Below are 57671 nucleotides of genomic sequence, written 5' to 3' on the forward strand. Positions count from 1 at the left end.
CTATATAATTTATTGAACGTGACAGAGAGAAACCTATGACTATAGAGCGTTGGGATGATGAGAGGCTAGACCGTTTGGCAAGCTTGATAGAAAACGCGGCTCGTATGTCAGAGAACGCTGTTCGTGTGTCAGAGAATGCTGCTCGTGTGGCAGAAAGTAACTCTCGTGCGATCGAGAGCCACGAACAAATTTTAGAACGTCAGGAGCAAATTTTAGAACGTCATGAGCAAAGTTTAGAACGTCACGATCGCCTCATAGAAAGTAATAGTCGTGTCATTCAAGCTCTAGCTAATGTAGCAGCAGAGGGAAGAGAAGAACGGCAGCAGTTATTTCAATCAATGGCCCAACAGCAGGAAAGGATGGATCGACACCAGGAAATAATTGCTCAACAACAGGCAGAAATTCGCGGAATGCAAGCTGAGAATCGCCGCATTCTCGATATTCTTCTCAACGATCGCGATCGCGGGGATAATTCTATATAATTTATTGAAAGTGAAACAGAGAAACCGATGAGTACAGAGCGTTGGGATGATGAGAGGCTAGACCGTTTGGCCACCAAGATAGACAGTTTGGCAAGTACGGCAGAAATTCACTCTCGTGCGATCGAGAGCCACGAACAAATTTTAGAACGTCACGATCGCCTCATAGAAAGTAATAGTCGTGTCATTCAAGCTCTAGCTAATGTAGCAACAGAAGCAAGAGAAGAACGACAGCAGTTATTCCAATCAATGGCCCAACAGCAAGAAATTATTGCTCAACAACAGACAGAAATTCGCGGAATGCAAGCTGAGAATCGCCGCATTCTCGATATTCTTCTCAACGATCGCGATCGCGATCGCGGGGATAATCCTAGTAATTAAGCTGACGATCGGGTAATATAACTAAAATAGTATATTATAACTTAAAATCACTACTCCGGCACAATCAAACCCTTAAGTTTACATCCCCTTTCCTCCTCACTCAAACCCTTAGACTGCACTAAAACCCCAAAACCCCCCAACCCCATCGGATCGATCAATTGATGTAACGCCTCTCGCCGCCGCAAAAATGCTGCTAAATCTAACACCTGTGCATCATTTGAAGAAAGAGCCGCAATGCGATCCCCCAAACCCAAAGCCATTAAAAACAATCCCTGCTGAGTCAATCCCACTAACTCCAATCCGCACAATTCTCCCTGTTTTTCCAAGGCCGTAAAATCAACATGAGCTGTTAAATCTTGCTTCCCTACATATATATAAGGATTATTGTGATGTTGATGATGGTAATAGCATTGTAGCGTCCCTTCTCGCCGATTTTGATTATAATAGCGGTGAGCTGGATAGCCGTAATCAATGGTTAATAAATATCCTCGTTGCAATTTTTCAGCAACAGTAGTAATCCAATCCAAAGCTGCCAAATTAACCTCGGTGCGATAGCCATCAGTGTATCCACTTGCAGATAAATTTATTCCTACTAAATTAAAATATTCGCTAATTTTAGGTGTAGAAACTTCACCGATAACTTCAGCAAACTTTCTGGCTGTTTTTCCATCTTCTTGCACCTGACTTTCAGCAGTAACATAAACTTCCTTAATTTGACCTTTGTCAATAATGATTTGATGGAGAGGTAACGCATCCACTAATTCATTAGAAAAGAAGCAACCAGCAATCGAATTAGGAGGTATTTCATCCCAATTGCACCACCTGACAGATTTTATAGTGGTTAATCGTTGCTGCTGTTCTGCTTTGAGTACCGCTGATTTCTCAATTATCACATATTCTAATATTTGGGAAAAATCTAGATACTGTAGTTGCAAATATGCTAAAATATCAGCAGCTAAAATCCCTTGCCCCGCCCCCATTTCTACAATAATAAAAGAGTTGGGTTTGCCTAAAATATCCCACATTTGGACAAATTGCTCTGCCAATACTTCGCCAAAGTCAGCACCCAAGTGAGGGGAGGTAAAAAAATCGCCATGTTTGCCGATATTGACTTCATTAGTAGTGTAGTAACCGTGCTGCGGATGATATAGTGCTAAATCCATATATTCAGCAAAGGTAATTTGCTGCTGCGAACTTGTGGCAATTCGCTGAAAAATCAGGTCGCACAGTTCCAGGTTAGAGTCGTTAATATCTAATTGCTGAACAGTCATAAGTCTCAAAATTAAAGTAGATGCGATCGCATTATAGCAGCCTGAATCGGGTGAAAAAAATTTACTATGGGTAATGGTAATGGGTAATGGGTAATGGGTAATGGGTAATGGGTAATTGGTAATGGGTAATTGGTAATGGGTAATTGGTAATGGGTAATGGGTAATTAGGAATTAGGAATTGGTAATTGGGAATTTAAAGAAGTACCTACGCAATTGAAAACTGGTCGATCTCATGGCGAAAAGCAGCAGTTTGGTACTGCTGCCGATCGAGGAGAATTAAAGTAAATATCACAATTCACAGGTCAAAACCGGAAGTTAAAAACTCAAAAATAGGATCGGAGAATTGAAATTTGAGCAAGTGAATAGAAATACCAAGCGGATATTAATTGTAGGTGTGAGATTTAGATTATGAGCTGGCTGAAGAATTGGTAGTGGTAGAGAATTATCCCCAGCAAAACTTAATCTAAAACCCATAACCTAAAATCTAAAAATGTAACTGCGGCCCGGCCCAGGCATTGCTAACTTGACTGCGGAAAACTTGAGGTCGATCGTGGTTGGCGGCAACAGTCCTACCCCCCAAATCGACTGCCCAAACTGGCCAAGAGCGATCGCCCAGATTGCCAGCACGGAAAAGCACTTCATCAGGATAAGATTCGCTCCAACCCAAGAGTACGGCATGAGTGTACAAACTGCCCGCAGGGGCAATTGTATGGGTGCGATTCTGGTTACTGTCCCAGACTACCGCGTAGTCCGACATATCCGACGCGCTAAAGATGGCCTCAAATTCCCGTGCTAAAATGCGATCGCCAGTTTTGTTCCAAGAAACAGGAATCAAAATCGCCATCGCCCCCGGCAGATCGGACTCTTCAGGAGCGGAAAACCGATGATCTGCCAACGGTGAAGAAGGCATCACCGTTTGTAATTCCCCCGTCCGCAGGTTTTCTACAAACATGGCAGTGCTAGCGCGACAGCGGTAGAACTCTCGCTGCACTTGCATTTGAATCCGGCTGTATGCTGCGTACTCACCATTGGTAGAAATCAGTGAGGGGCTGCGGTAGTAGCGTACACCAGAGCCCACAGTTGAGCTAATTTCAGCGTGGGTAGCCACAATCCATTCCCAAGGGATGGGATGGGGGCTATTTAAAGGGTCGATCTGCACCGTTGGTTCAATCATGGTAGGTTCACCGAGAAAATGTTTGTTAACACTTGGAGCCGATGCTAAACGTGGGGGGGTAGGCGCTCGTAGATGTTGTATCGGCAAAAGCGTAAGAGTAACAGGGTGGCAATTTTGACCGCAACTACCTAAAGTAGTAAGTCGAAATCGACCTAGTTAAAGGCTCAACTGTTCTAAGCAGGGGAGTTCTGCGAAAATTGAGCTATTCAGTTGTGAGACAGCACATTTAACTGTGAGGCTCCCTAGCGTTCAATTCATTATCCTTATGTATATAGCAGATTGAAATCATAGGTGGACGGAATCTCCAGTAATCTCATCAGAGTAGTCTCAGGATTAGTTCAAGTACGCGATCGCAACGACCAAGGCGAAATCGCTTTACCTAGCTTGCGTCTAACTTGTTGAGGCGGCTCGCAGCAACTTGAAAACCTTGTGCTTAAAAGGTTTTAAGCTGAGAACTCTCAAAAAGAATTCGGCTGGCGTGGGTCACTGTGCCTCCGGCATCGCCACTTTTTCGGGTAAAAAGCAGGTGGAATGAGGAGTGGGGGCGATCGCAAGCAATTGGAGAGACACAATAATCTACAAAAAAGACGCTGACAGTTACGTATAGCAGCAGACAGGAGGCAGGATGTAGGAGGCAGGAGGCAGGAGGCAGGAGGAAAATGCAATATAGGACTTACGCAGGTCGTCCCAGAAACCGGGTTTTTGAGAAAATCTGTCGGTCATAACAAAGTATTTTCGTCAAAAAACCCGGTTTCTTTGGTTGGGTGCGTAAGTCCTATTAGTTTGAGTTCGGCTTTCAAGCTTGCCTTTAAAAATCGTATTTAGGCAATGATGAAGTGTATTAATGTCAATACTTCGGACAGTTTTTAAATAGGGAAGCGATACCTACGGCAAGCTTAACTAACGCAACCCAGCACAGAAGCCAAGAAAGTGAGTGGAATCTGAGCCCAAATAAAAGAGAAAAAAGGCACTCTTTTAGGTTAAGCTAAAAAAACACCAGCTTAACAGACTGCATACATGAATATTATTGAATCAATCTTACAACAAATGCCAGGGATTAGTCAACCCCAAAAAAAGTTTTTAGTAACTTTATTTTCAACTATTTTACTCATCTATGGCAAGGTCAACTTCACGAATCTTAGCCGTTATAGTTCTTTAAGTGAAAAAACCTATCGTAGTCACTTTCTCAAACCCTTTAACTTCCCACAATTTAATCAATATTTTCTCCAACAGGCCTTGAATCCTGAGCAGACAATTATTGCCGTCATGGATTGTTCTTTCTTAAGAAAAAGTGGTAAAAAAACTGAGGGTAAAGCTTATTTTTATAATGGTATTGCAGGCACAGGGCTGAACAGGGATTGGAAATTTCGGTGATTTCTATTTTCCAAGTTGAGACGCATTTGTCCTATAGTTTAAGTGTGCAACAAACTCCCTCACGTCCTCAAATAGAAACACCGAACCCCCCAGAAAAGTTACCCAGAAAAGCCGCCAAAAAAACAGCGAAAAAAACAGGTGCCATTCAGCTCAAATCCTGATATAACAAGAGTTGACGACTATGCTAAACATTTAAAAAACACTCGTTCTTTCTTCCCAAATTCTGTTCGTTATTTGGTGGCTGATGGCTATTATTACCGCTCTAAATTCTGGGAGACTGTGCGGGAGTTAAATTTAGATTTTATTGGCAAATTAAGAGTTGATGCTAACCTCCGTTATCTTTATACAGGTGAACAAAAGAAACGGGGCGCACCTCGTAAATATGATGGTAAATTTGACGGCCAAGATTTGAGTCGCCTGAATTTTGTTAAAGAAATAAAACCGGGCGTTTCACTCTCTACGTTAGTTGTGTGGAGTTGTTGTTTAAATTGCCCAGTTTGTTTAGTTTGTATTTCTGAGGTTCAAGCCAACGGTAAAATCAAAAATGCCTTATTATTTAGTACTGATATTAATCTCTCTCCCGAACAAATTATTGAATATTATCAGGCTCGTTTTCAGATAGAATTTGTGTTTCGTGATGCCAAACAATTTACGGGCTTATCGGATTGTCAATCTCCTCATCTCCAACGGCTTGATTTTCATTTTAATGCCAGTTTAACTTCTCTTAACTTAGCCAAATATCAGGCTTATAATTGTCACTTATCAAGTGAGGCATTTGTCTTTTCGATGGCTTCTTATAAACGTCTACAACTCAATCGGCATCTGCTTTCCACCTTTATTGATAAGTTAGATTTAGACCCAAATTTGATTTTAAATCACCCTAACTTTCCTTCACTCCTGTCCTATGGTACTTTGGCTGCTTAAAAACTGTCCGAAGTATTGGTACAAGCTCAAGTTGAACTAGAAGTTAAGCAGTTACAAATTCAATCAACTTACTAGAAATCCCTAACTAGAGGAAAACGAATTACTACATAAAATTGAATTTATCGAGTAGGCGATCGCCCTTTCACAGAAAAAAGCGATCGCACAGCCACTTTAACGGCACATAATCAGACTTTGGGCAGATACAAACCCGGCAAACGGGGATGTAATCTCTACCCAATTGCGGTTTTGCCCGCTTTTATCCAAAACTAGCTTGTAGTCTGGGGCCAGAGTCACCTTACCGTTAGCAGGTACTCCCCCTCTGTAACCCGACGCAGCAGAAGCATCTGCGCGGACAGCTAAACCGCGCGGCGCGACGCGGGGTTCCACTTGGCGACAAAGACTAGCGTTAGGAGTTCCATTACCAGCAGGGGGATTTTGAGGAGGATTGTTCGCTATCCCCGAACATATTCCCAGATTGCTCTCCCGGTTAGCATAGCCGTTAGAAATATACCCCCTGACTGGAGATGAAATTTCTACCCAGAGGCGACCATCCGATGCCTGAAGCACGTTTGCCGCTTCCACGAGGGTGATTTGACTATTTACGGGTGCGCTTCCTACTTGGCGCGATGTGAGCGAGGGTTTCTCGCGGATGACTAAACCCTGGGATGCAGTAACTCTGCGACAGAGACTTACTGTAGCTTGGGCTATTTCAGAGGTACTTGACTGTGGATTTTGACTGAGATTTGATGTTGCGGTTGCGCCTTGGGCGATCGCAGATATCTGCAAAGTGCCGATCGCGATCGCGAACAAGCTTAGGACTCCTGCGGATTGATTCCAGTGACTCATCTTTTTCATACGTTCAACTCCTCATCTAAATCAAAACAATAGTTTGAATTTGATGATGTAGTTATAGCAAAAAACGGTTTTGACTAGATGTATGGTCGAAGAAGAAGGAAGAAGGAAGAAGTAAGAAGGAAGAAGTAAGAAGCAATCAAAGCAAGGGTTTCAGCATTTAAACATTCTAACCGTCTTGGCGGTTTCTATAATACTGAGATTTCCAGAATTGAGCAAATTTGAGATCGAAGCCACTGTACCCTTGGGGAATTTTGCTTGTAACACTTACGCATTACTAAAGTAACGCCACCATCTCACCGCCATGATCGAGTGCGTGGAAAGCAGCGTTACAAACAGTTTTCTGTAAATCAGATTAAAATTGCCGCAGAAAGCGTAAATCGCTGGTATAAACGCGGCGGATATCATCAATTTTATGCAGAACTTGAGCAAAGCGTTCTACACCAAAACCAGCGGCAAATCCCGTATATTTTTCTGGGTCATAACCAACTGCTTTGAGAACATTAGGATCGACTACACCACAGCCCAAAACTTCTAGCCAACGCCCTTGCCATTGCAAATCAACTTCTGCTGAAGGTTCAGTAAAAGGGAAATAGCTGGCACGGAAGCGAATCGGTAAATCTTGCCCGAACATTTGCCGTAAAAATTCTTTAATTGTGCCTTTTAGATCGGTAAATGTTAGCCCTTCATCGACAGCTAAAAGTTCAATTTGATGGAAGACAGCCGCATGAGTAGCATCGACTGTATCCCGGCGGTAAACACGACCCGGTGCAACAATTCGGATCGGCGGTTCGTGGTTTTCCATGTAGCGAATTTGGACGCTAGATGTATGAGTCCGCAGCAATTTTGCATCGGGTAAATAGAAGGTATCTTGCATATCCCGTGCGGGATGATCGGGCGGCGTATTCAGAGCCTCGAAGTTGTAGTAATCTGATTCTATTTCTGGGCCAGTGGCGACGGTGTAGCCAAGACCAACGAAGATATCTAAAGCTCGGTCAATAACGCCGTTTAAGGGGTGAATTCGACCTTGGGGACGGTAAACCCCTGGCATGGTAACATCTATGGTTTCTGCTTCAAGTTTGGCTTGGATTTGAGCCGATTGCAGGGTGATGCGTTTGTTGTCTAATTCTGTTGCGATCGCTTCTTTGATCACGTTGGCGATCGCGCCTATTTTTGGCCGCTGATCCGCAGCCAATTTGCCCATGCTGCCTAAAATTTGCGACAGTTGGCCTTTCTTGCCGAAGTACCCGATCCGCAACTGTTCGAGTTGTTCTAGGGTATTGGAAGTTGCGATCGCATTTTCGGCTTCTTGGCGGAGGGTTTCTAGTTGGGCTTCTAGGTCATTTAGCTGAGTAGTCATCTGGCGAATTGTCTGTTAAATTTTGCAGCCATGATGATTTTAGCGCAATTTGTCCCTGACTTAGGAATAGGAAGTTAATAGTATTAAATTTGTGGCAGTCGATATCTAGCAACCTTCTCAGCGTTTAGAACGTTATTAATTGCGGAAAACCAGTTTTATTATAACTTTTCTTTTCCTTTCTCCGTATATAGGCAGAATTTTGGTTGATATTTTTGCCAAAGGTAAGTCATAATTTTATTTCGTTTCCTATCAAAGAATTAGTTACTATTCGCATCACACCGATATCCACTAATTTTACCACATCTTCCCGGCTGTCTACCGTCCAAGCCACAACATCTACTCCCCGATTTCGGCTATTTTCAACCAGTGAGGGGTGATCTAGTAAAACGCGATATTGACTGCTGATTAAACGATCCTCAGCGGCTAAAGCTTTCGCCAACTGAGCTTTATAATCTGATTCATTCGCGACAATGCGACCAATTAGCAAATCTTGGGAAACTTCGCGGACTTGTTCAAGAAATTGAGCGTTAAAAGATGTAATTACGCTTTTATTATTCACCCCTTCAACCAGCAAGGTATTAACAAAGTTCTTTACTTCTGAACTTGACCATTCGCAATCAGGCTTGACATCAAAATATAGAAATTTTTCAACATTTTTGAGGATAGTTAAAGCTGATTTCAATGTGGGAATTTTTTCTCCAGAAAACCGCCGATCGAACCACGCACCAGCATCCAGCGAGTTCAATTCTTCTAAGGTTTTATCTCGGACTTTGCCCGAAGTTCGAGTAATTCTATCCAGTGTGGTATCGTGAAAAATAACTGGCACGCCTTCTGCGGACAATTGGACATCGAATTCGATAGAATTAGCACCATATTTGATAGCGAGATCGAAAGCGGCTAAGGTATTTTCAGGGGCGATCGCAGAAAAACCCCGATGAGCAATAATTTCTATCATGGATTTAAGGGATTTTACGGATTGAAAGAATTTCGGAAGTGGCATAATTAGTAAGATACGCCATCAGCCCAAACTCTGATTTGATTAATACTACAACTTCATCTGAGTCACCATACAAGTTAATTTAAGTGTGACAGTTGCCGAAGTCCTGTCAAACAGACAATGTAAATAATTGTAACAAAAAATCGTTATTTGCATAAAACTAGCAAATTGCTCACAATAGAGAAATAGAGGTTTCCAAAAGCCTTCACTACTGGGGCTAGCCTGAGTCTGGGTGCATCTAAACTATCGGGGGTTCTGCAAAGGTGCGATCGCTCCTACCTCAACCAAATCCAGTAAAATCTACATTTGGAAGCAAATAACAATGGCACTACAATCTAACATTGAAAACGGCATATCTCGCTTGCTCGGCGATAACACTTCGGAAGATATTATCTTGTCTGCTGGAGAACTAACAAATTTTCCTGGTGGTGCGTTTGTTCTGGGCGGAAATGATACAGTTCAAGGTGCTGCTGATAGTGAACTGATCGGAGGCAATAACGGTGAAGATAGCCTTTTAGGTGGGTCAGGAAGTGATACTTTAATGGGTGGAAAAGATAGCGATTTTGTAGATGGAGAAAGTGGCAACGATCTAGTTCGAGGAGATTTAGATGCAGATATTGTCAGAGGTGGAGAAGGTAACGACAGTTTATATGGTGGTAGAGGTAACGATCTGCTTTTTGGGGATGCTGGGGATGATTTTCTCTCAGGCGATCGCGATACTGATACACTAACTGGTGGTGCAGGAAAAGATACTTTTGCACTAGCAACTGGTGGAGGGATCGATATTATCAATGACTTTGAAAATGGTGTAGATTTAATCCGGCTACCTGACGGTGTAAATAGTGTTAGCCTGCAAACTAGCGGCGCTAATACTCTGATTGCTGATAGCATCACAGGCGAGATTTTTGCTCAACTAAATAATGTGTTAGCTTCTAGTCTTACCAGTGCTAGTTTTTTGGGTGGAAGTCCAATTCCAGATAATGGAAATACTACACCTGAAAACCAAGAATTTATCAATCGGGTTGTAGAACTTACTAATTTAGAACGCAGTAAAGCGGGATTGCCCCCACTGAAAGCAAATATTCAGTTGAGTAATGCGGCGGAGAATCATACCAAAAATATGGCAAATCAAGACTTTTTTAGCCACACTGGAAAAGATGGTTCTTCTCCAACTAATCGGGTGCAATCTGTAGGTTATCCCGGAGTCGCTGGGGAAAACATTGCCGCTGGTTCTTCGACACCAGAGGATGTCTTTGCACAGTGGATGAATAGCTCAGGGCATCGCGCTAATATTCTGAATGCTGATTATCAGGAAATTGGCGTGGGTTATTACTTTTTAGCCAATGATACTGGGAGTGTTAATTATAACACCTATTGGACGCAGGTTTTTGGTATTCCTACTGGCATTTAAGAGTTTCGGTTAATCAATGGGAAGAGTGAGGTATTCCCATTTGCCATCGGACTTACCAATAATCGTAATGCTGCCGTCCCTGCGGTTAAAATACTATGGGGATGGCGGCCGTACTGTCAACCTAAGTTCTGCTTGCCCAAACTATGCGATCGCTCTTTTGGTTATTAATGATGCTACACTCGTTGAATGGTTAGAGTAACTTGCTAATTACCATTTCTAAAATCTCTTATGTTAAGTCGCGTCGCTGATTCCATCTATTGGCTCAACCGCTATGTCGAACGAGCCGAAAACATCGCCCGCTTTGCCGATGTCAATTTCAACTTAATTCTTGACTCTCCCACAGGCGTTACCCAACAGTGGGAACCATTAGTAAAAATAACGGGCGATTTGGAATTATTTCAAGAACGTTACGGCGAAGCAACCGCAGAAAATGTGATTCAATTCCTCAGTTTCGATACTGACTATCCTAACTCAATTATCTCTTGCTTGCGAGCCGCCCGCGAAAATGCTCGCTCTATCCAAGAAATTATTTCTTCGGAAATGTGGCAGCAAGTTAATGAGTTTTATATGATGGTGCAACAAGCAGCTAATGAACAAACTATGTCTCAACTGCTAGAGTTTTTTGCAGAAGTAAAAATGGCAGGACATTTGTTTGCTGGGGTGATGGATGCGACGATGACGCATAATGAAGGGTGGCATTTTGGTCAAATGGGACGTTTTTTAGAACGAGCAGATAAGACTTCTCGCATCCTTGATGTTAAGTATTTTATTCTGTTGCCTTCTGTTCAATATGTAGGCACTGCACTTGATGAAATTCAGTGGATGGCACTGTTAAAATCTGCTAGTGCTTATGAGATGTATCGGAAACGCAAGCAACATCGAATTACACCCACAGGAGTTGCGGAGTTTCTGATAATGGATCGAGAGTTTCCCCGTTCAATTCACTTTTGTTTGTTGCAAGCTGAGCGGTCTCTTCACGAAATCACTGGGACTCCTTCTAATACTTGGAAAAATCCTGTAGAACGTGCTTTAGGTCGTTCCCGTGCCGAATTAGATTATCTGACGATTGACGAAATCATTAAGATGGGTTTGCATGAATTTATGGATGATTTACAGCAGCAAATTAATGATGTTGGTCATAAAATTTTTGAGAATTTCTTTGCTTTGGAAGCAATTAGTTAGTGGTTAATAGTTGATTTAGGATTAATATCCGTAACGCCGCCCTCTGGGCGGTAAAAATACCGCCTAGAGGGCGGCGTTACTTAACTTATAATTCCTAATTAGGAAATCTCTCCTTCAAAGCTAACACCACAGGACTTGCCTTTTGCTCCTGCAAATTCTCTAAATTATTCCAAGTAAAAGGAGCCTTTTTTTCCGCCGCCATCCATAGTAAACGCTTCGCTCGCGTCATCGCCACATACAACAACCGAAACTCTTCTGACATCTTCAAATATCCCGCTAACTCCCAAGCAGTAGCGATATCTGGTAAAGGAAACTGCTGATGTAAACTAGCACGAATTTGAGCTCGCGCTACTTCCGCTAATGTAAAATCTCCTAAAAACCGAGATTGGGGAAATACCCGCAAACCTCCCGGAATAGTAGTTTCCTGCAAAAATGGTAGGAAAACATAATCCCAATCTAAACCCTTAGCTTTGTGCATAGTAATAATAGTAACTTGGCGCTTTCGTACATAAGGATGTTCTCTATCTTGCTCTGTTTCTAGAGGTATTTCTACAGGTTCAAACCGCTCAGAACCAACAATTTCAATCAGTGCATCTAAAATCGCACTCATAGAATTATTACCAGCAGTTTGTTTGAAAATTCTTTCTCCCAATTTGTCAGCAGTCGCTAACTCTGCCTGGTTATATTGCAGCGATAAAGCTAGAAAAGAAATCAACTGATAAATTGGTAATTCTAACTTAGCATGAAGCAAACTACAACAGAAATACCGACATTTACGAACCCGATCGGACTGCGGCGGATCGAGCGGGCCGGGGTAAAGAAACTGCTCTGATTGTATAGCGAGAGCATTATAATCTTGCTTAGGGATAAGTTCGCGATCGCTCAAGACTTTTAAAGCAGCTTTGAGATAATCGGGGGAATGGGGACGATCGATAAATTGGAGCAATGCTAAAATTTCAGAGGGAACTTGGGAATAGCGTTCTCTTTCAGATACATCCTCAACTCTAATTCCATACTTACTCAGATCGAACTTCATGTTGTATTTGAGAGGATTTTCCAATACCTCTCTAACAAATCGACCCTGTTTATTTTCCCTTACTAATATTGCAGCCGAACTCTTATTTTCCAAGTCTGCAAACACCTTTAAAACCCTGTCAGCAATTAGCCTTATAGAGTCATAAATATCAATAGGTTGACATATTTCTAAACCCCCACCTTCGGGAGCTGGATTAGCGTTAGCTTGGGGATCGTTATTACCTACAGCCAGAATACTTTGATTGCGGAAAGGTTTTTCTTGTCCAGTTAATTTAGAACTGTTCACCCACTCTACAACAAAATTAGCAGCATCAATAATAATCTTCGTACTGCGGCCAGCTTGGTTCATTGTCGCTAAATTACCTTCAACTTGGCAAGCTTCGCAGAATTGACGAAAATAAATCGGATCGGCAGGAGTAAAAGTAGAATTAATTGCTTGATTGGGATCTCCAACTCGGATAAAATTAGGAGGTAGATGAGGATGAGCAGCATCAGTAGCTAATATTTCTAATAACTTAGTTTGCAAAGGCGTAGAATCTTGAGCTTCATCTTCAAAAACTGCGAATACTTGCTTTTGCTCCATCGCTAAAGCGGCGGGATTTTCTAGCACCCGGATTGCTGCTAAAATCATTTCATCGTAATCGATTAAATTCTGCGATCGCAACAAGGCTTGATACTTCTTATACAACCCAGCCGATACCGCTAAAACCTGATAATTGTCATCAGCAAAATTACTACCTATCTCCTCTAAATTTTCAGGTGACAAACCAGAAGATTTTGCCTCGTGAACCACCGTATTAGCTAATTGTGGCAAAATTTCAGTCCGCAAAACCGACTGGCGACGCATTCTTTCCGTTTCCTCGCCATCAAATTGATTACCTTCGAGTAAAATTTGATAGCGTCGCGGATTTTCTGCTATCCATTGTTCTACACAAATCCGAATCAATCGATGACTTTTGTTCGGAGTTATCAAAGTAGAATTTTCCAAATCTAAACCAGATAAATCAGGGTGACGGAGAGCAATATTTAGAGCCAAACCGTGCAGGGTATTCACGGTAAAAGCACCTTCTGATAAAGATAATGCTTGTAAGTTCTTGCGGATTTTAGCTTTAATACTTGCTGCTGCGGAACGGGTAAAAGTGACAACTATTAACTGACGGCGACTGTGAAGTTGAAAGTTTGCGATCGCCAAAGCTGCCGCCGCCGCCATCCCAGTAGACTTACCCGCACCCGGAACCGCCGAAACCGCCAGTCTGCCGCCTTGCCATACACCCATTCGATCTTGTCCCGGCCGGAGAGTCTTGAGAAGTTGATGGCAAGCTTCCTGGCGCGAAATTGGTGCGATCGCGAAGTCAAGCACCGCAGTTTTCTTTGCTGTACCTGAGTCTGACTGCGGCGATGCCATATCAAGCATTTCAACAGTTGAGTCTGTAAAATTAGCATCAAAATCATCTGTCATAGCAATTACAAATTAGAGCTGTCAGCAGGAAGTTGCATAGTCTAGGCCGTTTCAATTTTTGTATCAGCTAAGCTAACACTATCTACTTGAGATTAAGTTAAATCAAGTACAAAACTCAATCCCCTAAAGTTTTTTATAGGAAAAAGCATCAATGAAAACTCACTCCTCAGTAAAATTTCTGCCACAATTCCCTAAGCAAAACCAGACTCAAGCCAATAAGCGCACCAGACAAACGATCGCGATCGTCGCCTTAATTGCGTCATCTGCGGTGGGAATGGCTAGTTGTGGTAGCAGCAGCCAAATGAATCGAGCAAGGCAAAATGAAGCAAATATGCCAACAGCAGGGGCTCCAATGGCATCGCCAGCAGCACCACAGGCAGCAATGGATGCAGCTTCACCTTCGGAGACACAAGCAACAGCAGAAAAACCCAAATCACGTCCCCAACTAATTAAAAAAGCAGAAATAACTCTTGTTGTCAAATCCATTGATGAGAGTACGCGAACAGTTTCTAATCTTGTCCAAAAACAGCAAGGCGACATCTTAGGTTTTCAAAACCAAAAACCACCAGATAGCAGTATTCGGCATACTGCCTCAATGCAAATCAGGGTTCCTGAAGAAAAGTTAGAAACCACATTAAACGCTCTCGCCAAACTAGGAAATGTACAGAACCGTTCTCTTACAGCCGAGGATGTTACCGATCGATTAGTTGATAGTGAAGCCAGACTGCGAAATCTGCGTAAATCAGAAGAAATGGTCTTAAAAATTATGGACAGATCCGGCTCTATTAGCGACGTACTCAAAGCTTCTCAAGAATTGAGTAATATCCGGGAGTCAATTGAACGCATTGACGCTCAGTTAAAAAGCTTACGAAATCAAGTAGCTTACTCCACTATTAATCTTAATTTAGAAGCAGCAGTTTCTGCCACACAAACCCCCGAACCTTCTCTAGGTTTGCGCGTACAAGAATCATGGGGAAAGGCGACTCATTCTGTGAGTGAATTTACTCTGAGTTTGTTTGCTTTAAGTCTTTGGTTATTAGCCTATAGCCCTTATTTGCTGCTAATTACTGCTGCGGCTTACGGCTTGAATCGATTTCGGAAACAGCAGACTATCCCTCCTGTTAAAGATCGAAATCCGCCCGCTTCTAATTAAATCAATACTTACGCATAGAGTCCTAGAAACCGGGTTTTTGAGAGAATCTGTAGGTAAAAACGAAGTATTTTTGTCAAAAAACCCGGTTTCTTTGGTTGGGTGCGTAAATCCTGTTATTATTTAGCGCGACTGCGTAGATGTACCACCAGCAAACCAATCATGGACATAACGCAGAAATTTTTCCACAAAAATAACCACCAAGGATGCCACCAAGCTCCTGTTTGCACTTCCATAATATCTGACAACCCGAATAAGAAAAAAGTAAAAGTTGCAATTAGGCGGTGAATCCGCATTTTTCCAGTTTCTTTAGCTGCTGATATTGAAAATCCTATAGCAAATAATCCCCAAATCGCCGCTTCTATATAATTACCATATTCGTAAATAGCCTGTAACAATTTTACCTGAGCCTGCGCCGCTTCTGGCGAACTGGGATCGGAGATAGCATTCCACCCCCAAACGCCAAAACCAGCCAATATAATCGACAAAATCGACAGCCTCACTCGTGCAGCCGATGAAACACTGAAAAAGTGTTTTCGTTTGCTTAGTTTCGCCATAAAATTTGTATTTATTTATATCTAATGGTAGATGTGTAGTGTAAATTTAGCAACTATGCTCCGATATAAATTTACAGAATGAAAAATCTGTCACATTATTTAGCTTTGTTGGGGATAATCGTTCTCGGAACGGCGCTGCGGTTTTGGCATTTGGACTTGAAACCTCTGTGGATGGATGAAGTCATTACTACTTTGTTTAGTTTGGGGAAAAACTACAATGACATTCCCTTAGATTTAGTATTCCCCCTCAATTATTTGGAGTCAATCTTTACCCTCAAACCGGGAGTAACTTGTTCTCAAATTGCCTATACAGTTGCCACTCAGTCTACCCATCCACCACTATTTTTTTGCTTAATGTACCAGTGGCTAAATTTTTTTCATTTTGAGTCATTGCATTCGCTTACATGGAAACTACGAGCTTTACCAGCATTAGCAGGAGTTGTCACAATTGCAGCTATTTATTACCTCAATCGCGTTGGATTTTCTCCCGCCGCAGGTCTTGCCGGAGCAGCGATTATGGCCGTTTCTCCTTTTGCCATTTACCTTTCGCAAGAAGCCCGCCACTATACTTTACCAATGCTACTAATTACTTTGGCACTTCTGGGATTTATCCAAATACAGCAACATTTATCTCGTCAAGAACAACCCAGTTATTTTCTTTGGTTTTTCTGGATAGTAATTAACAGTATTGGTTTCTATGTTCACTACTTTTCAATCATTGCTTTTTGCGCTCAAGTGATAATTTTAATAAGTAATAAGGAAGAAGTAAAAAATAATTCAAGACCAGGAATAAATAGCGCCGAAAAAACAATAGAATTGAATCCAGTAGATAGGAATACGAAGCCAGAAAACAAACCGCCTATATCCCTCCTCTCCACTTCTTCCTATCCTACCTTTTCTTTGTCTCCTAGTCTTCCTCTCTTACTATTACCTTTTGCTTTTTTGATACCTGGAATAATGACACTAATTGGCTATTCTAGGCAAGGTGAAACTGACTGGCTAAAACTTGTTAATCCGATTGCTCCGCTCTACCAAACTCTGGCTGGATGGGCGGTTTTTTACATTTCCTTACCTGTAGAAAAGCAACCTCTCTGGGTTCAAGTCCCAGCCGCTATTTTAATGATTATATTCGTAGGCTGGTTGGGGTGGAACCTCTGGTTAAATGTTAAACAAATTGGCTCTTGTTGTCAAACAAAGATGGCGACAAAGATGCTAGTAGATTTTATTGTTGTTGTATTAATATTTTTTATTGTTATCGTCTATATCTTTGACAAAGATATTACTCTAGCTCCCCGCTACAATTACGTTTATTTCCCAGCATTATGCGCTCTTTTAGGAGCAACCTGTATTCGCGATCGCAAAATCAAACTTGAAGAGCGTAAATTTACTTACTCATTTTTTATTATTTTATTAGTTGGCATTCTGAGTTCAGTATTTGTCACCTCAAATTTTGCCTTTCAAAAACCTTACCACCCTCATAAAGCTGTAAAAGATATGAGCATAAATTCAGCTATTCCCCTTTTGGTGGCAGTAGGATATAATAATTTTCAGGACGTGGCTTTAGGACTGAGCTTTGCCCTAGAACTCCGCAAAGTCTCTCCCCCTAGTACGCCTGATGTCTACCTCGCTTTTTTGCAGCGAAATAGTCTTGATATTGCACCTCCTATTAGCGGGTATCAAAGTGTATGGCAAAGTCTCTCTAGGTTGCAAAACTTGCCAGCAGGACAGCTCAATTTGTGGGTTGTTGGTGCTGGATTAGGGCGACAAGACTATCCGCTTCATTTGTCACTTTCTGGCAAGTCGTCTGAAAGTTATGGAGTGGAAAGGATCTGTAATATTGACCTTAATCATTACCACACTGTGGGTGTATCCTATCAACTCTACCGCTGTTATTGATCGAAAATAATTGATATTTACTTCTTTCTTTTCCCTTCTTCCTTCTTCTTTCTGCTATAATTTAGCAAGTTTAAAGGTTTGACAGCTTAGCCATCGATTAAAATAGATATAAATAACATCTATATGGGCAACCTAATAGATAGAGCTCAGCCGCACTCCCCACTAGGCGAATGCGCTCAAATTATTGCCATCTACCGTGAGGCGAAAAGCCATGAACACCCTCCCACCCACAGCCAAACCCCGCTCCCGCTATCAGGCAATTAGAGAACTAGGTCGCCATCCAGAAGCAGGTCGAATTACCTATCTTGCCAAGGATAATTTAACCCAAAATCCAGTCACTATCAAGCAATTTATCTTTGGAAAACTAGGTTCCGAATGGGCTGGATTCAAAGCATACCAAAACGAAATTGAAACCATTCAAAAACTCTCTCATCCCGGTATACCCTGCTGTCTTAATTCCTTTGAAATTCCCAATGGTTTAGCTTTGGTATGGGAATATAAAGAAGCAAAATCATTAGGGGAAACACGCATTTGGAACCCGGAAGAAATCAAGCAGCTAACGATTGATCTATTGGAAATCCTCATCTATCTGCAAACTCAGACTCCCCCAGTAATTCATGGAAACATCAAGCCAGAAAATATCTTAATAGACGAGGATTTCAAAGTTTATTTAGTTGACTTTAGTTTGCCAAATATTCATGGTAAACAAGCTGTTATCGATAATAGTACCGCCGGAACAGTGGGTTTCATGCCCCACGAACAACTCCGCAATAACGAACTCACAGAAGCCACAGACCTCTATAGTATAGGAGCAACCCTAGCTTGCTTATTGTCTCAGAAACCATCCAGCCAAATTAAAACCTTATTTGATACCCAAGGTCGGATTAATTTTCAAAATTTAGTTTCCAAACAGATTAGCTTCCCTTTTATTCAATGGTTAGAAAAAATGATGGAAGCTTATGCTGTCCAACGCTATCCCAGTGCTACCGCTGCCCTAGAAGCCCTTAATAAAATTGAGATCGAACGTTTACCAGAAGTTAGAATTAGTCACGAGCGACTGGAATTTAAACCAATAAAATATGGTGAAATTATCGCTCAAAGTATTACAGTTAGCAACTCGATTCCTGACACTATCTTAAAAGGGGGTTGGGAAGTTGCTTATCATCCGAAAGAACCCAATCGCCGCAGTGGTTACAAGCCTTGGATTACTTTTGAACCCAAACAATTTGAAGGCAACCGCGTTAAATGCGAAGTTATAGTTGATACCAGTCAATTGCTGGCAGATAAAACTTATGAACGCCAGATTGTATTGAATGCCATCGCCTCATCACCAACTCACTCTATAAATATTAAGGTTAAAACTCCTAAACTCGCTCCCAATTTATTGCCTAAGCCGTCTTTAGCTGTGTTATTTATCGTGGCTTTAGCTGTGGGATTCCTAGAAAGTTTGATAGTAGGACAGCAGCCGCAAAATTTAATAGGACTTATGGCTTGGATAGGTATAACTTTAGGAACTGGAACTGGGTTTATAGGTGGATTAGCAGGAGCATTTGGCTCTATCCCTATACTGGGGAGTACGGTGAGTACTACAGTAGTTTATCAATATCGATTTGGCTATAAATCTTCTCTTGGGTTCGTACTTGGCTTTGTAATTGGAGCGGCGACAGGGTATATTATCAGGCATAAGTTGGGGAGGTCGCTATCAGGAAATTTATCTGGTTTTCGGACAGGAATATATTCAACAGGTGGACTGATTTCCTGTTTAATTGCAGCTTTCGGCTTTACTATGGGAATTGCAATCCAAGCTGGCTTTGTGAATTTATTTGCCGTGATTGCATTAGCATTAACAGGGCTGCCATTAGCCTATTTGATTTTTACTCAATATCAAATCCTTGCTAACTATCGTCAGGCGGTCAAACATCTAATTAAGCCATGATTACTGTTAACAATTCAGGAATTAGGCGAAAATATCCCTAACGCCGCCATCTTGGAGGTGATATATGTCCGGCAAATTACTTACGATGCTGTCATTGTTCGCTGTGCTCCGCAATCGCCTAGTCTCTGCGATTGCGGAGCACAGCGAACAATGACAAGTATTTAATCTTCCCCTTCTTTCCCTTCTTTCCCTAGCCCCTAGCCCCTAATCGCTGAAAGCGGTTGCTATATTTTCCATAATTTACCGTTGAATTAACAGTGCCAAACTCTGTAAAAAACCAATTATTACACCCAAAATTCCCCCTAAATTCACAATTCCTTGTAACTCACTTTTAACAATTCCTTGAATCGCCAGTTCAAGTTCTTCAGGAGAGGTGTTCTTAACTCGGTCAATAATTACCTGATCGATATTTAAAATTGGGATAGCTTGAGCTACAATTTTCTCTAAATCTCGCTCTAGATAGCGCTCTAAAACTAAAGCCAATTCTTTGCTGACTATTTCTAGAGAAGCATTCATCACTGATGAATTTTGTAATCTGTCGAGAATTAAGGCTGACATATTTTCCCAGTCTATAGATTTGCTCAATCCTTGAATTAAATCAACTCCTTTTTCTTGTAGGTAACTGCGAACGCTATCTCGCATCGTTTTTCGCAACTGCCGCACTGTCGCCACTGGTAAATTTTGCATTGACAGATTTTGCAGCCATTCCTGAATTCTGCCTCGCAATCCGAGAGAAACAATTAATTCAGCCAATCTTTGATTTGTTACTTCTTTTTCATCTAAACAAAAAGTCCGTAGCCGAGTTAAAGTATTACGCAAACCGAATAAATTAGCTACTACCCAATAAGTGCCGCTAGTCTTTTCTCGAAAGCCTTCATCAATAATTGAAATGTTGCGGTCAGTGAGGAAATCAATCAATACTTGCCGCAGCACGTCTGGGGGTAATACTGCCTGCAATAACCACTCTGCCAATTGAGCAGATTGAGCTTCAGTTAACTGTAATTCTAGTAAAACTTGGTCAAAAATTTGATTGAGTTGGACTTCTAAAAAATCTTCGCGTTGTGATAAAATATTCAGAATTTTGGGTAGCGATTCTCCTAGTAAATCCCGGAGAATATTCGCCAGAATTTTAGCAGTTTTCAGTTCTGTATCTGCTTTTACTTGATCCATTGCCAGTTGCAGTAACCAGAGAATTCCTACTTGCATTCGCTCAGTTTGTAGCAGGCGACGTGCCAAGTTTTCCAATTCTGTTGGTGTTAGCAATGAACCCATGATCGTGTCAGCAATTCGCTTAGCTAAACGCTCTTGGTTACGGGGAATCAAGCCCGGAGTAAAGGGCATCTGCCGACCGTTAATGTAGATAGGACGATAGGGACGAAATAACATTTTGATGGCTATATCATTAGTGAAATAACCGATAATTCCGCCCACGACAGGAGGAGCGATAAGAAGCCAAAGGTCAGACAAGTTCATCACCATTAAAATTTAAAATAACAAACGCAGATTAAGCAGTTTTCACTTGCATGAGAACAGTTTAAGTGCTAATTGTTAATTGCTAATTGCTAATTGCTAACAGTTAACAAAGTGGTAATTGATAATTAAAAGCAGTACCTATCAATTGCAAACTGCTATAAATAATTTAATGTAAGGTGGGCAATGCCTACTCTACAATTACTTTGTAATTACCAATACTCCCATCATAGCCCCGGCAATGGGGTAGTGTGTGGCGCTAGCAAATCCGGTTTGGCGAGATAAAGCTATTTGCTCTACTCCTGTCGGGAATTTTTCTAAGCTGGAATTGATGTAAGCATATTCTTGGGTCATGCCGAATTGGTTCGCCGCTGGTACTACAAGGGTTTCTAAATACCACTGTTGAAAGCTCCGCATGAGGGGACTGCTAGGGCGGTGGAGGTCGAGGATCGCGGCTTTGGCACCTGGTTTAAGGACGCGGTACAATTCTTGCAAACTCCGGGGGATATCTGTGACGTTGCGGAGGCCATAACCCATTGTGGCGCAGTCGAAGTGGTTGTCGGCAAAAGGTAAATTTAAGGCGTTTCCTTCTACCCAGGTGATGGGGCTCGAAGGGGAAAGGATGGGTGGAGCTCGGCGGCTGGCTTGAGCCAATAATTCGGCTGAAAAATCAAGAGCAAAGACATGACCCGCAGCACCGACCTGCTTTGCTAAAAGTAGAGCTAAGTCACCGCTACCGCAGCACAAGTCTAGGCAAGTATCGCCAGGGTGAGCATCGCTCCAGTTTACGGTCATTTGCTTCCAGATGCGGTGCTGCCCTAAGCTGAGCCAATCGTTTAACTGGTCGTAAACTGGGGCAATGCGGTTAAATATGGCTTGAATTTGTGCTGGGTCGTTTGTCATCTGTTCAATGAATCCCCAGAAGTCTAATTGTGTAATCTCAACAATAATCTAAATGGGCGATCGCGACAATCAACACGACAATCAACGCGATAATCAACGCGATAATCAAAGCGATCGCTTACCTAAATAGAACTAGCGATCGCCCTCACTCAGATTTACACCCGTTTGACCAATTTTTAAAGGAGAACGGCAATCTTAAACGGGAAACGAAACAGAACAATACCTGTTTTGGTAAAATCTACATTGGCTATTATGGGGGTGCTGCTACGGAACGCCTGACGCGATCGCCAGACAGCACCCTGTTCTGATATATTCAGTTGTCAGGTAAAAAGTGGCTTTTCCCTGCCATGCTTTCCTCCCCATCCAAACCGGATCTGTTCTCCAGCGAAAATTAATATTGATAATGAATTCCGATCATCTAACTCAAATGCTGCAAAAAGGATTCCGCGTGACATTGGGCGCAACTTCCTTTGTGATTGAAACTTTGCAAGACTCCCAAAAACGAGATGAGAATCTCAGCAAACTCAAATCAGAAAATTTCAGCCAACTCACCGAGGAGTGGGCCCAACAAGGAGAAATGACGGAAAGGGAAGCCCGCAATTTTGTTGATACTATTTTGGCTCAACAAAACACCCAGGATAGCGCTCAGACTGGAGTCACTTCTGATTCTCCCGTCAGCACTCCTACTGAACCTGCACCCGACTCCGATCCACGGCCAGAAATTCAAGAATTAACTGCACAAGTAGCCGCCCTCAGAGCTGAGTTGGAAAATCTTCGCGCCGATAACCAATCTCAGGGCTAAAGAATGTTTACCCTTGATTGTTTAACAGTCTTAGGGTTGCTCAATAGAACTTATCCGTATTTGACTGCAATCAACCAAGTATTTGCTTCCTGCTATTAAAGCAGGCAGCAGATTCTAGTTAATCGGGGCAACTTCAGGTTGAGCCAACCTTAATTTTTTCTTGTTTTGCTCCACAATTAGCTAAATGCTGCGCTAATCAAGATTAGCACGGCGTGTTTTGGCATCAGGCAACTTCGTGTCTTGTTTCGACTTAGCTGACTGAACGCTGCAAGTCAATGTTAGCGTCTACCACACTCCGCTGAGAGTCTCTGAAGACTATTTAGAGTGGAGTAGAGCTTTAGTCATTATCCCAGTTTTCAGCACCGATCAGGTCGCCAATTCGGTCTCTGAGTAAAAAGTCGCATTTTTCTAATTCGCCCTCTACGCAAGACCATTCACGAGCTGGAATGTATTGGCAGAGTGTATAAATGGGCTGTTGACGGCTGACGACACCCTCGTGCACCAGTTGACGTGCTTCATCTTGGATGACATCTAAGGAGTATTGGATTGTAGTGTGAATCATAAGCCCTCGTGGGGTTGCCTAAGAAATTTACCGCACTTGTAATACTATAGTGCATATCGAGTGGAGTGAACACAAATTTTGTCCGTATCGTCTGATACAAATTTCTTATTCTTGTTGCAGAAATCTCATAAAACTATGAGCGGTCACTATTGTGTTTGCTTAATATTTCATAATTAAAAACTGTAAGATTTAATTTTTAATTTTTAATTTTTAATTAATCGGAGGGGAGGTGGCAGGGCGGTTTCATTCTCGGAAAAACCGCGATTTTGTAGGGGTAGTGCCCCCGTGCCTACCCCCCCTCACCAACCATCAAATTAGGGTTTCAGACCTCTGGGCGGGCAGCCAATCGGCACCGCCCCTACCGAGAATGAAACAGCCCTGGGGGGGCGGGGGAGCATCGTAGTCCCTCTTTTCCCCCTTTTCCCTTCTTTCCCTAGCCCCTAGCCCCTAGCCCCTAGCCCCTAACTACCAAACAGTGCTTGAAGAGCGATCTCTTGGGCTACTGGCATTTGCCCGTAAGAAAAAACGTAAGGGATTGAAGGCGGTAACGCTGGCAAAAATTGCTCAAGGATATAGGGGCTACCGTAAATAACGACTGCTTGGAGTTCGCCTGTGTTTAACAAACTTTTAAACAAGTCTCCTGCTGCTTGGGTTAAACCTGCACTACCTCGAAAACAGTTACCGCGAATGAAGACTTGTAGCAATGTAGGCACAAATTCCCCTTCTGGAGAGTGAGGCGGAGTATTCTTAGAAATTATGAATTGCTCTTCCTTGTGTCTTTCGGTGCGATCGTCAATTATTTGCAGTTTGTAACCTCGCTGTTTGGGGACTGCGATCGCAGGAGTATGATGTCCCAAAAACTCACAACCCAAAACATCATCCACAATCACTAAATTGCGTAAATTCTCCCCATTTTTGGGCGCTTCTACCCGCAAAGGCACAGAAACACCAACTTTTAGAGAATCTCGCAAAATATTGGCTGCTACGGTTAAGGAAGAAGGAAGAAGAGAGAGGGGAGATGGGGAGGATGGGGAAGATGGGGAAGATGGGGAAGATGGGGAAGATGGGGAGGATGGGGAGGATGGGGAGGATGGGGAAGATGGGGAGAATTTAGCTACTCGCTCTCCGGTATACTCGATCGACAAGCCGACTTTAGCCTTCGCTTGCCAAATCCGTTGTACAGAATCTTCAATGCGCGATCGCTCAATCCGGCCCTGAGCGACAGCATCACACACTGCTTTAATAGTAGCCTCTGGGTCTTGCGGCATCAACAAAATATCAGCACCCGCTGCGACTGCTAAAATCGCCGCTTCCTCAGAACCGTATTGATTCGCGATCGCACCCATCACCAAAGCATCCGTCACAATCAACCCCTCAAAGCCTAACTCTTGGCGCAACTTACCCGTCAAAATTTTGGGCGATAGAGTTGCAGGCCATTCTGCATCCCAAACCGAAATAATTAGGTGAGCACTCATCACCGCATCCACCCCAGCAGCAATAGCCTCAATAAAAGGAGGCAATTCAACCTCAGCCAATCTCGTAGCAGAATGAGGTAGCGTCGGCAATTCTAAATGAGAATCAACCGCCGTATCCCCATGACCAGGAAAATGCTTAGCTGTAGTTAAAACTGGATATTTCTGGGCCCCATGAATAAAAGCAGTTGCCAGACGGCTTACCAAATCAGGAGTTTCAGCAAAAGCGCGGACATTAATCACTGGATTATCAGGATTATTATTCACATCCACCACCGGCGCTAGTACCCAATTCAAACCGATCGCGATCGCTTCAGTTGCCGTAATCGCTCCCATTTCTTCAGCATAGCGCTCAGCCTGATTGCCATCTTTCTGAGCAACAGCGCCAATCGCCATCGGCGGCGGGAACCAAGTAGCACCTGCAAACCTTTGGCCCACACCTTCTTCAATATCAGCCGCCAACAGCAGAGGGATTTTTGCCCAAGATTGGAGTAATTGCGATCGCACAGCCAACTCCGCCGCACTTCCCCCCACCAAAATCACCCCACCAACACCGAGGTTTTCCAGCCAATAGCGAAGTTTACTAGCCGGCGGCTCCCACTCAGGATATCGAATTTGGTGGTCAAAAAGGTAGCCAGAGGCTCGTACCACCACCATTTGAGCTACGAGTTCTGCTAAAGATAGATTTTCAATCATGGACAGCAAAAAAATAGGAATAGCTAATGGCTATTTAGGCAATAACCCACTAACCATTAGCCTTTACCAATTATCACGCTTGCCCGCAAACAAAAAACTAATCGATTTCCTCTGCGTCAATGTCATCATCGGGCGCAGACTCTTCCTCATCAAGAATGTCAGGTTTCCGCTCTTGCGAGAGCTTATTGAGCAACAACAGCATCTTATCGCCCCGTTCTAGAGAATGGTCTTCTAAAAACACCACCTCTGGCGTGCGCCGCAGACCCACCCGATGACCCAACTCGCTACGCACATAGCCAGTAGCCGATTTCAAGCCGGCCATCGTCTCTGCTTTGGCTTCATCAGTACCGTAGATACTGACAAAGATTTTGGCGTGCTGAAGGTCGCCAGAAACATCCACGTCAGTAACACTGACAATCCCCGCACCTACGCGGTCATCTTTGATACCGTTGAGCAACAGCAAGCTGACTTCACGTTTAATCAGCGAACTCACGCGCTCAACACGACGGCTTGTAGCCACGATCTTTACCCCCTACAGTCTTTATTGCCCGTGTTTTTATCTATACTTTCAGTGTTACATAAAGGGAAGATAGGGACTAGGGAAAGAAGGGGCTAGGGGCTAGGGACTAGGGACTAGGGAAAGAAGGGAAGAGGTCGAAGATATAAGAAAAGTTAGGGTTTTAGCAACTCAGAATGTCCTAATCGTCTTAACCGTTGCTATAAAATAAAATCAATCAGGACTTTGGCACCCAACCAAAGAAACCGGGTTTTTTTACGAAAATACTTCGTTCTACCTTCTACCTCCTGCCTCCTGCCTTCTACCTCCTGCCTTCTGCCTCCTGCGTGACCCACAGATGCTCTCAAAAACCCGGTTTCTGGAGCCATGAGCGTAAGTCCTAATCAATAAAAAAACTGGCTTTGCCAGCTTATCTTAAATCGATACTAGAGATAGAAAACAAATAGAATAATGGAAAAACAATTTACTATTGGCGAGAAAGTCAGAGTTGCAGTCTTACCTCCCTACGTCAAAACTGCTGAACCTATGCCGATGCTACGACCTCCCCACGTAATTCGCCTTGGTGAAGAGGGAACGATCGCAGATCGCCGTCCAGGGAATTATTGGGGAGTTCGCTTTTCTAAGGGAACATTTTTGATGGATAGCCAGTACATTGAGTCCATAGAGGTTTCTGGGCAAAATGTCAAGCCAGATGCTCAGGGTTCCCTCTCTGACTAATGGCAAATTACTTAGAGTTGAGCAAGTTTTGCAGATTTCCTGATAAACCCTTGAGTTTTTCCACAGTATTGCCAATATTTCCAACTTCCACATCGATCTCAGAAGTGGGATATTTTTGCAGCACTTCAAGTAAAGATAACTTGTTATTGTCCGCCGCCGAAAGAATCACAGCACCTCTTAAGGCTTTATGACTTTCGTAACGGGAACGAGTCCGAAGACTCTTGCCAATTTCGATCAGTGCATTTTCCCCAACTTTGCTGTTGAGTACGCGGTCTAAAGTGACGATGTTGACTCCAATTTCGAGAGACATCAATCCCCGCACTGTATCAGCATCTTGTTTGGAGATTCGCAATATGGTAGCCAAGGTGGGAGTTTTTGCGCCCGTTTTGACAAAATTTTCTAGATCGCTGATGTTGACTGACTGAGCAATAGGGCCGTACTTGAGTACGATTTTTTCTGCTGCGATCGCACTGTTGGTCGCGAAAAGCGTTGCAGTTACTCCTAAAAGTAATGTGCTACATACCGACGCAAACTTTGGAAATTTCATAGTTAACTACCCAATTAAAATTGATATGCGGAGGTTACTACAGCTTAGATGCAGTCGCTCAATTACACAAGATCGGTAGTGTAAGTTGTTAGAGTGTCACACTCACATTACATAGTACACTAGCTTTTTTGACAGTTTCTTAATACTCTTGTAATGGTATTTTACTGTACTTATCAGCAAGACCATTAATCCAAAACTCGTCTGTAATGGCAAAAGCAGGCTAACTAAGAATTTGATATTGATAACGAGTTTAGGGAGCTAGCGGTTTTCAACTCTGTGAGATACAGTTTTGACCTCTCTCGAAACCTCTCTCCTAAAAGGAGAGAGGCTTACTCCCCTTCTTACTCCTCTTCCCTGATAGGGAAGGGGCGGGGGCTTAGATTTCTTCAGAGTACCTATACATTTGAAAACCGCTGTAACTCTTAATTTTTAGCTAGTACCCACACTTTCATTGATTCAACTCGGAGAGATTTACCACGAGTTCCACAATATTGACCATTAGCAACGGGAGGAGTATCGCCGATATTTTGAATGTGAGCAGTGTAAAATACATCGTATTTAGAAGCTTCCGGCCCAGCTAAACGGATCGCAAATCCTTCAATGCGCTTAGATTTACCTCGGAAACCGGCTAAATCTCCTTCATTGATCCAAGCTGTATCGCCAACTCCTTCAACGTGAGCCATGTACTGGATACTCAAGCCAGGAATTGCTGGATCTATATTAATCTGAAACCCTTCTAAGCGCAGACCTTTACCACGACTGCCAGCATCTTCTTGAGCTTTAAAAGTGCGATCGCCTACGGATTGAATGTGAGCGAGCACTTTCAGTCCAACGGTGGCGGGAGGTTGAGGTTTTACAGCTACAGCAGTCTTAGAGGGTTCCACCCAAACTTTAATCCCTTCAATCCGCAGAGATTTGCCGCGAGTACCGCAATATTTACCATTAGAGGTGACTTCTGTATCACCAATATTTTGAATGTGGGCGGTGTAAAAGACTTCATAGTTACCCGCTTGTGGCCCAGCGAGTCTGATCGCAAATCCTTCAATGCGCTTAGATTTACCTCGGAAACCGGCTAATTCTCCTTCATTAACCCAAGGTGTATCGCCAACGCCTTCGACGTGAGCCATATACTGGATACTCAAGCCAGGAATTGCCGGATCTATATTAATCTGAAATCCTTCTAAGCGCAGACCTTTACCGCGACTGCCAGCATATTCTTGAGCCGCAAAAGTGCGATCGCCTACGGATTGAATGTGAGCGAGTACTTTTAATCCAACGGTGGCGGGAGGTTGCGATCCTTCACTACTGGGGGTTTGTCCAAATACGATGTGCTGTCCCTGCACATTCTGGAGGGGTTGATTTACGTTAACGCTGGGAACGACGATCACTTCATGTATGGGAGTACCAGAGGCGGGGGATTCCAAAATTGTGATGTCTGGGTCAACAGTAATGGGTTTGTTCGCGACTGCTACAGTTGAAGGGATGATGATTACTTCTGGCAAGGCTTCGGCTGTAACTTGCGGTAGAGTCAGAGGTAAGCTAAGGGAGCGTTCTGGTTCAACTGACTGAGAAGCAACGGGTAAATTAGGAGTGGCTGCGATCGCGGTGAGTGTTAATTTACCTCTAGATATGGCTACAACTAACTGTTTGCCAAAGGACGCACTTACTATCTCCTCAAGGCTTACCCACCGACTATCATCTAAATTTTCTCCCTGTTCGACTAGAGTTAGCAAAGCTGAGAATGGGTGTTTTTCTTCAACTAAGGCGATCGCGTCTGGATGTAGTTGAGTGGCTTTTGGATTGTTGATAGTACGGTAAAGTTCGCTAGCTTTATCCCGTACTGGTTCCAAAGGCGGAAAATTGTTCTGTTCTCGGTGAACGATTGCTAAAACGCGATCTAGTATATCTAAAGCTTTTTGGCGGGTTTCGGCATTGCTTTGTGCCGTTGCCACTGCCTGTACTACATCTCGGATATCTTGGAGGGAAACGGGATTACTGGGCGATCCCAAGGATTTTCCCAGTTCCAGGGCTTGATTGCGGGCGATCGCAAAGTTCTTACCGTAGGCGGTAAGTTCTTCTACCAAGCTATCGGAGGGTGGAATGCCAGAACTTTGCAGTTCTTTAGCAGCCTGAGATAAACGGCTACCTAAAGTCGGAAAACTTTCCGATAGAGAATCAACTTGTCGAAGCAAATCTTTATAACCTAGTGCCATACTCTTGTCCTGACTATTTAAGCTTGCCAATTATAGACGTTTGAGCTGTAGGAGCAATGTTCCTGAAACTGTTTGCCGCTTTTAAAAAGCTAGGTAAACCTAGCAAGACTCACCGGTGTAAGTTTCTTAAGCAATCTTTCCTAGCGCTTACGCTTCCTCAATGTCGAGGTTGACCAGGAAATCCCAGTTAGAGATAGCATAGTAACTATGTCTATTAGTCAATACGCCAGAAAGCTTGATTTTTTTATTCAGTTGATTCCACAGGCTCCAAACGTGCTTTCTTGAGTTCACCTCAACAAAGGCGGTTAAGGAGCCTGGTATTTTTTCCGACAATCTCATTCCCCTACGGGCAATCACGGTAGCCGCCGCTTCATCACTAGCCAAGCCATACATCCTTAAATATTTGACTAAACCAATAATACTAGAATAAGCAGGATTGACCGTTATTAATTCAATACCCCTATTAGAAATAATCGAATTTAACAACTTAAAAAACTCAGAATAAGCCCAACCTGATAGCATCCGAGCATATTTCTTGCCACGTTCTCTAAGTTGCTCTTTCTTAGTTGAAAAATCTAATTCTTCACCGACTATTGGGCATTGGTATTTAGTAGCCAATGCCGCCAATTCCAGACAAACTTTAACAATTATTGCTTGTTGTTTACCGTTGGGTAATCCACTCTGAAATGGAATTTTACCGTGTGATTTTAGATTACCTTCAGTATCAATATAAGCCCAACCAATTGAGCCAGGATTTATGTCGATACCAATACAACCATAATCTACAGAACGCGATACTTGCTTAACTTCTGATGGGGTGAAACTAACAGCAACACACCATTTATCATCTTTGTGGTAGAAGTGCCAAGTTTTAGCACCTGTAGCTGGTAATCGGTTAATGTTGCGAGGGAAATCGCCAATTTTAGCCTCTACATATTTACCAAATTTGGATTCTAAACAAGCTGGCACTCTAAATCTTAAATTATCACCATCCCATTGACACACCTGATTACCGTAAGATTCATCCTGAGAACCAACGATAAAGGCTTGATTATTGGGGACATGAACCCTTACAGGTATTGACTTTAAGACGGATAATATTTGCCGATACCGGGTCAGCTTGCGTTTTTTCTTGTGGATTTGAAAGCGTAAGTTTTGCCAGTTAGTTTGTCTATACTTTAGGGAACTAGACAAGGGAAACACACAACCAGTTTTACTGTTTTGCCAGTTCTTTTTAGCGTAAAACTTCCTCCCGTTTTTCAGCTTTTTCTCAGCTTTTTTCAGCCATTTCTCGCAAGACTTAGCTTGACCTTCTAATGTTTTTATATGCGAAATCCGGCACTCCTTGGCGCTATCAACAGCACCCTTCGCCTTGGAGATTACACCATTGGCATGACGTTTACTAATACCGTAAGTTTTTTGGAGGTGTGTGTTCCAGTCTGACTTGTTAAACTCTTCTCCTGACATCATCAAGTTGACAGTTTCACATACTGCTTTGTGAAATATTGGTGTGTAAGCGCTAAAAAACATTTCTAGCTGAGTTTTACCGATCGCGTTCAACTCATCTATCGGCGTAGGAAGTGCTTTGCAGTAAGTGATACTGGTCATTTAGTTCGATAGTTATCGGGTTCGCCTGACTTGATTTTTATATATTAACATCTATTTTAAATCTACTGCCCACCCTTGAATTAACTTTTATTTCTCGGTCAATCTAGGTATTTTGGCAACTGCTGACAACCCTCAATTTTGATCCCTCATTTATTACTCTCGGCAGAGAATATTTTGTAAATCCTCTCCCCGATTGATTCTGTTATTCCTTACAGTATTGAGAGAATCCATCGGCAATTCCAGGCTGAAATGCGCTGGTGTTACAGTAACTTCACATCAATAAACAGATTTTAATTTTCCCAGAGGGACAAAGAGGGATGTAATTTATCTTCTGTAATTCCTTCAATCGCCAAATAGCGATATCATAGAGGTGGTGTTAAGTTTTGTAACAACCCTTGACTGCTATATTCCAACCTACAAACAGCCTTATTGTACCTGCACCCTGGTATGCTCTCAATACCTCATGGCAAGGCGGTGAGGACATTGTGCAGAAGGGTTTGCCACATACCCAGTTAGCACCGACATGGCAGATATTGCTGCTCGGCGACGGTTCCCCTACGCGCCACCTGCAACTTATGACTGGGGAACCAACGGAAGTGGATGTGATTGATATGTCGCTAGTTGGTACCGATACGGATGGTGCGCCTGTGCAAATTGAAGCAGTTCCAGGGCCGCGTCTGCGTAGGCAAGTGTGGCTGCGGACGGCTTCGGGACAGCGTTTAGCTTATGCGACTTCTTGGTGGGAAGCGAGTCATGTTGATGAATATTTGCAAAATAAATCGCTGCCAATTTGGGCAAGTTTGGCGCGGTTGCGGACGGAATTATATCGGGATGTGCAAGGGATTTATTATGGTGATTCGGCGGCTTTGGAGTCGGCTTTTGGAGAGTCGGGCCCGTTTTGGGGCAGACATTATTTATTTTGGCATTATGGTAAGCCACTGACGCTAATTTATGAAGTGTTTTCGCCTTATTTAACAAAGTATTTGGGGCCGATGAAAGTTGATTAAGTAGTTCGAGAAAAAAAACACATCCACTTAAACCAATCTAAGGCACAATAAGAGAGAAGTCAATAATAGAGCGGCCATGTCTAAGCGCAAGAAATACAATTGGCTGAAAGAAACACTTGAGCTCAAAGAAGATCACAACTGGAAATCACAGCCAGGAACTCGGATTTTTGTGGCGGGGCGAGGGGCATTGCGATTCGATGTTCCAGAAGATTGGTATTTTGAGCCAGATGAGAAGTCATTCCGGTTTCTAGATCGAAAGCCCCCCAATGATGATGCTCGATTAGAGGCTTCTTTTAATTTATTGCCCCCTGCTAACTGGCCTGAGTTTCCCTTGCTTCCCCTATTCAAGAAGGTGATTAAAGATGATGAGCGGAATCCGATCGAGCAAGGAGAAATTATCCAAATTAAGCGTCAAACTGCTCGGATTATTTGGACTCAAATTAAATTTATCGATCCTCAAGAGCATCGGGAAGCTTATTCTCGAATCTGTATTGGGCTAGGTTCTGGCGTTCAGTGTTTAATTACTTTTGACTATTGGGTTGATGATGCGGAGCGGATGATTCCTGTCTGGGATACAGTGATAGAATCGTTAGTTCTCGGTTTGTATATCAGCGATCCTAGAACAGGGTTTGCATTGCCTGATTAAGAGATTACGAAGTATAGAAGGGAGATTGGAGCAGTACCTACGCACAGCGAAAAATAATTTCAACGATCGCTCTCTTGGATTGGGGTGGCGATCGCGTTAGCCTACGCTTGGATGGGTTCTATTTTTGTAAGTAAATCCACCTAATTAAACATAAGATCGGTATGGCTAAAAAGCTGACTGTATAAACATTCTTCCTTCTCTCCTAGATAACTAAATCCTTCTTCCTTCTACTTACTTGCTGGAGATGATGGCAGGCTTGTTGTCAACCTCAGCGATCGCCTCACCCCAGATCGAAGACAAGATGTGCATAAGGGGAAATAAAATTATACCACGCTTGTGCTATTATTAATAATAATTTTTAGAAGAGTTCGACCAGAGCGGTAGTCAATATTTGGTAAGCTAGATCCAGTTTTATCAAGCCCAATTTTTTCAAAAATTTATGCACATCCATAATCTTGAACAATGGCAACATTCTCACGACTTTTCTGTTAACCAAGATCGGGCAGAGAAAAATACCAAGATAGTAATGTTGCTCACAGCAGTTACGATGGTTGCTGAGATTGTTGCGGGAACGATCTTTGGTTCAATGGCTTTGCTGGCTGATGGTTGGCACATGGCAACCCATGTTGCAGCATTTGGGATTGCAGTCTTTGCATACCAGTATGCTCGGAGTCATGCGACTGACCCTAAATATACATTTGGAACAGGTAAGGTCAGCGTCCTTGGAGGCTTTGCAAGTGCTATTGCACTTGCAGTAATTGCTTTGATTATGGCACTTGAGTCAGGAGCAAGACTTTTTCAACCTCAAGCAATTCAGTTTAATGAGGCAATCGGTGTTGCCATTATCGGATTAACAGTCAATCTAGCGAGTGCTTGGTTATTACAAGACCATCACGATCATCACGATCATCATCACGATCGTCATCATCAAGACCATCATCAAGATCATCATCACGATCGCCACGATCTTGATGAACGCGATCATCGCGATCACAATCTTCGTGCTGCTTACCTTCATGTTTTGGCAGATGCACTAACTTCTGTTTTTGCAATTGTTGCCTTATTTTCTGGCAAGCTTTTGGGTTGGGTTTGGATGGACGCAGTAATGGGGTTAGTCGGTGCAGGAGTAATTGCGAAATGGTCTTATGGTTTGATTCGTGACACTGGTTTAATTTTGGTGGATGGAGCGATCGATAAGCGAGTTAAGTTAGATATTGTTACTGCTATTGAAGAAGATGCTGATAATCGTGTCACTGACTTACACATTTGGCATATTGGTCAAAATCATTTAGCTGCAACAATTTCGCTAGTTACACATCATCCTCAAACACCAGAATTTTATAAAAATCTACTCAGCCATATCCCATCTCTTTCTCATGTACTTGTTGAAGTGAATCACTGCCACGACGATCTTAACGTAGCTGAGCATTTACACTGTGAAGTTTAGATAGAAGAGTTTCGGAAGCCGATCGGTGAAATTTGGTTGTGGGATCTCGATACTTTTGGGATATTCGGTAACATTGTACAAAATCGGTCAAGCGACAAGGGGAGATGGACTGGGTATTAATGCGATCGCTGAGTTGGAGTACGATCCCTAGAGTAATTACCAGACAAGGAAAGGCGTAGGGAAAACAAACAGGCAAGAGTGCGATCGCGCCCCGAAAAATTCAACCTTCGGGGTCAACTACCGCACGCTAGTCAATTCCAGAGACTCCTGCTTCACGCGACCCGCCATCGCTGCCAACTGTAAACTCATAAAAGCATTCAAATCCTCCAAATCGTACCGCGCAGTCGTAAATATCTGCTGCATTTGCTTTTCAGCTTCCAGCGTCAGATATCCCGTACTGAGAGCTTGTTGGACAACTTCACGAATCACCATCATAGAAATGCTCCTTACTTCTCTTGTCTCTTGCTTCTAAAACAAGTATCTGGTTTTATCCCGAAACTCTCAGTGACGCTCCTTTAGCCTGCCTGTGATACTTTGAGAGGTAGCCTGTGACTAGCCGTTAGAGCCTCAGTGACTGCGATCGCAACTAGATCGATCTCCAGTCAAGGCTTTGACAGCAGGTTCTTTAGCAATACACGAGGCATCTGAGGGCCGCCGCCATTTCCCCACCCGCAGGAGAGAAAAAGAGCGAGGGAAAAAGGAGACAACCAGTATGGATTTATAACAACCATCTTGGCGTTTAGGACGCTACTAATTGCTGAAACCATTGCTTTTTATTGTCTTGTACCTTCAGCATAGTTGCCCTCTGCCAAATGCTAGAACTTAGGATGAGCTGGAATTAGCGGCATCTCTGCCGAATGCTAGAACTTAGGATGAGCTGGAATTTCTCGCATCTCTGACCTCGCGGGACTCTTGTCTAACGCGGCCAGCCATCGCCGCTAGTTGCAAACTCATAAAAGCATTGAGGTCTTCGATATCGTATTTAGTAGTAGTTAGCATTTGCCGAAGCAGATTTTCGGCTTCAACTGTTAGATAACCCGTACTCAGAGCTTGTTCAACGACTTCGCGAATCATAATCATAGTAACCTCTGCTTTTTTCACTGCCTGGATGAGATTAGTATTAAGTATTTCAACCGATCGCACAGTGATAGCAATGCCGTAGGTTCTGTGACGTTTTTGGAATCAGCAGGTGATGGTTTGGTTGCTCTGACGTGACTAACTGTAGAGAGGGAGTGTGATCGAGATCGCGAGGATCTATCGTAGGGGAGAGATGGGAAGGATGAGGGGGAGGGCAAAGATGGGAACGATCGGGCCGACGGGGAAAAGAGGGAAGTGCAATTTTTCCTGACTCCTTCCTTATTTTACTCTCCCCAAAATAAGAAAAGAGGGGCGATCGTGCTAATTCCTGCCTTTAGTTGTCACATTTAGACTGTAAAGCTTTAGCGGATAATGCTTGATTGCACTTTTGATCGGAGATTTTGCATCACCGAATTGGCTTGCTCAACTTCTACCAAATCGCTCCTAAGTTTAATACAAAACCAGGAAGCATCGGCTCACCAGATACTTGAGTAGGATTATCCAAAACTTCTACTTCTGCACCGGGTCGATAAATTTCTACTTGCCTATTTTTACGATATTGTCTTCCCTAAAGCCTTTTTCCAATCAACCAAAACGCTGTCTTGGGTTCCAAGACAGTAACTTAGCCATGCGATCGGGAAACATACCTTGCTTGCTGACTTCGCTAAACACACCAGACAGAAGGTATTCTGTGCCGCCAAACCCGGATTTTGCTGATTTGTTATTAGCAATTAGTAATTAGCCATCACCCACTAACCACTAACCACTAACGATTAACCATTAGCAACTTGAGACTAGATTAACTTCCAGACGAATTGGGAGCCATTATCTCTATATCTAATCCCTTGAGCGGAAGTTCCTTTCTCTCCTTAGTAAAGCCTTCAGAAGCAAACTGGGGCAAAATTTCATTACTGAAAGCCTCTGCCGCTTTCGAGCGGTAGCGGTTAGGATTGTAAATCAAAGACAAAATTCGAGTAATTACAACTTGCTCCACTTGGCTTTTATGAAGCACCTTCATCTGCAACTCCTTTTCAATAGCTGAAACGGAAACAAATGCAGCACCCAAACCTGACTGGACAGCATTTTTAATCGCTTCAATTGAATTGAGTTCCATTTCAATTTTTAAACGGCGAGTATCAATGCCACTACGAGTCAGCACTTGGTCAATAACTTTGCGAATTGTGGATTGAGAATCTAGGGAAATAAACTGCAATTTATAAAGGTCTTCTTTTGGTATCGCTTCAGTTTTTGCTAGAGGATGAGAGATGGGCAGAATCAGAGCTAGCTCATCTTCAGCGTAAGGAATGATTTGTAAAGAATCTTGGAGTTCCGAAGGAATTTCACCACCAACAATCGCGAGGTCAATTTGCCCATTAGCGACACTCCAAGCAGTGCGGCGAGTGGAATGAACGATCAATTGCACCGCAACATTCGGATACTGTTCGCGAAACATCCCGATCATGTGGGGGAGGAGATAAGTCCCAGTAGTTTGAGATGCACCCACGATCAGAGTACCGCCTTGGAGATTTTGCAGATCCTCAATAGCTCGGCAAGTTTCCTGACAAAGCGATAAAACTTTCTCGCCATAACTGAGCAAGAGATGACCCGCTTCCGTAAGTTGGGCTCGTCGCCCACCTCTGTCAAATAGAGGGACATCTAATTGTCGCTCTAAGTTCTGCACCTGCAAACTGACTGCTGGCTGGGACACATAGAGACTGTCAGCGGCCCGCTTGAAGCTTCCTTCAGAGGCGATCGCTTTGAGAATTCGTAACTGATCTAAAGTGAAAGGAAGGTCAGACATATTGCTTAACCTGAAACGTGCGAGGATTTGGCCGGAGAAATGGGAAACTGTCGATGGGGAATTGAGCAGAACGTCTGTTGGGTCAGCCTACGGGTAGCGAATACCCGTACACTGGAAATTTCAGAGCATTCTGACGATCCAACCGCCATACTGCATACCCCATTCCCCACAACCGCTCTTTTAGATACTTTCTGACACAACGAGAGCCAAGAATCAATAAGTTTCTTTAATAGTGACAACAATGACACACGACTGGCTAACTCCCAGCCATTTGATAATGCTGGGGCTGTTACTGGGTTTTGCGATCGCCCACAGTGGCTTAGCTGCTTTGCGCCCCAAAGGAGAAAAACTCATCGGCCCCAGACTCTACCGGGTTTTATTTGCCTTAGTTAGCATCCCTCTAGCGACAGTGCTGATTATTTACTTCTTCAACCATCGCTACGACGGTTTGCAACTCTGGCAGTTACAAGGTGTACCCGCAGTTAAACCTTTAGTTTGGACGCTTTCGGCGATTTCGTTCTTATTCCTTTACCCCGCTACTTTCAACCTACTAGAAATTGCAGCGATCCAAAAGCCCCAAGTCCACCTCTATGAAACTGGCATTATTCGTATTACCAGACATCCCCAAATGGTGGGTCAGGTGATTTGGTGTATCGCCCACACGCTCTGGATTGGCACTAGCTTCACCCTCCTTACCTCTATCGGGTTAGTGCTGCACCATCTGTTTGCAGTGTGGCATGGCGACAGGCGGATGCGGGCCCGTTATGGCGAATCTTTTGAAGCCTTAACATCTCGCACTTCAGTAATTCCGTTTTTGGCTATACTTCAAAATCGTCAAACCCTTGACATTTGGGAGTTTTTGCGCCCTGCTTACTTGGGGGTAGCTATTTTCACCTTAATTTTGTGGAAAATTCATCCTTTATTAATTGGTGCGACAGGTAGCTTAGCCTGGTAGCATGATCCCAGAATATTAAAAGTTAATAAATTACGAGGGATCATGCTGTTGTCGGTTAGCGAGCGGACATTTACACAAGAAGTTTTTGAATCAAACACTCCCGTGCTAGTCCATTTTTGGGCTCCCTGGTGCGGAGTTTGTCGCCTGATTGACCCCCTACTGAAGCAATTTGAAGCTGACTGGGCTGGCCAGGTGAAGCTAGTCGGAATTAATGCTGACTCTAGTTTGAAATTGGCAAGCACTTATAAACTCAGCACTTTACCCACACTGATCCTATTTGACAGAGGTAAAGTGCTGTTTCGTTTTGAACAATTCCAAGGGCGAGAGGATTTGCGGCGGACTCTCGATGCTTTCATGCAGAGTTATCAACCCAGTCCTCAAAGTCAAATCCTGCAACCACAGTCAGCGGTTCGCGGGGCATAGGTTTAAGGCGATCGCGATGACAAGCTAGGCCGACGGCAGGTTAGGTCAAGGCTAACGCGCTGTTTCTATTTTTTCTTAACACCGCCCTCGCTTGCGGTATGTCATTGCCAGCGAGGGCGGCGTTACTTATCTGTCTTGATTGCCTTGGTAATTGCTACAGGACTTACGCAACTGGCACAATTAGTAGAGTGCGTCAGTAGCAGAACTCCTCACTTTTCGCTCGAATCTAGGTCTGACACACCCTATAACTCGATACTCCTATAACAAAATCGTTCTTCTTTCTTCCTTCTTCCTTCGTCTTGTTAGTTGCATAGGTCACAGTTTAAGGAAGTATTTATGCTCAGCTCTGGCTGTCGTGTGTCACAATTGTTTACAGTTACGGCAACCTCATTACAAAGTAGAAAGTAAGTATCAGTCATGGAACAGCTTTATCAGTATGCGTGGCTGATTCCAGTCCTGCCACTGGCAGGCGCAATGCTAGTCGGCTTAGGGCTGATTTCCTTTAATGGAGCCACCAATAAACTCAGACAAATCAATGCTGTGTTTATCATCTCCCTGTTGGGAGTGGCGATGGTGCTCTCTTTTGCATTGCTTTGGAGTCAAATTAATGGTCATGCGCCCTATACCCGCGTCATTGAGTGGGCTGCGGCTGGTGACTTCAAACTGACTATGGGCTACACCATCGACCATTTGACGGCGGTGATGCTGGCGATCGTGACGACAGTTGCCTTGTTGGTGATGATCTACACCGACGGCTATATGGCTCACGATGACGGTTACGTGCGCTTTTACGCTTACCTGAGCATATTTAGCTCGTCGATGTTGGGTCTGGTAGTCAGCCCGAACATAGTTCAGATTTATATTTTTTGGGAACTGGTGGGTATGTGTTCGTACCTGCTGGTGGGTTTTTGGTACGATCGCAAAGCAGCGGCGGATGCTTGCCAAAAAGCTTTTGTGGTTAACCGCGTCGGTGACTTCGGTCTACTTTTGGGCATACTAGGACTTTACTGGGCAACTGGTAGTTTTGATTTTGAGGTAATGGGCGATCGCCTCCACAGTCTGATCGAATCCGGTACCTTGAGCGTTGCTCTCGCTACTATCTTCGGCATCCTCGTATTTTTAGGCCCCGCCGCAAAGTCGGCTCAATTCCCCCTGCACGTTTGGCTTCCAGATGCAATGGAAGGCCCAACGCCGATCTCTGCTCTGATCCACGCCGCAACGATGGTAGCAGCCGGCGTTTTCCTCATTGCTCGGATGTATCCAGTATTTGAAGCTGTACCCTCGGTGATGACTCTCATCGCCTACACGGGTTGCTTCACGGCGTTTCTGGGTGCGACGATCGCTATCACCCAAAACGACATCAAAAAAGGCTTGGCCTACTCTACCATTTCCCAATTAGGCTACATGGTGATGGCGATGGGCGTTGGCGCTTATAGCGCTGGCCTGTTCCACTTGATGACCCACGCTTATTTTAAGGCGATGCTGTTCCTGTGCTCTGGCTCAGTGATTCACGGCATGGAAGCAGTGGTCGGCCATAACCCTGTTCTCGCTCAAGATATGAGGATGATGGGTGGATTGCGGAAGTATATGCCAATTACGGCTGGATGCTTCTTCATTGGCAATTTAGCCATCTGTGGAATTCCGCCTTTTGCCGGTTTCTGGTCGAAAGATGAGATTCTCAGCAAGGCTTTTGAAGCTAATCCCGCTCTCTGGATTGTGGGTTGGATTACGGCCGGCATGACGGCTTTTTATATGTTTCGGATGTATTTCAGCACCTTTGAGGGCGAATTCCGAGGCAATAATCAGGCAATTAAGCAGCAACTTCTGCAACCAATGATGCCTGCTATGGCTTTCGGCCCCGGTGCCATGCACGTCAAGGAATTGGATCATACCAAGGACGAGCATTCTCACGACGAACACGGACACAGCCATTCTCCTCATGAGTCACCGCTAACTATGGCGGGGCCTTTGATGGTATTGGCAATACCTTCAATGCTGATTGGTTTTGTGGGTACGCCGTTTGCCAATTACTTTGAGGAGTTTGTTCATGCTCCCGGAGAAGTGCTAGAAACAGCCCATGAGTTCGATTTGACGGAATTCTTGATTATGGGGGGAAGTTCTGTAGGTATTGCTTTAATCGGCATTACTTTGGCTTCTCTGATGTATTTGAGCCGGAAGATCGATCCCAGTGCGATCGCCCAAAAAATCAAGCCACTTTACGAGTTCTCCCTCAATAAGTGGTACTTGGATGATATCAATGATGCCCTATTTGTTAAAGGCAGCCGCCGTTTAGCTCGGCAAGTCATGGAAGTCGATTTTAAAGTAGTCGATGGTCTAGTCAATTTGACTGGTTTAGTGACGCTAATTAGTGGCGAAGCTTTGAAGTATTTTGAGAACGGTCGCGCTCAATTTTATGCCCTGATTGTGTTTGTCGCAGTTTTGGGTTTTGTGGTTGTTTCTGGGATGAGTTAACTGTTAACCGTTAACGGTTAACAGTTAACCGTTAACTGGATAATTAGGGGAAAATCCTCTTCCCTCTTCTCTTCTTCCCTAACCCCTAGCCCCTAGCCCCTAGCCCCTTCTGAACACAATGGATACAGCTAATTTTCCCTGGCTAACAACCGTAATCCTGTTTCCTATCTTCGCATCGCTGTTCATTCCTATCATTCCAGATAAGGACGGCAAGACTGTACGGTGGTATGCTCTGATTGTAGGACTGATTGATTTTGCTCTGATTGTCTGTGCTTTCTACACTGGGTATGACATTAATAACCCAGGACTGCAATTGGTGGAAAGTTACTCTTGGGTTCCGCAAATTGACTTAAGGTGGTCTGTGGGTGCTGATGGCTTGTCAATGCCCCTGATTTTGCTAACTGGTTTTATTACTACTTTAGCAATTTTAGCTGCTTGGCCGGTCACTTTTAAGCCGAAGCTTTTCTACTTCTTGATGTTGGCAATGTACGGCGGACAAATTGCAGTTTTTGCCGTGCAGGATATGCTGTTGTTTTTCTTAGTTTGGGAACTGGAATTAGTACCAGTTTACCTAATTTTATCAATTTGGGGCGGCAAGAAGCGGCTTTATGCGGCGACTAAGTTTATCCTCTACACGGCAGGTGGCTCCCTGTTTATTTTGCTTGCCGCATTGGCGATGGCCTTTTATGGCGATACCGTCACCTTTGATATGCGGGCAATTGCAAATAAGGATATCGGTTTAACTTTGCAGTTATGGTTATACGGGGGTTTCCTCATAGCTTATGGCGTAAAGTTACCGATTTTCCCCCTCCATACTTGGCTCCCTGATGCTCACGGAGAAGCAACAGCACCAGCACATATGTTGCTAGCAGGTATTCTGCTGAAAATGGGCGGCTATGCTTTGTTTCGGATGAATGCCGGAATGCTGCCAGATGCTCACGCTGTGTTTGCGCCGATGTTGGTAATTTTAGGTGTGGTGAATATCATTTATGCAGCGCTTACTTCCTTTGCTCAACGTAACTTAAAACGCAAGATTGCCTATTCTTCAATTTCCCACATGGGGTTTGTATTGATTGGTCTAGGTTCGTTTACAGAGTTGGGCATGAGTGGTGCGGTGCTGCAAATGGTTTCGCACGGTTTAATTGGGGCAAGTTTGTTCTTTTTAGTGGGTTGTACTTACGACCGCACTCACACGCTGATGCTCGATGAAATGGGCGGTGTGGGTAAGAAAATGAAGAAAGTTTTTGCGATGTGGACTGCTTGCTCAATGGCCTCTTTAGCCTTGCCGGGAATGAGCGGTTTTGTAGCAGAATTAATGGTGTTTGTAGGCTTTGCCACAAGTGATGCTTACAATCCTACGTTTAAAGTAATTGTGGTCTGTTTAGCAGCGGTTGGGGTAATTTTGACTCCGATTTATCTGCTATCTATGCTGCGCGAAATTTTGTATGGGCCTGAGAATAAGGAGTTGGTGGAACACGAAGCTCTAGTGGATGCGGAACCGCGAGAGGTGTTTATTATTGCCTGTCTGTTGGTTCCCATTATTGGGATTGGTTTGTATCCGAAGATTTTGACTCAGGTTTATGACGCAACTACTGTACAGTTGACAGCGAGGTTGCGAGATTCCGTGCCTTCTTTGGTGGCGAAAGCTAAGAGTGAGAAATTTGTTTCTTTGAGAGCTCCGGCGATTGAAAGTAATTGAACTGCCAAGAAGGCGGCGTTACGTGAGAAATCGGGCGATTAAAATCGCTACTACATAAACGAAGTCCGCCTATGCGGACTTTTTTATTGGTTTGATACAATTATAGCAACCGCCAAGGCGGTTAGGACATTCTAAATTACTGAAACCCACTTATTCTATTCCCTTCTTCCCTAGTCCCTAGTCCCTAGTCCCTAGCCCCTAGCCCCTAGCTATAATCAATCAATTTACCTGGATAGGTGGTGTATTTAAACTAGGATTATTAACTCTTTTAATCAGTTCTTGTCTGGCTTGTTCGGGAGTTAGACCTTTGGGAACTTGATACAATAATCTACAGGAACCATCTTGAGAATTAGCTGCACAAATAAGCGACTGTCCATTTTGAGATTTAGTGGCTGTAATAATATTATTCCAGTTTCCTTGCTGACGGTAAGTATTTAAAATTCCTGACACTCGCGTACATCTGGTGATAGCATCCTCTCCTGATTCCGAGAAATAGTTATCAGCTACCCACAAGATAACAGGAATATTCTTACCTTCTTGGGTAGCAATTGTAGCTGGATTGCCACTGGAAGTACCGCAGAAAAATGTAGCAGTTTGGCCGATAGCGGGACTGCTTGCTAGAGCGGAACTTACGAAGACAATGGCTGAGGCAGTAAGAACTGATTTTAGGTATTGAATCATTTATAGTAACAAGCGCTGTCCGTTAAGATTACTACTACTATAAAAATTTAAGCAAGATTGTTGCCGGGAAGATTAGGGAGTTAGTAAAATGGCTGAAAATTTATTGGGAAAATCTTGTATGCCTTGTCGGGAAAGGTATTGACGCAGTAAGCAGTTGAGGTGTAATAATTGATTAACTCCCTTAAGTTCGCCCATCCTATTTCCTGACCCTCAAGCTGGAAAATTTTTGAGCAATATTACATAATAAATGTGTAATTCCTGTCTAAATTAAAGCATGACAATTACCAATCAACAAAAAAATGGATTTTTCGCGGCTTCGCTCCTCATTCCTATCTGTTTTAACTAAAATCAAACAGCATTGGAAATTGACCTTTCTAGTATTATTTCTTCTAGGCTTATGCTTGAGTTTAATGCTCGGCAGCTACATTTTACCACACTCGCTTAACACATCTCAACTCCAAGATTTCCACTCACAAACAAAAGTTATTCGTATCGGTCATCAACCTCACGGAACCCTAGTTTATCTCAAAAATCAAGCTACTCTAGAAAAGCGCTTAGAATCAATGGGTTTTTCAGTAGAATGGACTGAATTTTCCGCAGGTAGACAGATCCTAGAAGCAATGGGGGAAGGAAAAATCGATCTGGGTTATGCTGGAGTTATCCCGCCCATATTTGCTCAAGCTAATGGGGTAGATTTTGTCTATATTGCTAATGATTCATCAACGCCTGAAAGTATGGGTATTTTAGTTCCTAAAGATTCGCCCATTCGCACGCTAGCGGATCTAAAAGGAAAGAAAATAACAGCAACAAAGGCATCCGCAGGTCAATATCTTTTAATTCAGGCCTTGAGTAAAGGTGGTTTGACACTAAAAGATATAGAATTTGTAGATTTACTACCGCCTCAAGGACAGGCAGCATTTAAGCAGGGAAAAGTCGATGTTTGGGCTGGCTGGAATCCATTTTTAGCTGAGTTGCAAGAAAATACGCCCGTTCGCCTCCTGACTAATACCGACGGGCTAATGAATGACAGAAATTTTTATATCGCGACTCGTTCCTTCGCGAACGACCGTGCGGAGATTATCAAAATTGTAATAGAAGAAGCGCATAAGATCGGCATTTGGATAACTAATTACCCCGAACAAGCTGCTCAAATTTTAACTACTAGCATAAGGATGAAACCTGCCACAGCTTTAATAGTAACTAAAAGCCGCCGCTATGACGCAATACCTATTCAAGATCGAGCGATTGAAGAACAGCAGCGGATTGCTGAAACCTTTTTTCGTTTAGGGCTACTTAAAAAGCGAATTTGGGTAGAGGATGCTGTATGGAAGCAGGGATTTAGTCAATGGGGCCCCTTTCAATGAACGAAGCTAAAATAGTAAGTCACAAAAATAAAATGCTGTCAATCGCTAATCAGCTCCGTTATGGTTTAGTTGCGATCGTTGTCTCCAGCGTACTAATAGCTGGAAGTGCATTAACCTATCTCAGTTTTCGCGAACAAGCAGAACAAACTAGGTTACTTCAGCAAGAGCGAGCGCAGGGAGCAGCTAACAAAATTAGCGGTTATTTAGACAACTTGCAGCGCCAGCTTAACTATCTCTCTGAACTGCGCGGCTTAACAGATTTTAACTCGGAAACTCAGCGCCGGATTCTAGATGGATTGGCAAATAGCAATAGCGCCTATGAAATAGTTGGCATTCTCAACGAGCGCGGTCAAGTCGTGCAGGCAATGTCACCCTACGCACCTATCTCTTTTTCCAGTTCACTTTTACTTCAAATATCTGGTAATTCACCGATGTTTTTAGAAATATTTAGAATGGGTCAAAATTATATCAGTCCAGTGGAAATTGACTCCGAAATAAATTTACCTGTCGCTACTTTAGCCCTTCCCATCCGCAATAGTCAAAATAAAATTGCTGGCATCTTATTTGCCAAAATTAATCTCAATTTTTTGACTCAAATTGTGGATAGGACGCAAGTTGGAAAAACTGGCTATGCCTATATTTTAGACAACCGTTCAGTTTTAATCGCCAGAAAAGACAGCAACCCTAGTAGATTTAACCTGCAAAACCTCAAAGACCGTCCATTTGTGCGAGAATTATTCAAATTATCCTTATCTCCAGAGATACAGCCAGCTATTGTTTATCAAGGATTAAACGGCGAAGAAGTTGTCGGAACAGCTACCATAGTGCGACGGGTACAATGGATGGTTGCTGTAGAACTCCCCACATCGGAAGCCTATGCTCCCGTGCGCTCAATGGTGTTAGTAATGAGCGGCGCGACTCTAATAGCTGCGCTGGCAGCAGTTGCTTTGGGAATCATTTTTTCTAGGTCAATTACTATTCCCTTAAAATACCTGGCTGCTGCTGCATCTAGAATTAGTGGTGGCGAGTTTGGCAGTAGAGTTAATATTGTTACTTCTAATGAATTTGGGGAGCTAGCTCAGTCTTTTAACCGGATGGCAGAGGAATTACAAAGGTATTTTAAGAAATTGCAAGACAGCGAACAACGGCTGGCTCAATTTCTGGAAGCGATGCCTGTAGGCGTGTTTATTGTCAACGATCAGGGTCAACCCTACTATGTGAATTCTCACGCTGAGCAGTTGCTAGCAAAAGGTTTAGTTGCTGATGCTACTGCCGACCAATTAAGAGAAATCTACCAAATGTATCTCGCGGACAGTAAAGAAATTTACCCCAAAGAATACGATCCTATTAGATGTGCGCTGCAAGGAAAAAGTGTCAACATTGACAATATGGAAATCCACCAACCTGACAAGATTATTCCCATAGAAGTTTGGGGAACTCCTATATATGACGAACAGGGAAATATTGCTTACGCGCTTGCAGCTTTTACAGATATTACCCAGCGCAAACAAGCAGAGAAATTATTAGCAGAATATAACCGCAATTTAGAAATCGAAGTGCAAGAACGTACCCAAGAACTTTCCCAAGTTATTGAACATCTCAAAGCCGCACAACAAGAATTAATTATATCAGAAAAAATGGCAGCACTGGGACAACTTATTGCCGGAGTTGCCCATGAAGTTAATACTCCTCTAGCAGCCATTCGCTCGTCCGTTGAAAATATTATCGATTTCTTCGCGAGCGACTTCTCGGAGTTACCCGAATTTTTCCAACAGCTATCACCAGAGCGCTACTCTGATTTCTTTACCTTGCTGGAAAATTCTACCCATCAACAAATGACCTTATCTAGTAAAGAAAAAAGACAATTAAAAAAAGCTTTAATTCTGGAACTTCAAGCCCACACCATTGAAAAAGCTGACACGATTGCTGACACCCTAATTGATATCGGAGTCTACGATAATGTACAACCTTTTTTGCCATGTATACAAGACCAGAGCAACGCTATAATTTTACAGCGAGCATATCAAATTTCTAGCATCCAAAAAAGTGCTGCTACTATTAAAACAGCCACAGATAGAGCAGCAAAAATAGTATTTGCCTTGAAAAGTTATGCTCGTTACGATCATTCTGGTAAAAAAGTAGTAGCTAATATCGTGGAGGGAATTGAAACTGTATTAACTCTTTATCATAACCAATTTAAACAGGGAGTCGAAGTAATCAGGAACTACGAACCCGATTTACCGTCTGTTCTCTGCTATCCCGATGAACTCAATCAAGTTTGGACAAATCTTATTCACAATGCGCTGCAAGCAATGGACTACAAAGGAACCTTAACAATAGAAGTAAAACAACAAAATAGAACTATCTTAGTTAAGATAATCGATAGCGGTAAAGGCATATCTCCTGAGATTATACCAAGAATATTCGAGCCATTTTTTACCACAAAACTACCTGGAGAAGGCAGCGGCTTGGGATTGGATATTGCCAGAAAAATTATTGAAAGGCATACTGGTAAAATAGAAGTTAACTCCCTGCCTGGTAAAACGATATTTACTGTGTCATTCCCGATCACCTTTTAGGGCTTTCCCATGTCACAAAATCTTTCTGATACACAAAGTTTACTAGAGCGAGCAATCGATCGCAATCCATTGCTAATAGCTCCGGGCGTTCCTGTTACGGAAGCGATCGCAGCCATGAGTTACTCTCGCGCTAGCTATACATTGATAGTAGAAAAAAACAAGTTAATGGGGATTTTTACCGAGCGCGATGTAGTCAAACTCACTGCTAGTAAAACCCCTTTAGAAGGAGTTGCTATCTCCCAAGTAATGACGCAAAATTTGATTACGATCGCCTTTCTAGAAGCTGGCGATATCTACTCAGTATTAGCCCTGTTCCGTTCCTCCAAAATTCGCCACCTGCCCATCGTAGACGAGCAAGGATACCCGATTGGTGTTGTCACCCCCGATAGTTTGCGACAGGTTCTCAAACCCACTGACTTGCTGCAAATGGGGCGCGTAGGAGAAATTATGACAACAGCGGTAATTACTGCCCCTGCAAATGCTTCAGTTTTTGAAGTTGCTCAGCAGATGGCAACCAACAGAAAAAGCTGCGTAGTTATTTGCCAATCTTGCGGTTATTCAGAAGCGATTGCTAATGGTAAACCCCTCAAACCTATTGGCATTATTACCGAAAAAGATCTGGTTAAATTTACAGCGACTGGACTTGATATTGCCCAAATTCCCGCAGAAAAATTGATGAGTTCTCCGTTGCTACCAGTACAACTCAATACTAATCTCTGGCAGACACATGAGATGATGCAAAAGCACGAAATTAGGCGGTTAGTGGTAGTAGATACAGATGGATATTTAGTAGGAATTGTGACGCAATCTACCCTGTTGTATGCAATAGATCCCATCGAAATGTATGCTACTGTAGAAATTTTGCAGCAAACCATCGCAGAAAAAACCCAAGAGTTGAGAACAGTTAATGAGAAAATGCAACAGGAAGCAACGCAGCGGCAACAGGCAGAAGAGAAGTTGCGGCAGCTAAATGAAAGTTTAGAAGAACAAATTAAACACCAAACCCTGGAACTGAGACAAGCTAACGCTCAACTCAAGCAGGAAATTTGCGATCGCACCGAAGCCGAAGCCGAAGTGCGCCGCCTCAACGCTGAACTCGAACAACGAGTGCAAGAACGCACGGCACAACTGGCAGCAAGCAACCAAGAATTAGCGCTAGTCCTTACTAATTTGCAAACAGCACAACAAGAGTTAATTCACTCAGAAAAAATGGCAGCTCTAGGACAACTAATTGCCGGAGTAGCCCATGAAATCAATACTCCTTTAGCAGCAATTCGCTCCTCTGTACAGAATATATTAGAGTTTTTTACAGAAAATTTAGAACGTTTACCAAGATTTTTTCAAGAACTATCCTTAGAACGCCAACAGTATTTCTTTACCCTGCTGCAAAAGTCAACCCAGCAAGCAGATACCTTATCAAGTAAAGAAAAACGCCAGCTCAAAAAATCTTTGCAGCGTCAGCTAGAATCGCAAGAAATTGCAGAAGCCGACAGCCTTGCCTGTACCTTAGCAGATATCGGTGTCGGCGGTGAAATCGAACCATTTTTACCTCTGTTAAAAGCCGCCGATAGTCAAACTATTTTACAAGCCGCCTATCAATTTGCCACAGTCCAGAAAAGTACCCGCACGATTGCGACTGCCACAGAACGTGCTGCCAAAATAGTATTTGCATTAAAAAGTTACGGTCGTTATGATAATTCTGGCAAAAAAGTATCTGCAAATATCGCTGAGGGAATAGAAACCGTATTAACTCTTTACCACTACCAAATCAAACAAGGTGTTGAAGTAGTTAGAAGCTACGACCCTAATTTGCCATATATACTGTGCTATCCTGATGAACTGAATCAAGTTTGGACAAACTTGCTTTATAATGCTTTGCAAGCGATGAATTATCGAGGCACTTTACACATTGAAGTCAAGCAACAGGAGCAAAGCTTATTAGTCAGCATCATCGATACAGGGAAAGGTATCCCTCCAGAGATTATGCCGAGAATATTTGAGCCATTCTTCACTACTAAAGCCCCTGGGGAAGGCAGCGGTTTAGGGTTAGATATTGTCAAAAAAATCATTGACAAACATCAGGGCGAAATTCAAGTAGAATCTTGGTCAGGAAAAACTCGATTTACTGTAGTTTTGCCCCTCAATTCAAACTAAAATAATTTTAAGGGGAAATTAAAATCTAGTAAAATAGCCATAAATATAGACTTGTTTTAGCCAATGCTGCTTCTAAACTAAGCACAGAAATATAATCCGGTCATCATCCATTTTTCGGGTAAATTGTCGCTGCTAGCGCGAGGACAACTGAGTTAAAAGGCTTACCTAGAACCGATCGATATATTTATACTCTCTCAACTCTCGATCGCAACCCAACTCTAAGAGAGTATGGAACGGCACAGAAACTATGAAGGAGAGTTGCTATTTATGTTATGCTATCTTCATGAACTCAATAAATTGTGAATAAATCGGATTTACAATGCTTGGCAAGTCATGGGTAATAAGGGGGTTTAAATACGATCGCAAGTTGGCAGGCAAATAATCTAGTGGTAAATATTAATGGCGCTAAGGGCATTTCCCCAAAGATTCTACCGAAAATTTTTGCTCCATTTTTTACCACTAAACCCAGGATCGCGCAGCGATTTGGGTTTAGATAGTGCAACAGAAATTATTGGATCGGGATCTGGGTAAAATTTATGGGTATCGCCAAGTAAAAGAAACAATAGTTACTGTCTCTTTGCCGTTCAATCAAAACTAGGAGGGAAATTCATGTCTAAGTCAGCAATTTTATGTGTGGATGATGAAATAGTGGTTTTAAATAGTTTGAAAATCCAACTCAAAAAAGAGTTTGGGGATACTTATGCCTACGAAGTGGCAGAAAGTGCCGACGAAGCATTAGAAGTAATTGAAGAATTAAAAGATGAAGAGACTGATATTTTAGTGATTGTTTCTGATTGGTTAATGCCCGGTATTAAGGGAGATGAATTTCTAATTAAAGTTCATGAAAAATATCCAAATATTGTTAAGGTAATGTTGACAGGTCAAGCCGATGAGTCAGCTATCGATCGGGCTAAGAAGAAGGCGGAACTACACGCTTGCTTGCACAAGCCTTGGGACAGGAAGGAATTGATTTCAACGATAAAATCTGGGTTGAAAAAATCATGAATAAACCTGTAATTATCTGTGTTGATGATGAACCGACAATTTTAGAAAGTTTGAAAATTGAGCTAAAAAAGGCGCTGGGGGAAGAATATACAATTGAAACTGCGGAAGGAGGGGTCGATGCTTTAGAGTTAGTAACTGAGCTGATCGACGAAGAGGGATGCGAAGTACCTTTAGTGATTTCTGATTACTTCATGCCCGATATAAAAGGGGATGAATTGTTAAAGCAGATTCACAGTATTTCCCCGAAAACAATCAAAATTTTGCTAACCGGGCAAGCTGATTTGCAAGCTGTTTCCAATGCTATTAAATATGCTCAACTATATCGTTACATCGCTAAACCTTGGCACCAGTCCGACCTGATTTTGACCGTAAGAGAAGCAATTCGCAGTTATTCTCAGGACAAACAACTAGCAGATCAAAATGTTAAACTTCAGCAGCTAAATGAGGAACTAGAAACGCTGGTAGAGCAGCGGACGGCTGAACTGCGACTTTCTGAGGAAAAGTTTGCTAAGGCTTTTCGATCTTCTCCCAACCCAATTACTATTACTAGACTTAGCGACGGACAACATATCGAAGTTAATGATGCTTTCTGCGCTATGATTAGTTGCACCTCCGAAGAAATCATTGGTAAAACTGCTATTGAGCTAGGTCTTTGGGCCAATGAAAAAGACCGCGCTCGCCTTTTTCAAGGCTTAGCAGAACAAGGTATAGTTCGCAACTATGAATTTCAATTTTGCCCAAAAACAGGCGAAATCAGAACAGCGCTCCTCTCAGCAGAAATCATTGAGATCCAAGGACAAACCTGCGTAATTTCTGTCAGTCAGGATATCAGCGATCGCAAACGGGCAGAAGAAAAACTTCGCGCCTCAGAAGCTTTTTTAGCAGCAGCTCAGCGAATAGCCCATGTTGGTAGTTGCGAAGTCGATCTATTGAATAATAATACTACTTGGTCAGAAGAACTCTTCCGAATCTTTGATCTCGATCCAAATCAACCTAAACCCACTTGTGAGGAGTTTCGTCAGTACATTCATCCCGACGACAGAGAACTTTGGGAAAAAAAATTTAACAGCACTCTTGTTGAAGGTAAAATCCAGAAAATAGAATATCGAATTGTACGATCTAACGGTTCTATTCGCCACATAGAAGCCAGAGGAGAACCAGTTTTAAATCAGCAGGGACAAGTACAGAAACTATTGATAATCATGATGGATATTAGCGACAGAAAACAGGCAGAAATAGCGGTGCAAAAGGCAAAAGAAGCTGCTGATAAAGCCAACCGAGCGAAAAGCGAGTTCCTTTCAAATATGAGCCACGAACTGCGTACTCCTCTGAATGCTATTCTCGGTTTTACCCAATTGCTAGCCCGTGATTCGTCCCTCAAATTCGAGCAAAAAGAACACTTAGGAATTATTAGCCGTAGTGGAGAACATTTACTTAATCTGATCAACAATATTCTGCAAATGTCCAAAATAGAAGTAGGTCAGGTGACGGTTAATAAAAACAATTTCGATCTCTATCGCCTGCTAGAAAGTATAGAGAAGATGTTTCAGTTACAAGCAGAAAAAAAGAATTTGCAGCTAATTATTGATATTGCCCCAGACCTTCCCCAATATGTGCAAACAGATGAAAGTAAATTACGCCAAACCTTAATTAATATTTTAGGAAATGCGATCAAGTTTACGCAAGAAGGGGGAGTGACATTGCGTGTCAGAATGAAAGAAGAAGCAATAAAAAAGAAAGAAGATGAAAGAATAAGTCAAAAAGATAATTTCCCCGTAAAGCAATTAAAATCTATAGATTTAGAGCCAATAGAGATCGCCAAAAACCAGGAGAAAATCTACAATTGGGAGTTAACAGAGTCAACTAAAAATATAAAAAATTCGCTCTGCTTTTCTGATGATTCTTCTTTCTTCCTTCAGTTTGAGATTGAAGATACTGGTTTGGGAATTGCACCCGAAGAAATAGACAACTTATTTAAGCCTTTCGTACAAACAGAATCAGGTATGAAAGCTCAAGAAGGAACTGGTTTAGGTTTACCAATTAGCAGACAATTTGTGCAATTAATGGGAGGAGATATTACCGTCAATAGCGATATAAATAAGGGAAGTATTTTCAAATTCAACATTGAAATTAGTCTTCCTGATATAGTTGAAATTCAAGGGTCAGAAACAACTAGGCGGGTCATTGGACTAGAAGCAGGACAACCAGAATACCGGATCTTAGCCGTTGACGATCGTATTGAAAGCCGACTTCTGCTAGTAAGATTGCTGACATCACTCGGCTTTTGTGTGCGCGCCGCCGAAAATGGAGCAGTTGCTGTTGATTTGTGGTCTAGTTGGGAACCCCACCTAATTTTGATGGATATGAGGATGCCAGTGATGGACGGGTATGAAGCCACAAAACGAATTAAAGCCCATTTAAAAGGTCAGGCAACAGTAATTATTGCCCTGACAGCAAGTGCTTTTGATGAAGAGCGATCTATTATTTTATCAACAGGTTGTGATGACTTTGTAGCCAAGCCGTTTCGAGAACAGGTGATCTTAGAAAAGATGGCTAAATATTTAGGAGTACGTTATCTTTATGAAGAACAAGTTTTATCTTCGTCCCCAAGCGGAAGGCGATCCCCATCTTTAACAAATCAGGAATCAGAAAGCGGACAATCAGATTCATCCTTTATTTTAGAGCCTTCATCTTTCCAAGGGATGCCTCTTGAGTGGATCGATAAATTGTACGATGCGGCTGACTCTGTTGATAACGACAACATTTTTCAGTTGCTTTCCGAAATACCTAGCGAGCGCGCTAATTTGAGTAAAGCATTAGCACAGCTAGTCAATAACTTCCGCTGTGATAAAATTCTGGATTTAATTGAGGAACTTAGAAATTTGTAGTTAATTTTTTTTAATACTCTCTAATAGCTAATCGAAGGAAAGCAATTAGCGATTAGCGATTTGCAATCAACCCCCAAAATTAGCAATCAGCCAATAAAATGACTAGCAATCACACAGAAATTAATAAAGGTAACATTTTAATCGTTGACGACACTCCAGAAAACTTACAAGTTTTATCTGCAACCTTGTCTGAAAGTGGATATAAAGTCAGAGGCGTAATTAACGGCAAAATGGCAGTCAGAGCAGCACGTTCAGCTCCCCCCGATCTAATTTTACTCGACATCAGAATGCCCGACACGAATGGGTATGAAGTTTGCGAAGAACTAAAAGCTGATTCCCAGACCTCAAAAATTCCCGTAATCTTTATTAGCGCTTTAGATGAAGTATTGGATAAAGTTAAGGCTTTTCAGGTCGGCGGCGAAGACTATATCACCAAACCATTCCAAGTAGAAGAAGTTGTTGCCAGAGTTGAACATCAACTGACTATTCAAAGACTGCAAAAACAACTGATTCAGCAAAATGAACAACTGCAAAAAGAAATAGTTGAACGCAAAAAAGCAGAAGAATCTGCCGCCGCTGCCTCCAAAGCTAAAAGTGAATTTCTCGCCAATATGAGCCACGAATTACGTACCCCTCTCAATGCTATTTTAGGCTTTACCCAAGTCATGATTCGCGACCCTTTCCTCAGTACGGATCAGTTGGAAAATCTGAGGATTATTAACCGCAGTGGCGAACACTTACTGGATTTGATTAATGATGTTTTGGATATGTCCAAAATCGAAGCCGGTATAATTACTATATCCGAAACCAGCTTTGACCTATATCGACTTCTTGACACTCTTGAAGAGATGTTTCACTTCAAAGCAGAAAAAAAAGGTTTAAAACTGAGATTTACCGTGCATCCTGATGTGCCTCACTATATCAAAGCTGATGAAAAAAAATTGCGTATATGTTTAATTAACTTGCTAGGAAATGCAATTAAATTCACTGAAAATGGTAGTGTTACTTTACGAGTAAATTTGGGTGGGATAGAGTCAAAACCTGGATTAGTGCATACAACGGTTTCCGAGAGCGAACCATTCCCAATCACCTTTGAAGTAGAAGATACTGGGGTTGGAATAGCACCAGAAGAAATTGACAGTTTATTTGATGCTTTTGTACAAAGCGAAGCTGGTCGTAAATCCGCCGAAGGCACAGGATTAGGTTTAACTATTACTAGAAAATTTGTACAGCTCTTAAAGGGAAATATTACAGCAGTCAGTGCTTTAAATAAAGGAACAATTTTTAAATTTAATATCCAAATTAGCCGAGCAGACGCTTATGAAGTCATAGAGCAACCCCTGCAACGGGTGAGCACATTAGAGGCAGACCAAGGAAGTTATCGGATTTTAGTAGTTGACGATACTCAAGAAAATCGCTTGCTATTAGTTAAGTTGCTCCAACCAATAGGTTTTGAAGTTCTAGAAGCTGAAAATGGCGAACAAGCACTGACTCTCTGGGATAGTTGGCAGCCACATTTAATTTTACTTGATACGCGGATGCCTGTAATTGATGGTATGGAAGTTGCAATACAAATTAGAGCTAAAGAAAGGGAGAAACAGGAGAAATCATTAATCAATCATCAATCCCCAATTAATAGTTATCATACTGTAATTATTGCTCTAACTGCCAGTGCCTTTGAAGAAAGACGGGACGAAATTATCGCAGCAGGTTGCGATGATTTTGTTCGTAAACCTTTCCAAGAACAGGTAATCTTTGAAAAGATGACAGAGTTCTTAGGAGTGCGCTATATTTACGAGCAGTTACCCCCAGTCATAAATACTACCCCAGGTCTGCGTTATTTTATCAGCGAAAGACCCGATTCCTTCTTTTTGCCTCTGCTGAGTCAGATGCCATTGAATTGGGTACAACAGCTAAATCAGGCCGCTAACGAAGTTAATGAAGATTTAGTCTGCCAGTTAATTGACAAAATACCAGAAAATTTTGTGGTTTTAGGTGATGCTTTAAAAGATTTGCTAGAGGATTTCCGTCTTGATAGAATAGTGCGTATAACTCAATCAATTATAGAATCAGAACTTGGGCATGAATAAGTTGACGATGCTCGCTGGTAGTTACTGAAATTCCTAAAAACTATTTGATTTAGCTATTGTATAGCCAATTTAATATGAAGACAATGGATAATAATAAGCTCAAAATATTAATTGTGGACGATCAACCCAGTAATTTACGGTTTTTATCAAAGATTCTGACAGATCAGGGGTATAACGTTAAAAGGGCGATCTCTGGTCAATTAGGGCTTAATGCCGCGCTTGGCTCTCCACCCAATTTAATTTTACTTGATATTATGATGCCGGATATGGACGGCTATGAACTTTGTCAAAAGCTGAAATCTATGGAATCAACTCGCTCAGTTCCCATCATTTTCTTAAGCGGTTTAGATGATGTTCAATATAAAATTAAAGCTTTTCAAGTGGGGGGCGTAGATTATATTACTAAGCCGTTTCAAGTGGAAGAAGTTTTAGCTCGAATTGATACCCAAATTGCCCTTCAAAAGCTGCAAAATAAATTAGAAGAGCAAAATGCTCTCTTGCAACAGTCGCAGTCACTTATAGCAAGTATATTGAACAGCTCTCTCGATGGGATAGCCGCTTTTGCTACTGTCAGGAACCAAGAGAGAAAGATTGTTGATTTCCAATGGATTTTGGTGAACCACTCGGTTGAAGCCATCTTAGATCTCAAATCAGAAGAGCTAGTTGGTAAATATTTGTTAGAAGAAATGCCTCTGCATCGCAAAAATGGTCTCTTTGATTTATATGTTTCTGTAGTCGAAACAGGAGAGCCACTAGATACAGAGTTTTATTACGAACAGGAAAAGCTTAGTCCTTGTTGGTTGCAAATTGTTGCTGTTAAGTTAAATGACGGCTTCGCAGTGACTTTTCACAACATTACAGCCCGCAAACAAGCAGAAGAAGAATTGGCTCGTTCTAATGCGGAACTCGAACAGTTTGCTTATGTTGCTTCCCACGATTTGCAAGCACCTCTATCAACAATAGCCAGCTATGCTCAACTTTTAGAAGGGCGCTACAGAGACAAAATTGACGCTAATGCGATGAAGTTTATTCAGAAAATGATTAAAGGCTCTGTGCGTATGCAGTCGCTAATTGATGATTTGCTAGAATATTCGCGGGTTAGTAAGAAAAGTAAAGATTTTGAGCCAACAGATTGCAATCAAATTTTTGAAGAAGCTTGTGGTAACTTACACTTAGCCATCCGCAAAAATCAAGCCACTGTTAGCCGCTGTGACTTACCTACAGTCATCGGGGATTGTTCTCAAATGGTGCAAGTGTTTCAGAATTTAATTGGGAATGCTATTAAGTATCGCCGCGACGAGCCCCCGATAATTCACCTTAATGCTGAGCGTCGGGAAACAGACTGGTTATTCTCTGTCAGCGATAATGGAATTGGCATTGATTCCAAACATTCAGAGCGAATATTCCAAATTTTTCAGCGACTGCATACACAGGAAGAATATACTGGTACTGGCATTGGTTTAGCAATTTGTCAAAAGATTGTGGAACGTCATGGCGGCCAAATTTGGGTAGAATCTCAACTAGGTGCTGGCGCAATTTTTTATTTTACTCTTCCCTATATTAAACTGTAATATACTTAGGACTTACGCAGGTCGTCACAGAAACCGGGCTTGGGCCGTGAGCGTCAGCCGAACAGTTTTTGAGAGAATTTCTGGGTCATAACGAAGTATTTTCGTAAAAAACTCGGTTTTTGTGGTTGGGTGCGTAAGTCCTGATACTGCTATAATTACCAATTAGGAGATAGTGGGCGAAGCTGTGCGACCTCAAGAGGCTAGGTATTATTTATGTATAAATACATAAGAACTGGCTGGTGATTGCGGATGGTACTGAACCTACCATCTATTATTATAAATACCGCCAAGAAACTTTGGGGAATTTGTCAGTTAATCAACCCTGCCATGCAGAATCAGCTTATTTCTACTATCAAGGTTGTCGTCTGACGCATAATTGATAATTATTCAAATTTGCGTAGTGTCCCAAAGTCACCGCGAGTGAATAAAGCTGTGGCCTCTGAGATAAAAACATTTACTATTTTAATGGCTAATGACAGCGAGGATGTCTGTTTTCTAGTGCAGGAGGCAGTGCGAGAAGTTCCATTAGCGATCGCATTTTACTGTGTTGAAAATGGCGAAAAACTGCTAGACTATTTGTATCGCCGCGATCGATATGGCGATCCTAATAATTCACCCTGCCCAAATCTCATCTTACTAGATTTGAATATGCCGAAGTTGGACGGTAGAGAGGCCCTAGCGATGATTAAGTCTGACCCCAACTTCCGCCACATCCCGATAGTGATACTAACTACCTCACAGCAAGATGGAGATATCCTTCACTGCTACCGCTTGGGTGCTAATTCTTTCATAGTTAAACCTATAACTTTTGAGGCCTTAGTTGAGGTGATGAATACCTTGTGCCGTTACTGGTTTGAAATCATCTCC

47 protein-coding genes (1 of these 47 running past the window's edge) are annotated in these 57671 nt (G+C 42.7%); 28 read left to right on the forward strand and 19 right to left on the reverse strand.

The window, feature by feature from the left end:
• Window positions 1-35 precede the first annotated feature (35 nt).
• Both OSCI_RS08100 and OSCI_RS08105 read left to right on the forward strand, forming a co-directional pair.
• The gene (locus OSCI_RS08100) at window positions 36-482 is read left to right on the forward strand and encodes a hypothetical protein (RefSeq protein WP_007354424.1); all 447 of its coding nucleotides are present in this window, start codon (window positions 36-38) and stop codon (window positions 480-482) included.
• 27 nt (window positions 483-509) lie between these two features.
• Window positions 510-860, forward strand: coding sequence for a hypothetical protein (locus OSCI_RS08105; RefSeq protein ID WP_007354425.1), 351 nt, complete (start codon window positions 510-512; stop codon window positions 858-860).
• A gap of 50 nt (window positions 861-910) precedes the next feature.
• Here the strand turns inward: OSCI_RS08105 and OSCI_RS08110 are convergent, their stop codons facing one another.
• Together OSCI_RS08110 and OSCI_RS08115 are read right to left on the reverse strand one after the other, a co-directional pair.
• Window positions 911-2131 (reverse strand): class I SAM-dependent methyltransferase, encoded by a 1221-nt coding sequence (locus OSCI_RS08110; RefSeq protein WP_007354426.1) that lies wholly within the window; start codon window positions 2129-2131, stop codon window positions 911-913.
• Between the two features lie 484 nt (window positions 2132-2615).
• Window positions 2616-3305 carry a hypothetical protein gene (locus OSCI_RS08115; RefSeq protein WP_007354427.1) on the reverse strand — a complete coding sequence of 230 codons (690 nt, stop codon included), beginning with the start codon at window positions 3303-3305 and terminating at the stop codon, window positions 2616-2618.
• A gap of 1017 nt (window positions 3306-4322) precedes the next feature.
• Between OSCI_RS08115 and OSCI_RS31355 the strand changes: the two genes are divergently transcribed.
• On the forward strand, window positions 4323-4679 hold the full coding sequence (locus OSCI_RS31355) for a hypothetical protein (protein ID WP_007354428.1): 357 nt from the start codon (window positions 4323-4325) through the stop codon (window positions 4677-4679).
• Window positions 4680-4817: 138 nt separating this feature from the next.
• Window positions 4818-5603: a transposase gene (locus OSCI_RS31360; protein ID WP_234708723.1), complete on the forward strand. Its 786-nt coding sequence runs from the start codon at window positions 4818-4820 to the stop codon at window positions 5601-5603.
• A gap of 171 nt (window positions 5604-5774) precedes the next feature.
• Here the strand turns inward: OSCI_RS31360 and OSCI_RS08130 are convergent, their stop codons facing one another.
• From OSCI_RS08130 to OSCI_RS08140, 3 genes are all read right to left on the reverse strand, one after another.
• The gene (locus OSCI_RS08130; RefSeq protein ID WP_007354431.1) at window positions 5775-6458 is read right to left on the reverse strand and encodes an SH3 domain-containing protein; all 684 of its coding nucleotides are present in this window, start codon (window positions 6456-6458) and stop codon (window positions 5775-5777) included.
• A gap of 352 nt (window positions 6459-6810) precedes the next feature.
• The gene (gene pheS, locus OSCI_RS08135) at window positions 6811-7815 is read right to left on the reverse strand and encodes a phenylalanine--tRNA ligase subunit alpha (protein ID WP_007354432.1); all 1005 of its coding nucleotides are present in this window, start codon (window positions 7813-7815) and stop codon (window positions 6811-6813) included.
• Window positions 7816-8041: 226 nt separating this feature from the next.
• On the reverse strand, window positions 8042-8770 hold the full coding sequence (locus tag OSCI_RS08140) for a glycerophosphodiester phosphodiesterase (protein ID WP_007354433.1): 729 nt from the start codon (window positions 8768-8770) through the stop codon (window positions 8042-8044).
• Window positions 8771-9134: 364 nt separating this feature from the next.
• Between OSCI_RS08140 and OSCI_RS08145 the strand changes: the two genes are divergently transcribed.
• The 3 genes from OSCI_RS08145 to OSCI_RS08150 all read left to right on the forward strand — a co-directional run bounded on the left by OSCI_RS08145 (window position 9135) and on the right by OSCI_RS08150 (window position 11405).
• Entirely contained in the window at window positions 9135-10223 is a 1089-nt protein-coding gene (locus OSCI_RS08145; RefSeq protein WP_007354434.1) for a CAP domain-containing protein, read from the forward strand.
• Window positions 10224-10290: 67 nt separating this feature from the next.
• On the forward strand, window positions 10291-10422 hold the full coding sequence (locus OSCI_RS31900; RefSeq protein ID WP_267879558.1) for a hypothetical protein: 132 nt from the start codon (window positions 10291-10293) through the stop codon (window positions 10420-10422).
• 29 nt (window positions 10423-10451) lie between these two features.
• On the forward strand, window positions 10452-11405 hold the full coding sequence (locus OSCI_RS08150; protein ID WP_007354435.1) for an alpha-E domain-containing protein: 954 nt from the start codon (window positions 10452-10454) through the stop codon (window positions 11403-11405).
• 94 nt (window positions 11406-11499) lie between these two features.
• Here the strand turns inward: OSCI_RS08150 and OSCI_RS08155 are convergent, their stop codons facing one another.
• Window positions 11500-13899: an ATP-dependent helicase gene (locus tag OSCI_RS08155; RefSeq protein WP_007354436.1), complete on the reverse strand. Its 2400-nt coding sequence runs from the start codon at window positions 13897-13899 to the stop codon at window positions 11500-11502.
• Between the two features lie 151 nt (window positions 13900-14050).
• On the opposite strand from OSCI_RS08155, the gene OSCI_RS08160 reads away from it, so the two are divergent.
• Window positions 14051-15052 (forward strand): DUF4349 domain-containing protein, encoded by a 1002-nt coding sequence (locus OSCI_RS08160; RefSeq protein ID WP_007354437.1) that lies wholly within the window; start codon window positions 14051-14053, stop codon window positions 15050-15052.
• Between the two features lie 116 nt (window positions 15053-15168).
• On the opposite strand, the gene OSCI_RS08165 is transcribed toward OSCI_RS08160, so the two are convergent.
• Window positions 15169-15606 (reverse strand): hypothetical protein, encoded by a 438-nt coding sequence (locus tag OSCI_RS08165; protein WP_007354438.1) that lies wholly within the window; start codon window positions 15604-15606, stop codon window positions 15169-15171.
• Window positions 15607-15684: 78 nt separating this feature from the next.
• Between OSCI_RS08165 and OSCI_RS08170 the strand changes: the two genes are divergently transcribed.
• Together OSCI_RS08170 and OSCI_RS08175 are read left to right on the forward strand one after the other, a co-directional pair.
• Window positions 15685-17502: a glycosyltransferase family 39 protein gene (locus tag OSCI_RS08170; protein ID WP_007354439.1), complete on the forward strand. Its 1818-nt coding sequence runs from the start codon at window positions 15685-15687 to the stop codon at window positions 17500-17502.
• Between the two features lie 211 nt (window positions 17503-17713).
• Window positions 17714-19438 carry a protein kinase domain-containing protein gene (locus tag OSCI_RS08175; protein ID WP_007354441.1) on the forward strand — a complete coding sequence of 575 codons (1725 nt, stop codon included), beginning with the start codon at window positions 17714-17716 and terminating at the stop codon, window positions 19436-19438.
• Between the two features lie 240 nt (window positions 19439-19678).
• Here OSCI_RS08175 and OSCI_RS08180 read toward each other — a convergent pair whose 3' ends face one another.
• Both OSCI_RS08180 and ubiE read right to left on the reverse strand, forming a co-directional pair.
• Window positions 19679-20917: a DUF445 domain-containing protein gene (locus tag OSCI_RS08180; RefSeq protein WP_007354442.1), complete on the reverse strand. Its 1239-nt coding sequence runs from the start codon at window positions 20915-20917 to the stop codon at window positions 19679-19681.
• Window positions 20918-21109: 192 nt separating this feature from the next.
• Window positions 21110-21811, reverse strand: coding sequence for a bifunctional demethylmenaquinone methyltransferase/2-methoxy-6-polyprenyl-1,4-benzoquinol methylase UbiE (ubiE, locus tag OSCI_RS08185; RefSeq protein ID WP_007354443.1), 702 nt, complete (start codon window positions 21809-21811; stop codon window positions 21110-21112).
• A 403-nt stretch (window positions 21812-22214) separates the two neighbouring features.
• Here ubiE and OSCI_RS08190 point away from each other — a divergent pair, with 403 nt between their 5' ends.
• Window positions 22215-22613, forward strand: a complete 399-nt coding sequence (locus tag OSCI_RS08190) for a hypothetical protein (RefSeq protein ID WP_026103838.1) — start codon at window positions 22215-22217, stop codon at window positions 22611-22613.
• Between the two features lie 337 nt (window positions 22614-22950).
• Here the strand turns inward: OSCI_RS08190 and OSCI_RS08195 are convergent, their stop codons facing one another.
• The 3 genes from OSCI_RS08195 to rbfA form a co-directional block, all read right to left on the reverse strand.
• Window positions 22951-23175: a DUF4327 family protein gene (locus tag OSCI_RS08195; RefSeq protein WP_007354445.1), complete on the reverse strand. Its 225-nt coding sequence runs from the start codon at window positions 23173-23175 to the stop codon at window positions 22951-22953.
• Between the two features lie 461 nt (window positions 23176-23636).
• The gene (locus OSCI_RS08200; protein WP_007354446.1) at window positions 23637-25343 is read right to left on the reverse strand and encodes a glycoside hydrolase family 3 protein; all 1707 of its coding nucleotides are present in this window, start codon (window positions 25341-25343) and stop codon (window positions 23637-23639) included.
• Window positions 25344-25440: 97 nt separating this feature from the next.
• Complete coding sequence (rbfA, locus tag OSCI_RS08205) at window positions 25441-25863, reverse strand: 30S ribosome-binding factor RbfA (protein ID WP_007354447.1); 423 nt, start codon at window positions 25861-25863, stop codon at window positions 25441-25443.
• Between the two features lie 447 nt (window positions 25864-26310).
• Here rbfA and sipA point away from each other — a divergent pair, with 447 nt between their 5' ends.
• Window positions 26311-26577: a regulatory protein SipA gene (sipA, locus tag OSCI_RS08210; RefSeq protein WP_007354448.1), complete on the forward strand. Its 267-nt coding sequence runs from the start codon at window positions 26311-26313 to the stop codon at window positions 26575-26577.
• A gap of 7 nt (window positions 26578-26584) precedes the next feature.
• Here sipA and OSCI_RS08215 read toward each other — a convergent pair whose 3' ends face one another.
• From OSCI_RS08215 to OSCI_RS08225, 3 genes are all read right to left on the reverse strand, one after another.
• Entirely contained in the window at window positions 26585-27124 is a 540-nt protein-coding gene (locus tag OSCI_RS08215) for an alpha/beta hydrolase (protein WP_007354449.1), read from the reverse strand.
• Between the two features lie 422 nt (window positions 27125-27546).
• Entirely contained in the window at window positions 27547-29337 is a 1791-nt protein-coding gene (locus OSCI_RS08220; RefSeq protein WP_007354450.1) for a hypothetical protein, read from the reverse strand.
• Window positions 29338-29484: 147 nt separating this feature from the next.
• Complete coding sequence (locus OSCI_RS08225; RefSeq protein WP_007354451.1) at window positions 29485-30945, reverse strand: IS200/IS605 family element transposase accessory protein TnpB; 1461 nt, start codon at window positions 30943-30945, stop codon at window positions 29485-29487.
• Window positions 30946-31340: 395 nt separating this feature from the next.
• Between OSCI_RS08225 and OSCI_RS08230 the strand changes: the two genes are divergently transcribed.
• The 3 genes from OSCI_RS08230 (at window position 31341) to dmeF (ending at window position 34045) form a co-directional block, all read left to right on the forward strand.
• A complete protein-coding gene (locus tag OSCI_RS08230; RefSeq protein WP_007354452.1) occupies window positions 31341-31952 on the forward strand; it encodes a chorismate lyase in 612 nt (203 codons plus the stop codon).
• Window positions 31953-32028: 76 nt separating this feature from the next.
• On the forward strand, window positions 32029-32598 hold the full coding sequence (locus tag OSCI_RS08235) for a hypothetical protein (protein WP_007354453.1): 570 nt from the start codon (window positions 32029-32031) through the stop codon (window positions 32596-32598).
• Between the two features lie 439 nt (window positions 32599-33037).
• Window positions 33038-34045 carry a CDF family Co(II)/Ni(II) efflux transporter DmeF gene (gene dmeF, locus OSCI_RS08240; RefSeq protein WP_007354454.1) on the forward strand — a complete coding sequence of 336 codons (1008 nt, stop codon included), beginning with the start codon at window positions 33038-33040 and terminating at the stop codon, window positions 34043-34045.
• 237 nt (window positions 34046-34282) lie between these two features.
• Here dmeF and OSCI_RS08245 read toward each other — a convergent pair whose 3' ends face one another.
• From OSCI_RS08245 to OSCI_RS08255, 3 genes are all read right to left on the reverse strand, one after another.
• On the reverse strand, window positions 34283-34480 hold the full coding sequence (locus OSCI_RS08245; RefSeq protein ID WP_007354456.1) for a hypothetical protein: 198 nt from the start codon (window positions 34478-34480) through the stop codon (window positions 34283-34285).
• A 432-nt stretch (window positions 34481-34912) separates the two neighbouring features.
• Window positions 34913-35125: a hypothetical protein gene (locus OSCI_RS08250; protein ID WP_007354457.1), complete on the reverse strand. Its 213-nt coding sequence runs from the start codon at window positions 35123-35125 to the stop codon at window positions 34913-34915.
• 796 nt (window positions 35126-35921) lie between these two features.
• Window positions 35922-36923: a LysR family transcriptional regulator gene (locus tag OSCI_RS08255; protein WP_007354458.1), complete on the reverse strand. Its 1002-nt coding sequence runs from the start codon at window positions 36921-36923 to the stop codon at window positions 35922-35924.
• 241 nt (window positions 36924-37164) lie between these two features.
• Here OSCI_RS08255 and OSCI_RS08260 point away from each other — a divergent pair, with 241 nt between their 5' ends.
• The 4 genes from OSCI_RS08260 (at window position 37165) to OSCI_RS08275 (ending at window position 42472) form a co-directional block, all read left to right on the forward strand.
• Window positions 37165-37878, forward strand: a complete 714-nt coding sequence (locus OSCI_RS08260) for an NnrU family protein (protein ID WP_007354459.1) — start codon at window positions 37165-37167, stop codon at window positions 37876-37878.
• Between the two features lie 42 nt (window positions 37879-37920).
• On the forward strand, window positions 37921-38301 hold the full coding sequence (locus OSCI_RS08265; protein ID WP_007354460.1) for a thioredoxin family protein: 381 nt from the start codon (window positions 37921-37923) through the stop codon (window positions 38299-38301).
• A 417-nt stretch (window positions 38302-38718) separates the two neighbouring features.
• Complete coding sequence (locus tag OSCI_RS08270) at window positions 38719-40773, forward strand: NAD(P)H-quinone oxidoreductase subunit 5 (protein ID WP_007354461.1); 2055 nt, start codon at window positions 38719-38721, stop codon at window positions 40771-40773.
• A 118-nt stretch (window positions 40774-40891) separates the two neighbouring features.
• Window positions 40892-42472, forward strand: coding sequence for an NAD(P)H-quinone oxidoreductase subunit 4 (locus tag OSCI_RS08275; protein ID WP_007354462.1), 1581 nt, complete (start codon window positions 40892-40894; stop codon window positions 42470-42472).
• Between the two features lie 219 nt (window positions 42473-42691).
• Here the strand turns inward: OSCI_RS08275 and OSCI_RS08280 are convergent, their stop codons facing one another.
• Window positions 42692-43153, reverse strand: coding sequence for a COP23 domain-containing protein (locus OSCI_RS08280; protein ID WP_007354463.1), 462 nt, complete (start codon window positions 43151-43153; stop codon window positions 42692-42694).
• 299 nt (window positions 43154-43452) lie between these two features.
• On the opposite strand from OSCI_RS08280, the gene OSCI_RS08285 reads away from it, so the two are divergent.
• From OSCI_RS08285 to OSCI_RS08320, 9 genes are all read left to right on the forward strand, one after another.
• Window positions 43453-44517, forward strand: a complete 1065-nt coding sequence (locus OSCI_RS08285; RefSeq protein ID WP_019487736.1) for a sulfonate ABC transporter substrate-binding protein — start codon at window positions 43453-43455, stop codon at window positions 44515-44517.
• Entirely contained in the window at window positions 44514-47096 is a 2583-nt protein-coding gene (locus OSCI_RS08290) for a cache domain-containing protein (RefSeq protein WP_007354465.1), read from the forward strand. The genes OSCI_RS08285 and OSCI_RS08290 overlap by 4 nt, the downstream gene beginning before the upstream one ends.
• Before the next feature lie 9 nt (window positions 47097-47105).
• Window positions 47106-49250 (forward strand): CBS domain-containing protein, encoded by a 2145-nt coding sequence (locus OSCI_RS32215; protein ID WP_007354466.1) that lies wholly within the window; start codon window positions 47106-47108, stop codon window positions 49248-49250.
• A gap of 609 nt (window positions 49251-49859) precedes the next feature.
• Window positions 49860-50255, forward strand: coding sequence for a response regulator (locus tag OSCI_RS08300; RefSeq protein WP_007354467.1), 396 nt, complete (start codon window positions 49860-49862; stop codon window positions 50253-50255).
• On the forward strand, window positions 50252-53143 hold the full coding sequence (locus OSCI_RS08305) for a response regulator (protein WP_007354468.1): 2892 nt from the start codon (window positions 50252-50254) through the stop codon (window positions 53141-53143). Before OSCI_RS08300 ends, OSCI_RS08305 begins: the two co-directional genes overlap by 4 nt.
• Window positions 53144-53241: 98 nt before the next feature.
• The gene (locus OSCI_RS08310) at window positions 53242-55233 is read left to right on the forward strand and encodes a response regulator (protein WP_007354469.1); all 1992 of its coding nucleotides are present in this window, start codon (window positions 53242-53244) and stop codon (window positions 55231-55233) included.
• A gap of 83 nt (window positions 55234-55316) precedes the next feature.
• Window positions 55317-56804 (forward strand): response regulator, encoded by a 1488-nt coding sequence (locus tag OSCI_RS08315; protein ID WP_234708724.1) that lies wholly within the window; start codon window positions 55317-55319, stop codon window positions 56802-56804.
• Window positions 56805-57043: 239 nt separating this feature from the next.
• A complete protein-coding gene (locus tag OSCI_RS29765; RefSeq protein ID WP_007354471.1) occupies window positions 57044-57184 on the forward strand; it encodes a hypothetical protein in 141 nt (46 codons plus the stop codon).
• A gap of 85 nt (window positions 57185-57269) precedes the next feature.
• Window positions 57270-57671, forward strand: the 5' portion of a protein-coding gene (locus OSCI_RS08320; protein ID WP_007354472.1) for a response regulator. 18 nt of this gene lie beyond the right edge of the window; only the first 402 of its 420 coding nucleotides appear in the window; the start codon lies at window positions 57270-57272; its stop codon lies off the right edge, out of view.

Source organism: Kamptonema sp. PCC 6506, assembly GCF_000180455.1.
Classification (GTDB): Bacteria; Cyanobacteriota; Cyanobacteriia; order Cyanobacteriales; family Microcoleaceae; genus Kamptonema; species Kamptonema formosum.

What these genes read in the sequence shown, in the direction of transcription:
- OSCI_RS08170 (WP_007354439.1), top strand. Translation starts at nt 15,685, where the DNA reads ATGAAAAATCTGTCACATTATTTAGCTTTGTTGGGGATAATCGTTCTC.
- OSCI_RS08155 (WP_007354436.1), bottom strand. Translation starts at nt 13,899, where the DNA reads ATGACAGATGATTTTGATGCTAATTTTACAGACTCAACTGTTGAAATG.
- OSCI_RS08160 (WP_007354437.1), top strand. Translation starts at nt 14,051, where the DNA reads ATGAAAACTCACTCCTCAGTAAAATTTCTGCCACAATTCCCTAAGCAA.
- ubiE (WP_007354443.1), bottom strand. Translation starts at nt 21,811, where the DNA reads ATGACAAACGACCCAGCACAAATTCAAGCCATATTTAACCGCATTGCC.
- OSCI_RS08260 (WP_007354459.1), top strand. Translation starts at nt 37,165, where the DNA reads ATGACACACGACTGGCTAACTCCCAGCCATTTGATAATGCTGGGGCTG.
- OSCI_RS08140 (WP_007354433.1), bottom strand. Translation starts at nt 8,770, where the DNA reads ATGATAGAAATTATTGCTCATCGGGGTTTTTCTGCGATCGCCCCTGAA.
- OSCI_RS08195 (WP_007354445.1), bottom strand. Translation starts at nt 23,175, where the DNA reads ATGATTCACACTACAATCCAATACTCCTTAGATGTCATCCAAGATGAA.
- OSCI_RS08305 (WP_007354468.1), top strand. Translation starts at nt 50,252, where the DNA reads ATGAATAAACCTGTAATTATCTGTGTTGATGATGAACCGACAATTTTA.
- OSCI_RS08220 (WP_007354450.1), bottom strand. Translation starts at nt 29,337, where the DNA reads ATGGCACTAGGTTATAAAGATTTGCTTCGACAAGTTGATTCTCTATCG.
- sipA (WP_007354448.1), top strand. Translation starts at nt 26,311, where the DNA reads ATGGAAAAACAATTTACTATTGGCGAGAAAGTCAGAGTTGCAGTCTTA.
- OSCI_RS08285 (WP_019487736.1), top strand. Translation starts at nt 43,453, where the DNA reads ATGGATTTTTCGCGGCTTCGCTCCTCATTCCTATCTGTTTTAACTAAA.
- OSCI_RS31900 (WP_267879558.1), top strand. Translation starts at nt 10,291, where the DNA reads ATGCTGCCGTCCCTGCGGTTAAAATACTATGGGGATGGCGGCCGTACT.
- OSCI_RS08110 (WP_007354426.1), bottom strand. Translation starts at nt 2,131, where the DNA reads ATGACTGTTCAGCAATTAGATATTAACGACTCTAACCTGGAACTGTGC.
- OSCI_RS08100 (WP_007354424.1), top strand. Translation starts at nt 36, where the DNA reads ATGACTATAGAGCGTTGGGATGATGAGAGGCTAGACCGTTTGGCAAGC.
- OSCI_RS31355 (WP_007354428.1), top strand. Translation starts at nt 4,323, where the DNA reads ATGAATATTATTGAATCAATCTTACAACAAATGCCAGGGATTAGTCAA.
- OSCI_RS08315 (WP_234708724.1), top strand. Translation starts at nt 55,317, where the DNA reads ATGGATAATAATAAGCTCAAAATATTAATTGTGGACGATCAACCCAGT.
- OSCI_RS08200 (WP_007354446.1), bottom strand. Translation starts at nt 25,343, where the DNA reads ATGATTGAAAATCTATCTTTAGCAGAACTCGTAGCTCAAATGGTGGTG.
- OSCI_RS08270 (WP_007354461.1), top strand. Translation starts at nt 38,719, where the DNA reads ATGGAACAGCTTTATCAGTATGCGTGGCTGATTCCAGTCCTGCCACTG.
- OSCI_RS08175 (WP_007354441.1), top strand. Translation starts at nt 17,714, where the DNA reads ATGAACACCCTCCCACCCACAGCCAAACCCCGCTCCCGCTATCAGGCA.
- OSCI_RS08165 (WP_007354438.1), bottom strand. Translation starts at nt 15,606, where the DNA reads ATGGCGAAACTAAGCAAACGAAAACACTTTTTCAGTGTTTCATCGGCT.
- OSCI_RS08290 (WP_007354465.1), top strand. Translation starts at nt 44,514, where the DNA reads ATGAACGAAGCTAAAATAGTAAGTCACAAAAATAAAATGCTGTCAATC.
- pheS (WP_007354432.1), bottom strand. Translation starts at nt 7,815, where the DNA reads ATGACTACTCAGCTAAATGACCTAGAAGCCCAACTAGAAACCCTCCGC.
- OSCI_RS08255 (WP_007354458.1), bottom strand. Translation starts at nt 36,923, where the DNA reads ATGTCTGACCTTCCTTTCACTTTAGATCAGTTACGAATTCTCAAAGCG.
- dmeF (WP_007354454.1), top strand. Translation starts at nt 33,038, where the DNA reads ATGCACATCCATAATCTTGAACAATGGCAACATTCTCACGACTTTTCT.
- OSCI_RS08280 (WP_007354463.1), bottom strand. Translation starts at nt 43,153, where the DNA reads ATGATTCAATACCTAAAATCAGTTCTTACTGCCTCAGCCATTGTCTTC.
- OSCI_RS08145 (WP_007354434.1), top strand. Translation starts at nt 9,135, where the DNA reads ATGGCACTACAATCTAACATTGAAAACGGCATATCTCGCTTGCTCGGC.
- OSCI_RS08250 (WP_007354457.1), bottom strand. Translation starts at nt 35,125, where the DNA reads ATGATTATGATTCGCGAAGTCGTTGAACAAGCTCTGAGTACGGGTTAT.
- OSCI_RS32215 (WP_007354466.1), top strand. Translation starts at nt 47,106, where the DNA reads ATGTCACAAAATCTTTCTGATACACAAAGTTTACTAGAGCGAGCAATC.
- OSCI_RS08115 (WP_007354427.1), bottom strand. Translation starts at nt 3,305, where the DNA reads ATGATTGAACCAACGGTGCAGATCGACCCTTTAAATAGCCCCCATCCC.
- OSCI_RS08310 (WP_007354469.1), top strand. Translation starts at nt 53,242, where the DNA reads ATGACTAGCAATCACACAGAAATTAATAAAGGTAACATTTTAATCGTT.
- OSCI_RS08245 (WP_007354456.1), bottom strand. Translation starts at nt 34,480, where the DNA reads ATGATGGTGATTCGTGAAGTTGTCCAACAAGCTCTCAGTACGGGATAT.
- OSCI_RS08275 (WP_007354462.1), top strand. Translation starts at nt 40,892, where the DNA reads ATGGATACAGCTAATTTTCCCTGGCTAACAACCGTAATCCTGTTTCCT.
- OSCI_RS08180 (WP_007354442.1), bottom strand. Translation starts at nt 20,917, where the DNA reads ATGGTGATGAACTTGTCTGACCTTTGGCTTCTTATCGCTCCTCCTGTC.
- OSCI_RS08235 (WP_007354453.1), top strand. Translation starts at nt 32,029, where the DNA reads ATGTCTAAGCGCAAGAAATACAATTGGCTGAAAGAAACACTTGAGCTC.
- OSCI_RS08225 (WP_007354451.1), bottom strand. Translation starts at nt 30,945, where the DNA reads ATGACCAGTATCACTTACTGCAAAGCACTTCCTACGCCGATAGATGAG.
- OSCI_RS08130 (WP_007354431.1), bottom strand. Translation starts at nt 6,458, where the DNA reads ATGAAAAAGATGAGTCACTGGAATCAATCCGCAGGAGTCCTAAGCTTG.
- OSCI_RS08190 (WP_026103838.1), top strand. Translation starts at nt 22,215, where the DNA reads ATGAATTCCGATCATCTAACTCAAATGCTGCAAAAAGGATTCCGCGTG.
- OSCI_RS08105 (WP_007354425.1), top strand. Translation starts at nt 510, where the DNA reads ATGAGTACAGAGCGTTGGGATGATGAGAGGCTAGACCGTTTGGCCACC.
- OSCI_RS08265 (WP_007354460.1), top strand. Translation starts at nt 37,921, where the DNA reads ATGCTGTTGTCGGTTAGCGAGCGGACATTTACACAAGAAGTTTTTGAA.
- OSCI_RS08150 (WP_007354435.1), top strand. Translation starts at nt 10,452, where the DNA reads ATGTTAAGTCGCGTCGCTGATTCCATCTATTGGCTCAACCGCTATGTC.
- OSCI_RS08300 (WP_007354467.1), top strand. Translation starts at nt 49,860, where the DNA reads ATGTCTAAGTCAGCAATTTTATGTGTGGATGATGAAATAGTGGTTTTA.
- OSCI_RS08215 (WP_007354449.1), bottom strand. Translation starts at nt 27,124, where the DNA reads ATGAAATTTCCAAAGTTTGCGTCGGTATGTAGCACATTACTTTTAGGA.